This is a genomic window from Streptomyces sp. NPDC002004 (genome assembly GCF_053593975.1).
Genome location: NZ_JBSFDP010000007.1, coordinates 115,344 through 173,014, shown reverse-complemented (window position 1 = coordinate 173,014; position 57,671 = coordinate 115,344). Strand labels below are relative to the sequence as shown.

At 71.9% G+C, this 57,671-nt stretch carries 47 protein-coding genes (2 of these 47 cut by a window edge); 25 read left to right on the top strand and 22 right to left on the bottom strand.

The features are described from left to right. Positions 1 to 227, bottom strand: the start of a protein-coding gene (locus tag ACWCP6_RS14370; protein WP_450932824.1) for an ArsR/SmtB family transcription factor. It extends 562 nt beyond the left edge of the window; 227 of the gene's 789 nt are visible here — the first part of the coding sequence; its start codon is at positions 225 to 227; its stop codon lies beyond the left edge, outside the window. A 104-nt stretch (positions 228 to 331) separates the two neighbouring features. Further along, positions 332 to 2,164, bottom strand: a complete 1,833-nt coding sequence (locus ACWCP6_RS14365) for an SGNH/GDSL hydrolase family protein (RefSeq protein WP_450932823.1) — start codon at positions 2,162 to 2,164, stop codon at positions 332 to 334. Between the two features lie 348 nt (positions 2,165 to 2,512). Between ACWCP6_RS14365 and ACWCP6_RS14360 the strand changes: the two genes are divergently transcribed. The 5 genes from ACWCP6_RS14360 to ACWCP6_RS14340 all read left to right on the top strand — a co-directional run bounded on the left by ACWCP6_RS14360 (position 2,513) and on the right by ACWCP6_RS14340 (position 6,287). Then, positions 2,513 to 2,986: a DUF6278 family protein gene (locus ACWCP6_RS14360; RefSeq protein WP_450932714.1), complete on the top strand. Its 474-nt coding sequence runs from the start codon at positions 2,513 to 2,515 to the stop codon at positions 2,984 to 2,986. A 104-nt stretch (positions 2,987 to 3,090) separates the two neighbouring features. Then, entirely contained in the window at positions 3,091 to 3,834 is a 744-nt protein-coding gene (locus ACWCP6_RS14355; protein ID WP_450932713.1) for an amino acid ABC transporter ATP-binding protein, read from the top strand. Positions 3,835 to 3,847: 13 nt separating this feature from the next. Further along, positions 3,848 to 4,768 carry a glutamate ABC transporter substrate-binding protein gene (locus tag ACWCP6_RS14350; RefSeq protein ID WP_450932712.1) on the top strand — a complete coding sequence of 307 codons (921 nt, stop codon included), beginning with the start codon at positions 3,848 to 3,850 and terminating at the stop codon, positions 4,766 to 4,768. Positions 4,769 to 4,779: 11 nt separating this feature from the next. Continuing rightward, complete coding sequence (locus ACWCP6_RS14345) at positions 4,780 to 5,424, top strand: amino acid ABC transporter permease (RefSeq protein ID WP_450932711.1); 645 nt, start codon at positions 4,780 to 4,782, stop codon at positions 5,422 to 5,424. Then, positions 5,421 to 6,287, top strand: a complete 867-nt coding sequence (locus ACWCP6_RS14340) for an amino acid ABC transporter permease (protein ID WP_450932710.1) — start codon at positions 5,421 to 5,423, stop codon at positions 6,285 to 6,287. The genes ACWCP6_RS14345 and ACWCP6_RS14340 overlap by 4 nt, the downstream gene beginning before the upstream one ends. Before the next feature lie 39 nt (positions 6,288 to 6,326). On the opposite strand, the gene ACWCP6_RS14335 is transcribed toward ACWCP6_RS14340, so the two are convergent. Then, positions 6,327 to 7,913, bottom strand: a complete 1,587-nt coding sequence (locus tag ACWCP6_RS14335) for a CocE/NonD family hydrolase (RefSeq protein ID WP_450932709.1) — start codon at positions 7,911 to 7,913, stop codon at positions 6,327 to 6,329. A 134-nt stretch (positions 7,914 to 8,047) separates the two neighbouring features. After that, positions 8,048 to 8,803, bottom strand: a complete 756-nt coding sequence (locus tag ACWCP6_RS14330; protein ID WP_450932708.1) for a hypothetical protein — start codon at positions 8,801 to 8,803, stop codon at positions 8,048 to 8,050. Positions 8,804 to 8,907: 104 nt separating this feature from the next. On the opposite strand from ACWCP6_RS14330, the gene ggt reads away from it, so the two are divergent. The 16 genes from ggt (at position 8,908) to ACWCP6_RS14250 (ending at position 33,942) form a co-directional block, all read left to right on the top strand. Continuing rightward, complete coding sequence (gene ggt, locus ACWCP6_RS14325) at positions 8,908 to 10,704, top strand: gamma-glutamyltransferase (protein WP_450932707.1); 1,797 nt, start codon at positions 8,908 to 8,910, stop codon at positions 10,702 to 10,704. A 337-nt stretch (positions 10,705 to 11,041) separates the two neighbouring features. Continuing rightward, positions 11,042 to 12,541 (top strand): hypothetical protein, encoded by a 1,500-nt coding sequence (locus tag ACWCP6_RS14320; RefSeq protein ID WP_450932706.1) that lies wholly within the window; start codon positions 11,042 to 11,044, stop codon positions 12,539 to 12,541. Positions 12,542 to 12,878: 337 nt separating this feature from the next. Beyond that, on the top strand, positions 12,879 to 13,721 hold the full coding sequence (locus ACWCP6_RS14315; protein WP_450932705.1) for a nitrilase-related carbon-nitrogen hydrolase: 843 nt from the start codon (positions 12,879 to 12,881) through the stop codon (positions 13,719 to 13,721). After that, the gene (locus ACWCP6_RS14310; protein WP_450932704.1) at positions 13,718 to 15,001 is read left to right on the top strand and encodes an aspartate aminotransferase family protein; all 1,284 of its coding nucleotides are present in this window, start codon (positions 13,718 to 13,720) and stop codon (positions 14,999 to 15,001) included. The genes ACWCP6_RS14315 and ACWCP6_RS14310 overlap by 4 nt, the downstream gene beginning before the upstream one ends. A gap of 58 nt (positions 15,002 to 15,059) precedes the next feature. Then, complete coding sequence (gene hydA / locus ACWCP6_RS14305) at positions 15,060 to 16,463, top strand: dihydropyrimidinase (RefSeq protein WP_450932703.1); 1,404 nt, start codon at positions 15,060 to 15,062, stop codon at positions 16,461 to 16,463. Between the two features lie 11 nt (positions 16,464 to 16,474). Beyond that, on the top strand, positions 16,475 to 17,473 hold the full coding sequence (locus ACWCP6_RS14300; RefSeq protein WP_450932702.1) for a TIGR03842 family LLM class F420-dependent oxidoreductase: 999 nt from the start codon (positions 16,475 to 16,477) through the stop codon (positions 17,471 to 17,473). A gap of 194 nt (positions 17,474 to 17,667) precedes the next feature. Beyond that, complete coding sequence (locus ACWCP6_RS14295) at positions 17,668 to 19,203, top strand: NCS1 family nucleobase:cation symporter-1 (RefSeq protein ID WP_450932701.1); 1,536 nt, start codon at positions 17,668 to 17,670, stop codon at positions 19,201 to 19,203. 380 nt (positions 19,204 to 19,583) lie between these two features. Then, positions 19,584 to 21,164, top strand: a complete 1,581-nt coding sequence (locus tag ACWCP6_RS14290) for an alpha/beta fold hydrolase (RefSeq protein WP_450932700.1) — start codon at positions 19,584 to 19,586, stop codon at positions 21,162 to 21,164. Positions 21,165 to 21,473: 309 nt separating this feature from the next. Beyond that, positions 21,474 to 23,315 carry a gamma-glutamyltransferase family protein gene (locus tag ACWCP6_RS14285; RefSeq protein WP_450932699.1) on the top strand — a complete coding sequence of 614 codons (1,842 nt, stop codon included), beginning with the start codon at positions 21,474 to 21,476 and terminating at the stop codon, positions 23,313 to 23,315. Positions 23,316 to 23,617: 302 nt separating this feature from the next. Then, on the top strand, positions 23,618 to 24,445 hold the full coding sequence (locus ACWCP6_RS14280; RefSeq protein WP_450932698.1) for an inositol monophosphatase family protein: 828 nt from the start codon (positions 23,618 to 23,620) through the stop codon (positions 24,443 to 24,445). 278 nt (positions 24,446 to 24,723) lie between these two features. After that, a complete protein-coding gene (locus ACWCP6_RS14275) occupies positions 24,724 to 26,136 on the top strand; it encodes a phytoene desaturase family protein (RefSeq protein WP_450932697.1) in 1,413 nt (470 codons plus the stop codon). A 152-nt stretch (positions 26,137 to 26,288) separates the two neighbouring features. Further along, a complete protein-coding gene (locus ACWCP6_RS14270; RefSeq protein ID WP_450932696.1) occupies positions 26,289 to 26,810 on the top strand; it encodes an O-acetyl-ADP-ribose deacetylase in 522 nt (173 codons plus the stop codon). Positions 26,811 to 27,079: 269 nt separating this feature from the next. Continuing rightward, positions 27,080 to 28,696, top strand: coding sequence for a hypothetical protein (locus ACWCP6_RS14265; protein ID WP_450932695.1), 1,617 nt, complete (start codon positions 27,080 to 27,082; stop codon positions 28,694 to 28,696). A 5-nt stretch (positions 28,697 to 28,701) separates the two neighbouring features. After that, on the top strand, positions 28,702 to 30,459 hold the full coding sequence (locus ACWCP6_RS14260) for an FHA domain-containing protein (RefSeq protein ID WP_450932694.1): 1,758 nt from the start codon (positions 28,702 to 28,704) through the stop codon (positions 30,457 to 30,459). After that, positions 30,456 to 32,069, top strand: a complete 1,614-nt coding sequence (locus ACWCP6_RS14255; protein WP_450932693.1) for a protein kinase domain-containing protein — start codon at positions 30,456 to 30,458, stop codon at positions 32,067 to 32,069. The genes ACWCP6_RS14260 and ACWCP6_RS14255 overlap by 4 nt, the downstream gene beginning before the upstream one ends. 52 nt (positions 32,070 to 32,121) lie before the next feature. Continuing rightward, positions 32,122 to 33,942: a hypothetical protein gene (locus ACWCP6_RS14250; protein ID WP_450932692.1), complete on the top strand. Its 1,821-nt coding sequence runs from the start codon at positions 32,122 to 32,124 to the stop codon at positions 33,940 to 33,942. A 165-nt stretch (positions 33,943 to 34,107) separates the two neighbouring features. Here ACWCP6_RS14250 and ACWCP6_RS14245 read toward each other — a convergent pair whose 3' ends face one another. Next, on the bottom strand, positions 34,108 to 34,890 hold the full coding sequence (locus ACWCP6_RS14245; protein ID WP_450932691.1) for a COG4705 family protein: 783 nt from the start codon (positions 34,888 to 34,890) through the stop codon (positions 34,108 to 34,110). A 368-nt stretch (positions 34,891 to 35,258) separates the two neighbouring features. On the opposite strand from ACWCP6_RS14245, the gene ACWCP6_RS14240 reads away from it, so the two are divergent. Then, complete coding sequence (locus ACWCP6_RS14240) at positions 35,259 to 36,722, top strand: AlkA N-terminal domain-containing protein (protein ID WP_450932690.1); 1,464 nt, start codon at positions 35,259 to 35,261, stop codon at positions 36,720 to 36,722. Between the two features lie 10 nt (positions 36,723 to 36,732). Next, on the top strand, positions 36,733 to 37,224 hold the full coding sequence (locus ACWCP6_RS14235; RefSeq protein ID WP_450932689.1) for a methylated-DNA--[protein]-cysteine S-methyltransferase: 492 nt from the start codon (positions 36,733 to 36,735) through the stop codon (positions 37,222 to 37,224). A gap of 136 nt (positions 37,225 to 37,360) precedes the next feature. Here the strand turns inward: ACWCP6_RS14235 and ACWCP6_RS14230 are convergent, their stop codons facing one another. The 5 genes from ACWCP6_RS14230 to ACWCP6_RS14210 all read right to left on the bottom strand — a co-directional run bounded on the left by ACWCP6_RS14230 (position 37,361) and on the right by ACWCP6_RS14210 (position 41,583). Next, complete coding sequence (locus ACWCP6_RS14230) at positions 37,361 to 38,476, bottom strand: PP2C family protein-serine/threonine phosphatase (protein WP_450932688.1); 1,116 nt, start codon at positions 38,474 to 38,476, stop codon at positions 37,361 to 37,363. Positions 38,477 to 38,636: 160 nt separating this feature from the next. Then, positions 38,637 to 38,948 carry a hypothetical protein gene (locus tag ACWCP6_RS14225; protein ID WP_450932687.1) on the bottom strand — a complete coding sequence of 104 codons (312 nt, stop codon included), beginning with the start codon at positions 38,946 to 38,948 and terminating at the stop codon, positions 38,637 to 38,639. 64 nt (positions 38,949 to 39,012) lie between these two features. Then, positions 39,013 to 39,747, bottom strand: a complete 735-nt coding sequence (locus ACWCP6_RS14220) for an SIR2 family NAD-dependent protein deacylase (RefSeq protein WP_450932686.1) — start codon at positions 39,745 to 39,747, stop codon at positions 39,013 to 39,015. A 179-nt stretch (positions 39,748 to 39,926) separates the two neighbouring features. Continuing rightward, a complete protein-coding gene (locus ACWCP6_RS14215; RefSeq protein WP_450932685.1) occupies positions 39,927 to 40,424 on the bottom strand; it encodes an NUDIX domain-containing protein in 498 nt (165 codons plus the stop codon). Between the two features lie 70 nt (positions 40,425 to 40,494). Next, positions 40,495 to 41,583: an ADP-ribosylglycohydrolase family protein gene (locus ACWCP6_RS14210; protein WP_450932684.1), complete on the bottom strand. Its 1,089-nt coding sequence runs from the start codon at positions 41,581 to 41,583 to the stop codon at positions 40,495 to 40,497. 310 nt (positions 41,584 to 41,893) lie between these two features. Here ACWCP6_RS14210 and ACWCP6_RS14205 point away from each other — a divergent pair, with 310 nt between their 5' ends. Continuing rightward, positions 41,894 to 43,015 (top strand): glycerate kinase, encoded by a 1,122-nt coding sequence (locus ACWCP6_RS14205; RefSeq protein WP_450932822.1) that lies wholly within the window; start codon positions 41,894 to 41,896, stop codon positions 43,013 to 43,015. A gap of 199 nt (positions 43,016 to 43,214) precedes the next feature. Here ACWCP6_RS14205 and pssA read toward each other — a convergent pair whose 3' ends face one another. From pssA to ACWCP6_RS14160, 9 genes are all read right to left on the bottom strand, one after another. Next, entirely contained in the window at positions 43,215 to 44,072 is an 858-nt protein-coding gene (pssA, locus tag ACWCP6_RS14200; RefSeq protein ID WP_450932683.1) for a CDP-diacylglycerol--serine O-phosphatidyltransferase, read from the bottom strand. Then, complete coding sequence (locus ACWCP6_RS14195) at positions 44,059 to 44,715, bottom strand: phosphatidylserine decarboxylase (RefSeq protein WP_450932682.1); 657 nt, start codon at positions 44,713 to 44,715, stop codon at positions 44,059 to 44,061. The genes pssA and ACWCP6_RS14195 overlap by 14 nt, the downstream gene beginning before the upstream one ends. Positions 44,716 to 44,885: 170 nt before the next feature. Then, positions 44,886 to 46,091, bottom strand: coding sequence for an acyl-CoA dehydrogenase family protein (locus tag ACWCP6_RS14190; RefSeq protein WP_450932681.1), 1,206 nt, complete (start codon positions 46,089 to 46,091; stop codon positions 44,886 to 44,888). A gap of 2 nt (positions 46,092 to 46,093) precedes the next feature. Next, positions 46,094 to 46,606 carry a MaoC family dehydratase gene (locus tag ACWCP6_RS14185; protein WP_450932680.1) on the bottom strand — a complete coding sequence of 171 codons (513 nt, stop codon included), beginning with the start codon at positions 46,604 to 46,606 and terminating at the stop codon, positions 46,094 to 46,096. A 6-nt stretch (positions 46,607 to 46,612) separates the two neighbouring features. Then, a complete protein-coding gene (locus ACWCP6_RS14180; RefSeq protein WP_450932679.1) occupies positions 46,613 to 47,584 on the bottom strand; it encodes an HpcH/HpaI aldolase/citrate lyase family protein in 972 nt (323 codons plus the stop codon). Further along, on the bottom strand, positions 47,581 to 49,608 hold the full coding sequence (locus ACWCP6_RS14175; protein ID WP_450932678.1) for a protein meaA: 2,028 nt from the start codon (positions 49,606 to 49,608) through the stop codon (positions 47,581 to 47,583). Before ACWCP6_RS14175 ends, ACWCP6_RS14180 begins: the two co-directional genes overlap by 4 nt. Positions 49,609 to 49,623: 15 nt before the next feature. Next, positions 49,624 to 50,961, bottom strand: coding sequence for a crotonyl-CoA carboxylase/reductase (gene ccrA, locus ACWCP6_RS14170; RefSeq protein ID WP_450932677.1), 1,338 nt, complete (start codon positions 50,959 to 50,961; stop codon positions 49,624 to 49,626). Positions 50,962 to 51,433: 472 nt separating this feature from the next. Then, a complete protein-coding gene (locus ACWCP6_RS14165; protein WP_450932676.1) occupies positions 51,434 to 52,264 on the bottom strand; it encodes a TetR family transcriptional regulator in 831 nt (276 codons plus the stop codon). A 118-nt stretch (positions 52,265 to 52,382) separates the two neighbouring features. Beyond that, the gene (locus tag ACWCP6_RS14160) at positions 52,383 to 54,188 is read right to left on the bottom strand and encodes a 3-hydroxyacyl-CoA dehydrogenase family protein (protein WP_450932675.1); all 1,806 of its coding nucleotides are present in this window, start codon (positions 54,186 to 54,188) and stop codon (positions 52,383 to 52,385) included. Between the two features lie 410 nt (positions 54,189 to 54,598). Between ACWCP6_RS14160 and ACWCP6_RS14155 the strand changes: the two genes are divergently transcribed. Beyond that, on the top strand, positions 54,599 to 55,183 hold the full coding sequence (locus ACWCP6_RS14155; RefSeq protein WP_450932674.1) for an adenylosuccinate lyase: 585 nt from the start codon (positions 54,599 to 54,601) through the stop codon (positions 55,181 to 55,183). Positions 55,184 to 55,306: 123 nt separating this feature from the next. On the opposite strand, the gene ACWCP6_RS14150 is transcribed toward ACWCP6_RS14155, so the two are convergent. The 3 genes from ACWCP6_RS14150 to ACWCP6_RS14140 form a co-directional block, all read right to left on the bottom strand. Then, positions 55,307 to 55,843, bottom strand: a complete 537-nt coding sequence (locus ACWCP6_RS14150; protein ID WP_450932821.1) for an N-acetyltransferase family protein — start codon at positions 55,841 to 55,843, stop codon at positions 55,307 to 55,309. 171 nt (positions 55,844 to 56,014) lie between these two features. Next, a complete protein-coding gene (locus ACWCP6_RS14145; protein ID WP_450932673.1) occupies positions 56,015 to 56,299 on the bottom strand; it encodes a hypothetical protein in 285 nt (94 codons plus the stop codon). Positions 56,300 to 56,419: 120 nt separating this feature from the next. Continuing rightward, positions 56,420 to 57,671 carry the 3' portion of an alpha/beta hydrolase gene (locus ACWCP6_RS14140; RefSeq protein WP_450932672.1) on the bottom strand. The gene runs 341 nt beyond the window's last position, so 1,252 of the gene's 1,593 nt are visible here — the last part of the coding sequence; its start codon lies off the right edge, out of view; it ends in the stop codon at positions 56,420 to 56,422.

The window sequence follows — 57,671 nt, the reverse complement described above, 5'->3', positions numbered from 1 at the left end:
ATCTCGTGGATCGGCACCGGATTGAGGTAGTGCAGCCGTTCCCGTCCACGCCGCACGACGGTGACGAGGCCGGCCCGCTCGAGGATGTCGAGGTGCTGTGTCGCCGACTGGCGCGCCATGGCCAGGCGCTCGCACAGCTCCCGCAGCGTCTGGCCGTTGTGCTCGCGCAGACGGTCGAGCAGGAGTCGTCGCGTGGGGTCGGCCAGCGCCTTGAACACCGAGTCCATCGCTGTTGCTTCGAGGCTCACTTCTCGATTATGCAGGTATTCACCTGCATATTGTCAACGGCGACTGCCGCACCTACCGCACTCGGAGGCCCACCGCCCCGCCCCTACAGCACCCGGAGGTCCACCGACCCGGCCAGCGCTGCAAGCCCCGAGTCGCCGGGATGCAGGTGGTCCCCGCTGTCGTAGGCGGGCAGCAGGCGCGCCGGATGCCCGGGATCCCGCAGCACCGCGTCGAAGTCGAGCACCGCGTCGAAACCGGTGCCGCCCGCGCGCAGCCAGGCGTTGACGCCCCGGCGCTGCGCATCGGCGGCGGGCGTGCACAGCGCCTCGCCCTCGCAGGGGGCGATGGTCGCCGCGACGGCACGCAGGCCGCGGGCGTGGGCGCGCGCGGCGATCTCGCGGAGCCCGGCGACGACGGACTCCGCGCCGGCACCCCACCGCACGTCGTTGACGCCCTGGAAGACCACCACGGTCCGGGCGGACGTCTGGGCCAGTACGTCGCGGTCCAGCCGGTGCAGCGCGCTGACCCCGCCGGTGTCGGTGGAGACGCCGTCGCCCGGGTAGCGGTCGGCGACGACGCGGTTCGCGGAGATGCCCTGGTTGAGGACGCCGTAGTGCGGTACCTCGTCCTGGTCGAGCAGCCGCCCCGCCAGCACATCGGGCCACCGGCGGTCGGCGCCCTCGGTCGACCTCACCCCGTCGGTGATCGAGTCACCGAGGAACACCACGGAGCCGGGCCCGCCGCCCACATCGACCCCGGTGAGCAACGGCCAGGCCGTGATCGTCGAGGTGTACGCCGCCGGGGAGCCCTCCGCCGTGTGGTCGCCCGGCACGCTCACGTACGAGCGCTGGAGGGCCTGGCTGTGCAGGGGCGCCGCCGTGACGGTGCCCGGCAGATGGAGGCTCACCAGGAGATCGGTCCGCGCGGGCACGGCGAAGCGCAGCGGATCGCTGAAGGCCTGGGTCCCTGCCGGGATCTCGGTGCCCCGGGCGCCCCGGAACGACAGCGGCACCGGAATGCCCCGCGCCCCGGCCCCGGCCTGCCGCACCGCCACGGTGGCGCCGGCCACCCGCACGGGCCCCGACGCGAAGGTGTTGTCCAGACGGATCCGGATCCGCGAGCCACCCGCCGACGTGTGCACCACGAGCCGCAGCGTCCGGTCCGACCAGGGCCCCACGGGTGCGTATCCCGAGGTGGACGCCGACCAGCTGCCCGTCCACCCCCCGGCGGCGGCCCGCACCGCCAGCGCGAACACATGCAGGTCCGGACCGCCGGGCCGCGCCCGGGGCAGCTCGACCGACGCGACCTCGCGCCCGTGCGCGAGCGGCACGGTGACGACGTACAGCCGTGCCTGCTCGGCGAGTTGGCCGCCGGGCGTGTTGACGTGGGGGAGTGCCACGGCCTTGGTCGCGAGCGGGCCGGTGCGCCAGTCGGGCGCGGTCAGCCGGTACGTCCCGCGCGAGCCGTCACGGTAACGGACGGTGCCGAGGCCCCCGGCGCCCGTGGAGCCGCGCCACGGGGCCCGGGCGGACCCGTACCCCGAGTCCCCGGCGGACCGGCCGCCCCCGGCGCCCCCGGCGGACCCGCTCCCCGAGCGGTCGCCGTTCGTCCCCGTGACCAGGAACGCCAGCGCGTCCCCGTGCCCGCGCACCCGCACCCGCTGGCCGTCGGCGCGGACGTTGTCCGGCTCGCCCGGCGCACGCCGTGGCCAGGCCAGGCGCGCCCCCTCCACGGTCAGCGCGCGGCCGGGCGTCCAGCCGGCGGCCTTGAGGTCCTGGGCCGACAGGGAGCGCCCGGAACCGTCGACGTCCGCCGCACCGGGGCGTGCGTCGTCGCTGACCGCGCGGTTGTCGAAGAGCCGCTCCAGCGGCAGCGGCCTGCCCGCCGACGGCGTACGCGGCGCATCCCGCCGCGGCGCCGCCCGTACGTGCGACACCCCCCGCGCCGGCGCCACCGCCGACGCCTCCCGCGCCGATACCCCTTGCGTCGACGCCGGCGTGACCGGCACCCGCGACGGCGCCGCCGCGCGCGCCGTGGCCACCGGCACCGACGCCGCCAGCAGAGCCAGCACCACCGACGGACCCCAGACGCGTCCGCGCACGGCGATCCCTCCCTCGCAGACGAGGTGACAGATGCGCCCCGAAGCTAGAGAGGGGTCAGGGACGCGTCAACGCCATCCGTGGGAAGTCGGCCGGAACACCGCCCGGACGGCCGCTTCCGCGCGGTCCGTGCCGCCCCGCGCGCCTGTGGTGCGGCAGGGGGTCTCAGTGCCACGCTGGGTGGTATGAACGTCCCTTTCATCCCCTTCCTCGGTAAATGGAGCAAGCCGCTGCTGGGGAGGTGGCGCAAGCGGCACGGTGCGGCCTTCGGGGTGGCGGTCTTCCCCGGCGGCGGAAACGATCCCGAGGGGGTGGCCGAACTGCTCTCCGAGTGCGAGCTGCTCCGCTCCCAGGCGCAGCTGGCGGGCGTCGAACTCGACGACTCCGCGGCCTCGTTGGAGGCTCTGGACCAACTCGTCCCGCGGTGGCGCGAGGACGAGGAGATCCTGCCGTGGCTGGGCAACGACGCGGGGCTCTACCTGGGCACGGTGATCGTGCGGACCGTTCCGGGGGCGGAGTGGGAGGTCTGGTCGAACGGCCGGCCCACGGTGCGGCTGCCGTCCGGGCGCGAGGTCGACGTCGTGGTCGCCGGACACGGCTGGGCGTCGAACGGTGTGCCCGAACTGTCGCAGTTGTACGCGGAAGTATCGGAGGTATAAGGCACAATACGGTTACTTGCAGTAAGTGCGTGTCGTCCGTTAAGTCCCGTTTTGCGATGGGTAGTTTGCGCGGACCGACACCGCTGAGAGTGGGTAGGGCTGGCATGGCCGTCGATCCGTTGGTCGAGCTGCGCGACGTGAACAAGTACTACGGACAGTTGCATGTCCTCCAGGACATCGACCTCACCGTGGGCAGGGGGGAAGTGGTCGTCGTCATCGGCCCCTCGGGCTCGGGCAAGTCCACGCTCTGCCGAACGGTCAACCGGCTCGAGACGATCCAGTCCGGCACGATCCTCGTCGACGGCCGGCCGCTGCCGCAGGAGGGCAAGGAGCTGGCGGCACTGCGCTCCGACGTCGGGATGGTCTTCCAGTCCTTCAACCTGTTCGCCCACAAGACCGCCCAGCAGAACGTCTCGCTGGCGCCGATGAAGGTCCGCCGCCACAAGAGGGACGAGGCCGACCGGCGCTCGCTCGAACTCCTCGACCGCGTCGGCCTCGCCACGCAGGCCGGGAAGTACCCGGCGCAGCTCTCCGGGGGCCAGCAGCAGCGCGTGGCCATCGCCCGGGCCCTGGCGATGGACCCGAAGGTGATGCTCTTCGACGAGCCCACCTCGGCCCTCGACCCCGAAATGATCAACGAGGTGCTCGAGGTCATGCGGCAACTCGCACGGGACGGGATGACGATGATCGTCGTGACTCACGAGATGGGGTTCGCGCGCTCCGCAGCCAATCGTGTGATCTTCATGGACGCGGGGTGCATCGTCGAGGACCGGACCCCCGAGCAGTTCTTCACCCACCCCGAGACCGAACGCGCCAGGGACTTCCTCTCCAAGATCCTCAAGCACTGACGGGGAGGCCTCCGTGAGCACACCGATCACGTCCCGCACGGCGCGCGGCGTCCTGGCACTCGCGCTCGCCCTGGTCCTCGCGGCCTGCGGCAAGGAGGGCAGCCCGCCGTTCAAGGGCCCCGACATCGAGAAGCTTCCGCACTACCAGGTCGCCCAGGGCGTCCAGCTGCCCCAGTCGCCCATCTGGCAGAAGGCCAGGAAGCGCGGCTACTTCGTCGTGGGTGTCAAGGAGGACCAGCCGTACCTGGGCGAGAAGAACCCCGCGACCGGCACCTATGCCGGCTTCGACATCGAGATCGCCCGCATGATGTCGGCGTCCCTGGGACTCGACCCCGACAGGATCCGCTTCAAGACGATCGCGTCCGCCAACCGCGAGACGGCCCTGCAGAACGGCCAGATCGACTACTACGTCGGCACCTACACCATCAACGACAAGCGCAAGCAGCTCGTCGGCTTCGCCGGCCCGTACTACATGGCGGGCCAGAGCCTGCTGGTGCGCAAGGACGAGAAGGACATCAAGGGCCCGCAGGACCTGGCCGGCAAACGCGTCTGCTCCGCCGCGGGGTCCACCCCCTACCAGCGCATCCAGCAGGACTATCCCAAGGCGATCCCGGTCGCGTACGACACGTACTCCGTGTGCGTCGACAACCTGCTGACCTATCAGGTGGACGCGGTCACCACGGACGACGCCATCCTCACGGGGTACGCGGCCAAGGCGCCCGGTGAACTCAAGGTGGTGGGCAAGCCGTTCTCCAAGGAGCCCTACGGCATCGGCGTACCCAAGAAGGACAACGCGCTCCGCTTCGCCCTCGACGACGCCCTGGAGGCGGATGAGAAGAACGGCGAATGGAAGAAGGCGTACGAGGCGACGCTCGGCCTGTCCGGTGTCCCGGCCCCCACGCCGCCGCCCATCGACCGCTACCCGGCCACCTGAGAAAGCCATTTGTGAACGTACTCATCAACAACTGGTCCACCTATGTCGCGGGCTTCCTCGGCACCGTCCAACTGACCGTCTACTCCTCGATCCTGGCTCTCGTCCTCGGCTTCGTCATGGCCTCGTTCCGGGTGGCGCCCGTGAGGTCCCTCCGGGTCTTCGGCACGGTCTGGGTGAACGTGCTGCGGAACACCCCGCTCACCCTGCTGTTCTTCGCGGTTCTCCTCGGACTGCCGCGCTTCGGTCTCGTGCTGCCCTTCCAGGTGTTCGCGATCCTCGCACTCGGCTGCTACACCTCCGCGTTCATCTGCGAGGCGGTGCGCTCCGGCATCAACACCGTGCCCATGGGGCAGGGCGAGGCCGCCCGCAGTCTCGGCATGACCTTCCGGCAGACCCTGTCCCTGGTGGTGCTGCCCCAGGCGTTCCGCTCGGTGATCGCGCCCGTCGGCTCCACGCTCATCGCGCTCGCCAAGAACTCGGCGATCGCGGGCGCCTTCAGCGTCACCGAACTCCTCGGCACCTACAAGGTCCTCAGCGAGCTCGGCTACAACATCATCTGGACCTTCGTCTGGATCGCCGTCGGCTATCTGATCATCACGCTGGCCATCAGTGCCGTGTTCAATCTGATGGAGAAGCGCTGGGGAGTCGCCCGGTGACCGCCACCCAGCAGGCCTCCGCCCTCTACGACGTCCCCGGGCCCAGGACCGTCAGGCGTCACAGGCTCTACGGTGTCGCGTCGGCCGTCGTGCTCCTCGGGCTGGTCGCCTGGATCGTGTATCTGCTCTTCGCGACCAACCAGTTCACCACGACCAAATGGACCCCCTTCGCGTACAAGGGCGTCCAGGAGCTGCTGCTGCGCGGGCTGGGCAACACGCTCAAGGCCTTCGGGCTCGCCGCGGTGCTCTCCCTGGCCATCGGCGTGGTACTCGCCACCGGCAGGCTCTCCGAACACCGGTCGCTGCGCTGGCTGTCCACGCTGCTCGTGGAGTTCTTCCGCGCCATGCCCGTCCTGGTGATGATCTTCTTCATCTTCGTGGCGCTGAAGGCGCCGCCGCTGACCGCGCTCGTCTCCGGGCTGGCGCTCTACAACGGCTCGGTGCTCGCCGAGGTGTTCCGCTCCGGTATCAACTCCGTCGAACGCGGCCAGCACGAGGCCGCGTACGCCCTCGGGCTGCGCAAGACCCAGGTCATGGTGCACGTCCTCGCACCCCAGGCGGGGCGGGCCATGCTGCCCGCCATCATCAGTCAGCTGGTGGTGGCCCTGAAGGACACGTCGCTGGGCTATCTGATCACCTATGAGGAGTTCCTCCACGCCGGAAAACTGATCGCGTCGAACCTCGACTACGATTTGCCTTTCATCCCCGTGGTGATGGTGATCTCGCCGATCTACATCGGGATGTGCATGCTGCTCTCCTGGTTCGCCCACTGGGTGGCCAAGCGCGAGCGGCGCAGTTACAAGACGAAGGCCGCGGAAGTCGCTCCGGCCGAACCAGGGACGCTGCTGCCGGGTGTGCAGTAGCTCGCAGAGGGCTTCAGCCCGCCCGGCAGCAGCCGGAGATCACTGCTCGCGCAGCGGTACCGACAGGTACGAGGGGTCGGTACGCGGCGAGGAGAAGGTCAGCTGCGCGCCGGACGGGTTGTGCTCGATGTAGAGCGGGTCGACCGTGTCGACGACCAGGGCGAGCCGGTGCCCCGCAGGCACGTCGTAGGCCGTGGAGAACAGCTCCAGGTCGACGCCGAACGGTTCGCCGGGCGTCTTTCCGTAGAAGGTGTACGGCGCGTTGCTGACCAGCTTGCCGAGGCCGAGCGGCCCCACGTCGTACAGGTACGCGACGAGGGTGCCGCTCTCCTTGGTCGGGGTCACCGTGGTGTGCAGCTTCGCCGTCCCGCGCACCTGCTGCGCCGTGGCGTACCGCTCCGACTGCCACACCGCCGCCCACCGGCGCGGCAGCAGCGGAATCGACGCCATCGGCGGCAGCTTCAGGAACTGGTCCAGCGTGCTCGACAGCATCACGATGCCGCCGTCGGCGCCCGAGTCGACGTTCGCGTGGATGGTCGCGGAGTCGTCGAGGGCCAGCTTCTCCTGCGTCGTGCCGATGGACTTCCAGTCGGGATACGACTCGTAGGCGCCGGTGGACCGCGACTTGATCCGCACCGGCTGCTCACGGTCGACGCCGTTGTCCTCGCCCTTGAGGTAGTGGTCGAACCAGCGCCCCGTGTCCGTCCACACGTCGTTGGGCAGCCCGAAGAGTCCGGTCGCCTCGGCCGTGGCGTGGTCGCCGGGCCGCAGCTCCAGGCGCTTGGGACCGGTGAGCTTCTCGAAGAAGGACGCGTACTGGTTGGGCGGGAAGATGGTGTCGCCCCAGGCGTTGGCCAGCATCACGGCCGCGCCGTTGTGGTTGATCTCGTCGACGTAGGTCGCCGGGGAGCGCTTCCTGCCCCAGGCGATCATGTCCTGCTCCTTGTCCATGTTGGAGCTGAAGAAGTCGTTGAAGGTCTGCTGGACTTCGGGGCTCGGGCGGCCGGTGAGATAGCCGGCCCCGTCGAGCAGCGCGGCGGCCTGGAGGTGCTGGGTACGGCCGCTGTAGATCGAGTCGATGAGGTCGCCCCAGCCACTGAGTGCGGCGACCGCCTTGACGCGCTTGTCGTGCGCGGCCGCGAGCAGGCTGATGCCGGCCCCGTACGACACCCCGGCCATGCCCACCTTGCCCGGATCGGCCGGGGTGTTGTCGAGCGCCCAGTCGATGACCTTCGAGGCGTCGGCGACGTCCTGCGGCCCGGCGACCTCGATCTCCCCGCCGGACTGCCAGAACCCGCGCACGTTGTAACTGACGACCACATAGCCCGCGTCGGCGAGCTTCTGTGCCTGGGCCAGGTACTCGACCTGCGGCAGTCCCCAGCTGGTGGGCAGCACGATCACCGGGTAGCGGTGGGAGCCGTCGGCGTCGGAGGGCGTGACCACGTTGGCCTTGAGGACGGTGCCGCCGTCGCCGCTGATGTCGACGAACCGCGGCCCGGAGGCGGCAGTCCGGGACAGCGGCGTCGCCTGCGCCACTGGGGCGAGTCCGAGGCCGACTCCTGCAAGAAGGGCCGCCGAGACGGCACCGACGGTGGTCGTACGCAAAGCCCTGCGCGGGTTTCCCATGAGTCGCTCCCCCTGACTCGTGCCAGTGCAAAGTGACCCGACGGTAACCGGGCGGTCTTACCGTAGGTAACCCATCGGTAAGTTACGTACAAGTAACGATTGTTGAAGCGCCGAAAATCCAGACGGCAACAGGATCAGGACGTCGCGCGATGCGAAGCCGGCGCGGGTGCGGGCAGGGCGGTCTGCGCCGCACGGGTCACATCGGCGGCCAGCTCCACGACATCCGGCCCGTACGCCTGCGAGTTGACCACCTTCAGCAGCAGTACGAAGGTGTTGCCGCCGTACTTACGGGCCAGTCGTTCATGGTGCCGGGCCACATAGCGTGTCGCCGCCTGATTGGTGATCGCGCGCTGCCCGCAGAACAGGAACACCGGCCGGGCGCCCCGCCCCTGCCCGGCCGTCAGCCGCGCCAGGATCACGTACTCCGTCGTGCCGCCCTCCATCCGGTACCGCTCGCCGCCGATCTGGAACGCGCCCTGGTCCGGCCCCGGTTCCGCATCCGTGTTGACCCGGACGCCGGGCAGCAGCGAGTGGAGGTGGGCCGCCATACGGCGGTTGGACACCGGACCCCCCACACAGAACTCCGTGCGCTCACCGAAACCCAGCTGCGCCTGGTCGTGCGCGATCACCTGGGCGTTCGCCCGGCAGTCCTTGATCAGGGCGGACAGCTCCAGCAGGGCGAACACGTCGTGCCGCATCACCGCGAGCTCCCGCCCGCCCGCCTCGCGGTTCACCACGAGCAGCGACTCGGCGTTGTCTGGAAGCCCGAAGAACGCCTGCTTGCGGCGGAGTTTCCGCTTCCACAGATAGGTACGGCCGACCCAGCCCAGTGCGGCACTGACAGCGGCCGCGACCACACCGAGGACGATGTTGCGCACGTCGTCATTCATGGGCGCGCATGGTAGCGGGCGTGCGCACGGGGGTTCGAGGGGGTCCTGACGGGGAGGCGGGTGCGAGGTTACGCTGCGCGCCAGGCCGTCGACCGGAGGTACGCATGCGTCGATCTGTCACGCGGAATCTGTCCATCCTGGCGGTCGCCGCCGCCGTGGCGTCGGTCGGCGCGGCGCCTCCGACGGCCCATCGGCCGGACACCCCGGAGAAGACGCCCGTGGCCGTCGGCTACGGCGGTGCGGTGGCCAGCGTGGACGCGGACGCGTCGGCGGCCGGCATCGAGGTGCTGAGACACGGGGGCAACGCGGTCGACGCGGCGGTCGCCACCGCCGCCGCGCTCGGGGTCACCGAGCCGTACTCCTCCGGTGTCGGCGGCGGCGGCTACTTCGTGTACTACGACGCCGGGTCCCGGACCGTGCACACCATCGACGGCCGCGAGACCGCGCCGCACACCGCCGACTCCGGGCTCTTCCTGGAGAACGGCAAGCCCCTGCCCTTCGACGCGGCCGTCACCAGCGGCCTGAGCGTCGGCACCCCCGGCACGCCCGCCACCTGGCAGACGGCACTCGACTCCTGGGGCAGCCGGCACCTGGGCACGGTGCTGAAGCCTGCCGAGCAGCTGGCCCGCGACGGCTTCACCGTCGACGACACCTTCCGCTCGCAGACCCAGCAGAACCAGGCACGGTTCAAGGACTTCCCCGACACGGCCGGGCTGTTCCTGCCCGGTGGTGCGCTGCCGGTGGTCGGCTCCACCTTCAAGAACCCCGATCTCGCGAGCACCTACGAGGAACTGGGCCGCAAGGGCGTGGGCGCCCTCTACAAGGGCGACCTCGCCCGCGACGTCGTCCGCACCGTCAACCGGCCGCCCGTCGACCCGGCGTCGGGCCGCGTCGCCCGCCCCGGCAAGCTCACCCTGGAGGACCTCTCGTCCTACCGGGCCAAGCGCCAGGCCCCGTCCGAGACGACCTACCGGGGGCTGGACGTCTACTCCATCGCCCCCTCGTCGTCCGGCGGCACGACGGTCGGCGAAGCCCTCAACATCCTTGAGCGGAGCGACCTTTCGAAGGCGAGCGAGGCCCAGTACCTCCACCGCTTCATCGAGGCCTCCCGGATCGCCTTCGCGGACCGGGGCCGCTGGGTGGGCGACCCGTCCTTCGAGGACGTCCCCACGAAGGAACTGCTCTCGCAGCGCTACGCCGACTCCCGGGCCTGCCTGATCAAGGACGACGCGGTGCTGCACAGCCCGCTGGCACCGGGCGACCCGCGCCACCCGGCCGCGTGCGCCCCCGGGGGCAAGGCGGCACCCACGACGTACGAGGGCGAGAACACCACCCATCTCACCGTCGCCGACAAGTGGGGCAACGTCGTCTCCTACACCCTCACCATCGAGCAGACCGGCGGCAGCGCCATCACCGTCCCGGGCCGTGGCTTCCTGCTCAACAACGAGCTGACCGATTTCTCCTTCGCGCCCGCGGACCCCGCCGTCCACGACCCCAACCTGCCCGGGCCGGGCAAGCGCCCCCGCTCCTCCATCTCCCCGACGATCGTGCTCGACCGGCACGGCAGGCCCGTCGTCGCCCTCGGCTCGCCCGGCGGCGCCACCATCATCACGACCGTGCTCCAGACCCTCACCGAGTTCCTCGACCGGGGTCTTCCGCTCGTCGACGCGATCGCCGCGCCGCGCGCCAGCCAGCGCAACCAGGCGACGACCGAACTGGAGCCGGCCCTCTGGGACAACCCCCTGCGGGCCCGGCTGGAGTCGATCGGCCACTCCTTCAGGCAGAACCCCGAGATCGGTGCCGCCACCGGTGTCCAGCGCCTTCCCGACGGCCGCTGGCTCGCGGCCGCGGAGAAGGTCCGCAGGGGCGGAGGGTCCGCGATGGTGGTGTGGCCGAACTGAGTCCGGCGCCCGTCCCGAGGGCGGGGCGGGACCGTTCGGATGGCCGTGCGCCGACCGGGGCGACGGGCTGTGCGCGCCGCCGCCGACCGCCACGGCCGGCGCGGCGTGCCCCGCTCGCCCGCGGCGCGGAAGGGCTGCAAAAGGCGCACGGCGGGATCCGCTGCGCCCCCCGTGACTACGCGGGGCGCATCTCCGCGCCCCCCGGCGCGCGCACAGCCGACGTGCCTCCGGACGGAGTCCGACGCCGCCGGGTCGAAAACTCCGCGTAGCCCGTTCGTAACACTGCGGGTGTTGGCTGACGGATCGCAGGGCTCCATTCGTACGGGGGCGGGCAGCGATGGCAGTAGATCAACTCCCTGACCAAATAGGGGAGTTCGCGGTGTACCTGGGTGAGTTGATGGCACGCCTGGACCAGGCCGACGGGTGGTGCGGGGTGTTCTGGCAGCGCGATCCCGATGGGATGCGGGCCTGTCTGGACGCCCGCGAAGTGCCGCCCTGGGACGTCGTCGAGGCGCTGCTGCAGGACCTCGCAGCGGAGCGGGGCGCCGCGGTGGCCGCGCGCGAGCGTGGCCGCGCGCGTGCCCTGCACTCCGCCGCGCTCACCGCGTACGACGCCCGTCCCGGCGGACGCAACGTACTCGGCGACCGGCTCGACGTGATGCTCCGGGAGCAGCGCTACGCGGCCGAGCGGCAGACCGAACTGGCCCGGCTCCTGGCCGTCGCGGCCACGCCGAAGGAGGCCGAGACCATCCGGCTCGACCTCGCCTGGGCGCGCGACGACCAGGACCGGGCGACCGCCCGCTGTACCGAGATCCGGCACCGGATGGCCGAGCTGGACCGGCGGGAACGCTACGGTCGCGACGGCCCGGGGCGGTGGGACGCGACGGCCGGCCCGACCGCTGCGACATCCCCCGCGCCCCAGGGTGCCGGGCAGCCGGGAACCGGGAGCCCCGCCTCGCCGCACGCCTTCGCGGACCCGGGACCTGAGGGCGGGGCCGGGCACACCGGGCCCGGCGACGATCCGCCGCGCCCCGGGCCGCAGGACGAGCCCGCGCGCCGGCGCCCCAAGCGCCGCCCGAGGGGCGCCCGGTTCGCCGGGATCGAGGACGACGGGGGCGCCGCCGTCGTACCGGAGCTGCCCGGGGCGGATGCCGCGCCCGGAGCCCCCGTCCCCGACGAGGCGCCCCGGGGAGCACGGTTCGCGGCCGCAGCCTCCGGCGACGCGCCCCGCGGGGCACGCTTCGGAGGCGCCCGGCGGTCCCGCTCCCGGGGCGGGCGGCCCGCCGAGGACGTCCAGCGCCCCGATCCCGACGCCCGGCAGGCGGTCGGCGACCTGGTCTCCGACCTCGTACGGCTGCGCGCCGAGGGCCGCAGCGGCGAGGCGCACGGGCTGCTCGTCGAGGCCGTGCACTGGCCGGCCCCCCGCTTCCCGCTCCTCGCCGCCGAACTCCGCGACGCGGGACTCGGCGCCGACTGGGCCGCCCTGCTGTGGGAGGCCGCGTCGCTGCCCGTCGGCCGGCTCGTCGGCGCCGCCGATGCGCTGGGCGCGGCAGGGCGGGGCGCCGACGGTGCGCAGGTGCTGCGCCAGGGGGTGGCGCGGCCCGCGCAGGAGATCGGCGACGGGTTGCTCGGGCTGCTCGACGAGGGCCGGGAGCGCGAGGTGCGGATCCTGCTCGACGCGTACGTCCGGGTGCGCACGCCCGAGGAGGCGGCCCGCAGTGCGCACAGCGACCCGGACCGCCTCATCCCGCTCCTTCTGGAGGCGGCCACCGGCGTCTCCGACGAACGCCACTGGGACATGGTCCACGCCCTCCGGGTCAACGGCCTGCACCCGTAGGGGGAGCCCGGCCGACCGGCCCGTCGGGCCCGTCGGGTCCCTCCGGCCTTGGCGGCAGGGGCCGTTGGCGTCCGGCCGGCTCCGGCCCGGAACCCCGGGCGAGGCCCCGGGCGTGGAGCCCGTGGTCTCGCGACGGGGCGGGGCGGGGGAGCACCCGTGCCTCCGTGCCGGCCCCGCACGCCACCCGCTGTCACCCTCACGGGTGTGAAACATGATCGACTCCGCGGGTTGACGACGATGGTCTTGCCCCGCCCGTCGGACGGGCTTACGTTCGTGCCTCTACGGCCCGCGTCTACGGGCGTAGAGGCTCTCTGACGTCCCGTCGAAGGAGCAGCTCATGGTCGACGTCGTACGCGCAGCTCTGGTCCAGGCGACCTGGACCGGCGACACCCAATCCATGATCGACAAACACGAGACACACGCTCGCGAGGCCGCACGCCAAGGCGCGAAGATCATCGGCTTCCAGGAGGTCTTCAACGCGCCGTACTTCTGCCAGGTGCAGGAGCCGGAGCACTACCGGTGGGCCGAGCCCGTGCCGGACGGGCCGACCGTCGCACGGATGAAGGATCTCGCCCGCGAGCTGGGCATGGTGATCGTCGTTCCGGTCTTCGAAGTCGAGCAGGCCGGCTTCTACTTCAACACGGCGGCCGTGATCGACGCCGACGGGACGTACCTCGGCAAGTACCGCAAGCACCACATCCCCCAGGTCAAGGGCTTCTGGGAGAAGTACTACTTCAAGCCCGGGAACCTGGGCTGGCCCGTCTTCGACACGGCCGTCGGGAAGATCGGGGTCTACATCTGCTACGACCGGCACTTCCCCGAGGGCTGGCGCCAACTCGGCCTGGGCGGCGCCCAGCTCGTCTACAACCCCTCCGCCACCTCACGCGGTCTGTCCGCATACCTGTGGCAGCTCGAACAGCCCGCCGCCGCCGTCGCCAACGAGTACTTCATCGCCGCGATCAACCGGGTCGGGCAGGAGGAGTACGGCGACAACGACTTCTACGGGACGAGCTACTTCGTCGACCCGCGCGGCCAGTTCGTCGGCGACGTCGCCAGCGACAAGGAGGAGGAACTCGTCGTCCGCGACCTCGACTTCGGCCTCATCGAAGAAGTGCGTACCCAGTGGGCCTTCTACCGGGACCGCCGTCCCGACGCGTACGAAGGGCTGGTACAGCCGTGAAGAACCTCTACGGCCGCCACAAGGACGTGATGCCGGACTGGCTCGCGCTCTACTACGACGACCCGATCGAGATCACCCACGGCGAGGGACGCCACGTCTGGGACGCGGACGGCAACAGGTACCTCGACTTCTTCGGCGGCATCCTCACCACCATGACCGCCCACGCCCTGCCCGAGGTCACCAAGGCCGTCAGCGAGCAGGCCGGGCGGATCATCCACTCCTCGACGCTGTACCTCAACCGGCCCATGGTCGAGCTCGCCGAGCGCGTCGCCGCCCTCTCCGGCATCCCGGACGCGCGCGTGTTCTTCACGACCTCCGGCACCGAGGCCAACGACGCCGCGCTGCTGCTCGCCACCACCCACCGCCGCTCCAACCAGGTGGTGGCGCTGCGCAACAGCTACCACGGCCGCTCCTTCAGCGCGGTCGGGATCACCGGCAACCGCAGCTGGTCCCCGACCAGCCTCTCCCCGCTGCAGACGCTGTACGTGCACGGCGGTGTCCGCAGCCGCGGGCCCTTCGCCCACCTCTCCGACGCCGACTACATCGCCGCCTGCGTCGCCGACCTCGAGGACATGCTCGGACAGACCCGGGGCGGAGTGGCCGCGCTGATCGCCGAGCCGGTCCAGGGCGTCGGCGGGTTCACCTCCCCGCCCGACGGGCTGTTCGCCGCCTACCGCGAGGTGCTCCAGCGGCACGGCATCCTGTGGATCGCCGACGAGGTGCAGACCGGCTGGGGCCGCACCGGCGACCACTTCTGGGGCTGGCAGGCCCATGACCGCAGCGGCCCGCCGGACATGCTCACCTTCGCGAAGGGCATCGGCAACGGCATGTCCATCGGCGGTGTCGTCGCCCGCGCCGAGGTCATGAACGGCCTCGACGCCAACTCCATCTCGACGTTCGGCGGCTCGCCGGTCACCATGGCCGCCGGCCTCGCCAACCTCACGTATCTCCTCGAGCACGACCTCCAGGGCAACGCGCGCCGTGTCGGCGGTCTGCTCATCGAGCGGCTGCGCGCCGTCGCCGCCCAGTTGCCCGCCGTACGCGAGGTGCGCGGCCGGGGCCTGATGATCGGTATCGAGCTCGTGAGGCCCGGGACCGACGAGGCCGATCCGGCCGCGGCGACCGCCGTCCTCGAAGCCGCCCGCGAGGGCGGTCTGCTCATCGGCAAGGGCGGCGGCCACGACACCAGCGTGCTGCGCATCGCACCCCCGCTGTCGCTGACCGTCGCGGAGGCCGAGGAGGGCGCCGCGATCCTCGAACGGGCCCTGCGCGCCGCCTGATCCGACAGCCGCCCGCACGCCGCGTCCACCTGTTCGTGCACGAGAGGGAGCGCACCAGATGAGTACCCGCACCCTGATCCGCGGCGGCCTCGTCGTCACCGCGGCCGACGAGGTCCACGCCGACGTACTGATCGACGACGGCCGGATCGCCGCGCTCGCCGCCCACGGCTGCGCCGTCGCCGAGAGCTGGACCGCCGACCGCGTCATCGACGCCACCGACAAGTACGTCATCCCGGGCGGCGTCGACGCCCACACGCACATGGAGCTGCCCTTCGGCGGCACCTTCGCCTCGGACTCCTTCGAGACGGGCACCCGCGCCGCAGCCTGGGGCGGCACCACCACCATCGTCGACTTCGCCGTGCAGAGCGTCGGCCAGTCCCTGCGCGCCGGCCTCGACGCCTGGTACGCGAAGGCCGACGGCAACTGCGCGATCGACTACGCCTTCCACATGATCCTCTCCGATGTGAACGAGGGCTCCCTGAAGGAGATGGACCTGCTGGTGGAGGAGGGCGTCACCTCCTTCAAACTGTTCATGGCGTATCCCGGTGTCTTCTACAGCGACGACGGACAGATCCTGCGTGCCATGCAGCGCTCCGCGGCCAACGGCGGGCTGATCATGATGCACGCCGAGAACGGCATCGCGATCGACGTCCTCGTGGAGCAGGCGCTCGCCCGCGGCGAGACCGACCCCCGCTACCACGGCGAGGTGCGCAAGGTCCTCCTGGAGGCGGAGGCCACCCACCGCGCCATCCAGCTCGCCCGCGTCGCGGGAGCACCCCTGTACGTCGTCCACGTCTCCGCCGAGGAGGCGGTCGCCGAACTGGCCGCCGCCCGGGACATGGGACTCAACGTCTTCGGCGAGACCTGCCCGCAGTACCTGTTCCTGTCCACCGACAACCTCGCCGAACCCGGCTTCGAGGGCGCCAAGTACGTGTGCAGTACGCCGCTGCGCCCGCGCGAGCACCAGGCCGCGCTGTGGCGCGGGCTGCGGACCGACGACCTCCAGGTCGTCTCCACCGACCACTGCCCGTTCTGCTTCTCCGGCCAGAAGGAACTCGGCCGCGGCGACTTCTCCAAGATCCCCAACGGTCTGCCCGGCGTGGAGAACCGCATGGACCTGCTCCACCAGGCCGTCGTCGACGGGCGCATCAGCCGCCGCCGCTGGATCGAGATCGCCTGCGCGACCCCGGCCCGTATGTTCGGCCTCTACCCGAGGAAGGGCACCATCGCGCCGGGCGCCGACGCCGATGTCGTCGTCTACGACCCGCATGCCGAACAGACCCTGTCCGCCGAGACCCACCACATGAACGTCGACTACTCGGCCTACGAGGGCACACACGTCACCGGGCAGGTCGAGACCGTCCTCTCGCGCGGCGAAGTCGTCATCGACCGGCGGCAGTTCACCGGCCGTGCCGGGCACGGCAAGTACACGCCCCGGGGCACCTGTCAGTACCTTCACTAGGAGGCACCCCCATGGACTTCGGACTCGTCCTGCAGACCGATCCGCCGGCCTCCCAGGTCGTCGGGCTGATGCGGCGCGCCGAGCGGAACGGTTTCCGCTACGGCTACACCTTCGACTCCGCCGTGCTCTGGCAGGAGTCCTTCGTCATCTACAGCCGGATCCTGGAGCACACCCGGACGCTCACCGTGGGCCCCATGGTCACCAACCCCGCCACCCGCTCCTGGGAGGTGACCGCGTCGTCCTTCGCCACACTCAACGACATGTTCGGCAACCGGACCGTGTGCGGCATCGGCCGCGGCGACTCGGCGATGCGGGTCGCGGGGCGCAAACCCGACACGCTCGCCCGGCTCGGCGAGGCCATCGACGTCATCCGTGACCTCGCGGAGGGCCGCGAGACCCACATCGACGGCAAGCCGGTGCGCATCCCCTGGGTGCGCGACGGCAAACTCCCGGTGTGGATGGCCGCGTACGGGCCGAAGGCGCTGGCCCTGGCCGGCCAGAAGGCGGACGGGTTCATCCTGCAGCTCGCCGACCCGTTCCTGACGGAGTGGATGGTCAAGATGGTGCGCGACGCGGCCGCCACGGCGGGCCGCGACCCCGACTCCCTCACCATCTGCGTGGCGGCGCCGGCCTACGTCGGCGACGACCTGGCACACGCCCGCGACCAGTGCCGCTGGTTCGGCGGCATGGTCGGCAACCACGTCGCCGACCTGGTCGCGCGCTACGGCAGGCGCTCCGGCATCGTCCCGGACGCGCTCACCGACTACATCGAGGCTCGCAGCGGCTACGACTACGAGCACCACGGGCGCGCCGGAAACCCCCACACCGACTTCGTGCCCGACGACATCGTCGACCGGTTCTGCCTGCTCGGGCCGGTCGAGGCGCACATCGACAAGCTGCGGACGCTGCGGGACCTGGGCGTCGACCAGTTCGCGGTGTACGCGATGCACGACGCACGGGAAGCGGTCATCGACGCCTACGGAGCGGAGGTCATCCCCGCGCTCGGCTGAACCCCCGGCCCCGGCCCCCGAGCCGCAGCACGCCCCTCCCCACCGCCGTACCGGCACGGCCTCCCCGCACCCCCGCCTGCCGGTACGGAACCCGCACCCCCGCCCGCCGGTCCACCTCCTCCCACCGGCGCGGCACCCCACCCGCTCTCGGTACACGCACGGCCCACCTCCCCTCCCAGCGAACGGGCTTGCACATGACCGACACCGTCCCCTCGGATCCCAAGGCCCCGACAGTGCAGATCACCGCTCCCGACGGCCGCGTCGAACTGGTTCCCGGCGCCTACCCGTCCGACAGCCGCTTCGCCAACGACGACCTCCGCCCCATCCCGCTCTCCGAACGTCACTGGACCACGTACAACTTCGCCGCCCTGTGGGTCGGCATGGCCCACAACATCCCCTCGTGGACGCTCGCCTCCGGCCTTGTCGCGCTCGGCATGGACTGGAAGCAGGCCGTCCTCACCATCGCCCTCGCCAACGTCATCGTGCTCGGGCCGATGCTGCTCACGGGGCACGCCGGCCCCAAGTACGGCATCCCCTTCCCCGTCCTGGCCCGCGCGTCCTTCGGGCTGCGCGGCGCCAACCTGCCCGCGCTGCTCCGGGCGGCCGTGGCGTGCGGCTGGTTCGGCATCCAGACCTGGATCGGCGGCCAGGGCATCTTCGTCCTGCTCAACCAGGTCTTCGGCGGGTCGTGGGCCAAGGCCGGAGAGATCGGCGGCTACCCCTGGCCGCTGTGGGCGTGCTTCATCGCCTTCTGGGCACTGCAGCTCGCCATCATCCACCGCGGCATGGAGACACTGCGCCGCTTCGAGAACTGGGCCGCACCCTTCGTGCTCGTCGGCGCCGTGGTGCTGCTGATCTGGATCGCGAACAAGGCAGGCGGCTTCGGCTCGCTGCTCGACCAGCCGTCCAAGCTGGGGTGGGGCGCCGACTTCTGGCCCGTCTTCTTCCCGTCCCTCATGGGCATGATCGGCTTCTGGTCGACGCTGTCGCTCAACATCCCCGACTTCACCCGCTTCGGAAAGGGCCAGCGCGCCCAGGTGTGGGGCCAGACGCTCGGGCTGCCCACCACGATGACGGCGTTCGCCTTCCTCTCGGTCCTCGTCACCTCCGGTTCACAGGCGGTGTACGGGAAGCCGATCTGGGAGCCCGTCGAACTCGCGGCCAAGGCCGACAGCGTCATCGGCCTGCTGTACGCCCTCGTCACGGTCCTGGTCGCCACCATCTCCGTCAACATCGCGGCCAACGTGGTCTCCCCGGCGTACGACCTGTCGAACCTCGCCCCGAGGTTCATCAACTTCCGCAGGGGCGCCCTCATCACGGGCGTCGTCGGTGTCCTGATCTTCCCGTGGAAGCTCATCGAGACGCCCGAGCTGTACATCTTCGTCTGGCTCGGTGTGGTGGGCGGACTGCTGGGCACGGTCGCCGGGATCCTGATCGCCGACTACTGGATCGTCCGGCGGACCTCCCTGGACCTCGCCGACCTCTACCGCCCCGACGGGCGCTACTGGTACCGCCGAGGCTGGAACTGGCGCGGGGTCGTCGCCTTCGTCGTCGGAGGACTCCTCGCCGTCGGCGGCTCCCACTCCGCCCCGGGCAAGGGCCCCTTCCCGCAGGACGGACTGATTCCCGCCCTCAGGCCACTGGCGGACTACGGCTGGGCGGTGGGCCTCGCCTCGGCGCTGGTCCTGTACGCCGTGCTGGCGTCGGTGGGGAGGGGGCGGGAGCGCTGACCGCCGGGACATGAGCCCGGGCGGCCCGGGGCCGAGAGCCCGTGCCGCCCGGGAGCCCCCGGGGCGATGCCGCCCCGGCGGCTCTGCCGGAGCCCTGCGGCGGCCCATCGTCCGAAGACCGCCGGCGGACGAGCCGTTGTGCCGCTGTCCCGCCATCAGAAACGTGCGGATCCAGGGGTGTTGCCGGTATCCGTGTGCCCCGCAGGTCCTCGTTCCGGTCCGGCCCCGATCGGCTCCACGCCCGAATGGTTCTCCTCCGTACGTCTCTTTCTCGCTCCGTCCCAAGTCGTACGAAGTCCGCCCCCCAGGGGGATTCGCCCGCCCATCCCGGCACGAAATGGTCGTCCGGTCCCGCCAGTTGACCGAAAGGAACGACCGTCGTGCCGATACGACGTTGGGTGCCCCTGCTCACGATGGGGGTCACGGCGGCGCTGCTCCCGGCCCTCGCCCCGGTGCAGGCGTCCGCGGCGGAACCGCTGCAGCGCTTCGAGAACCAGAGACCCGCGTGGCACCGCTGTGACAGGTCGGCGCCCGCCGCCTTCCAGTGCGCGACGATCAACGCCCCGCTCGACTACGCCCGCCCCACCGGCAAGACGATCAAGTTGGCCGTCTCCCGTATCAAGACCGGCGTCCCCGGCAAGCGGCGCGGCGTGCTCCTCTTCAACCCCGGCGGCCCGGGCGGCGAGGGCCTGGAGATGCCCGTCATGATGAAGGAGACGCTGCCCAAGAAGGTACGGGACCAGTACGACCTCATCGGCTTCGATCCGCGCGGTGTCGGCCGCAGCAGCCCCGTCACCTGCGGCCTCACCACCAAGGAGCAGAACACCGAGCACCCCTACAAGCCCGCGACGTTCGAGCGTGACGTCGCATGGGCCCGCACCGTCGCCGACAAGTGCCGTACCAGGAACGGCGACACACTGCCCCACATCACCACCCGCAACACGGCACGCGACATGGACCTCGTCCGCGCCGTCCTGGGTGAGAAGAAGCTCTCCTACCTGGGCTTCTCGTACGGCACCTACCTCGGCGCCGTCTACACGCAGATGTTCCCGAAGCACACCGACCGCTTCGTGCTGGACAGCGCGGTCGACCCCGCCCGGGTCTGGCGCGGAATGATCCAGGTGTGGGCGGAGGGCACCGAACCGGCGTTCACCCGCTGGACGAAGTGGACCGCCCGGCACCACCGCACCTACAAACTCGGCGACACCCCGGCCGCGGTGCGCACGACCTTCTGGGACCTGGTGGCTCGGGCCGACCGCGATCCGATCGAATACGGGGGCCGGAAGTTCGACGGCGACGGCATCCGGTCCGGCCTGCGCGCCGAGTTCTTCTCCCCCGAGGACGCGGCGCGGACCGTGGTCGATCTGAAGAAGGCGGCCGAGGGTCACCCCTCCGCGCACCGCTCGCCCGCGCAGGGCGAGCGCCGCGAACCGAACCGCTTCGTGGCCGCCGGCGCCCGGCCGCCCGCCGACAACGGGACCGCCGCGTTCTGGTCCGTCGTCTGCGGCGACACCGCCGCATGGCCGCACGACCCGGAGCAGTACCGGCGTGACGCGATCCGCGACAAGGCCGCGTACCCGCTCTACGGCGACTTCGGCTCCAACATCATGCCCTGCGCGTTCTGGAACAAGCCGGCCGAGCCGGTGACCACGGTGAACAACCGTGTCGGCCTGCTCACCGTGCAGAACCAGTGGGACTCGCAGACACCGCTGACCAGCGGCCTGGGCATGCACCGCGCCCTGAAGGGCTCGCGCATGGTGTACGTCAAGGGGGGCGAGGGGCACGGCGTCTACTCCGGCGACCCGCGCGCCTGCGCCGACCGCACGGTCAACGCCTACCTGGGCACCGGACGGCTTCCGGCGCACGACGTCACCTGCACGCCGGCGGCCCACCGTGACCGCAAGGCCGTCAAGGGCATCGTCCCCACACCGCCGAACACGCCGGGCGCACCGCGCTTCTGACGCGCGTTCCCGCACCGGGGCCGGGCCGCCAGCGGCCCGGCCCCTCGTCCGTCCGCCCCTCCCCGGGAAGCGATGTGCCCGGGATCCGTAGCTCCCCTGCCGAGCCGTTCGGGTACGCCGCTCAGGTCAACTCTGTTGAAAAATAAGCTACTTGGTGCGGGAGGCGGAGAAATGGGGCCGCGCGGCGTTCGATAGCCTCCGGGTGATCGAATCGACGAGAGCTCTGGCCCGAACTCGCCAGAATCTCCCCAGGGCCGGTCCCGAGCACGGGACCGGCCGAGGCGCGCACACAGCGAGGTGAGAGCCCGTATGTTCACCACCCGCCCCACCCTCCAGGGCACCTTCGGCATGGTGTCCTCCACGCACTGGCTTGCGTCGCAGTCGGCGATGGCCGTCCTCGAAGGGGGCGGCAACGCCTTCGACGCCGCAGTCGCCGCCGGCTTTGTACTGCACGTCGTCGAGCCCCATCTCAACGGCCCCGCGGGCGAAGTGCCGATCATCCTCGCTCCGGCCGGCGGCGACGTGCGGGTGCTGTGCGGGCAGGGTGTCGCCCCCGCCGGGGCCACCGTCGCGCACTACCGGGCGCTCGGCCTCGACCTGGTGCCCGGCGCGGGCCCGCTCGCCGCCGCCGTACCGGGCGCCTTCGACGCGTGGATGCTGCTGCTGCGCGACCACGGCACCAAGTCCCTCGCCGAGATCCTGTCGTACGCCATCGGGTACGCGGAGGACGGGCATCCGCCCGTGGAGCGCATGGGCGAGACCGTCGAGGCCGTACGGGAACTCTTCGAGACGGAGTGGACCTCGTCCGCCGACGTCTATCTGCCCGGAGGCCGCTCCCCACGCGCGGGAGAGCTCTTCCGCAACCCCGCGCTCGCCGCGACCTGGCGGCGACTGATCGCCGAGGCCACCGACGCGGGCGGCACGGACCGGGTCGCCCAGATCGAGGCCGCCCGGAAGATCTGGAGCGAGGGCTTCATCGCCGAGGCCCTGGTACGACAGGCCGGGCGCCCCACGATGGACACCAGCGGCCGCCGGAACACCGGCACCCTCACCGCGAAGGACCTTGCCGGATGGCGGGCCGGCTACGAGGCCCCCGTGACGTACGACTGGAACGGCTGGACCCTGTGCAAGGCGGGCGGCTGGAGCCAGGGGCCCGCCTTCCTCCAGCAGCTCGCCCTGCTCCCGCCCGAGCTGCCCGCCTACGGCTCGGCCGACTACGTCCACCTGCTCATCGAGGGCTGCAAGCTGGCGATGGCCGACCGCGAGGCCTGGTACGGCGATGCGGCCGACGTCCCCCTCAAGGCCCTGCTCTCACCGGAGTACAACGCCCGCCGCCGCGCCCTCGTCGGCGCCGGGGCGTCCCGGGAGCTGCGCCCCGGCAGCCCGGACGGCCGTGCGCCGAAGCTCTCCGCACACGCGGACGCGGTGGCCTCCGGGGACGCCCCGTTCGACCCGCTGGGCGTGGCCTCGGCGGGTGCGGGAGAGCCGACCATGGCGCAGCCGGCCGGCCCCGGCGTCGCCGAAACCGTGGCCGCGGACGGCACGACCCGCGGCGACACCTGCCACCTCGACGTCGTCGACCGCTGGGGCAACATGGTCGCCGCGACCCCCAGCGGCGGCTGGCTCCAGTCCAACCCGGTCGTGCCCGAGCTGGGTTTCCCGCTCGGCTCCCGGCTGCAGATGACCTGGCTCGACGAGGACCTGCCGAACACGCTGACCCCGGGCTGCCGCCCGCGCACCACGCTCACGCCGTCGCTCGCGCTGCGCGACGGAGTCCCCGTCATGGCCTTCGGCACGCCCGGAGGCGACCAGCAGGACCAGTGGCAGCTCCACTTCTTCCTGTCCGTGGCCCTGCGTCCGCGGGTGCGCGGGGGACTCGACCTCCAGGGCGCCGTCGACGCGCCCAACTGGCACAACGACAGCTTCCCCAGCTCCTTCCACCCGCGCGGGATGCGCCCGGGCAGCGTCACCGTCGAGTCCCGCATGGACCCGGCCGTCGTGGACGAGCTGCGCCGTCGCGGCCATGACGTCACCTTGGCCGGGCCGTGGTCCGAGGGCAGGCTCTGCGCCGTCGTACGGGACCCGGAGACGGGCATGCTGTCGGCGGCGGCGAACCCCCGGGGGATGCAGGGGTACGCGGTCGGGCGCTGAGGCGACGGCGGGCCCGGGCGTGCCGGGCGGTGACCGGCCGGTGTGCGACCGGCTCGGCCCACCGCCCGGACGCGGACCGCCCGGTCCGCCACCGCCCGGAGGTGCACCGACCGGACGCGTACCTTCCGGCTCAGCACCGTCCGGACGCGGACCGCGCGGTTCGGCACCGCTTCCGGTGCGTCGGCGCTGAGGGCGGAAGTGACCGGAATGTCATGATCAGTCGCATCCATCCTTCATCCGTATTCCATCCGTGGTTCACCCGGCCGGCATGGATTGTCAGAGGCGCGTGCTCTCATGGGGGCATGATCGATGAGTTTCTCGCCCATGGCCTGACCGATGTGGAGGAGGCGGTCCGCAAGGCGGCCGCCACCGAAGTCATGCCCCGCTTCCGGCAGCTCGCCGCGCACGAGATCGTCGAGAAGAACGGCCCGCACGACCTGGTGACGGTGGCCGACCGGCTCGCCGAGGAGCACCTGACCGCATCCCTCACCGCGATCCTGCCCGGCTCGGTCGTCGTCGGCGAGGAGGCGGTCCACGCCGACCCGTCGACGTACGAGGCGCTGCGCGGCGACGCCCCGGTGTGGATCGTCGACCCGGTGGACGGCACCCGTCAGTTCGTCCACGGCGACCCGGGGTTCTGCATGCTCGTCGCGCTGGCACGGCGTGGCGAACTGCTGGCGTCCTGGACCTACGCGCCGGCGCTCGACGAGCTGGCCGTGGCGGTGCGCGGCCGCGGCGCCGTGCTCGACGACGCGCCTCTCGTCGCGGGCTCGCCCCGGCCCGGCGAGGCGCTGCAAGTCGCCACCTCCCACCCGGACTTCACCACGCCGCAGGAGAAGCGTGCCCTGCTCGGCCTGCGCGCCGACGACGTTCGCGCACGCCCCTGCGGGTCGGCCGGACTCGAATATCTCGCCATCGCCAAGGGCGAGTTGGACGCCGTGGCGTTCTCCTGGGAGAACGCCTGGGACCACGCTGCCGGACTGCTGCTGGTGGCCGAGGCGGGCGGTGCGCACGCCACGCTCTCGGGCGAGCCGTTCCGGATCGAAGGCGGCAACGCACTGCCGTTCACGGCGGCCCGCGACCGGGCCACGGTGGACCGGGTGCTCGAGCTGCTGCGCACCGAGGGCTGACCGCGCGGGCACGGGCCGGTTTCCCGTCCCGCGCAGGACGTGCGGGAGCCCGTCATGACCGGGAGGGCGCGGCTTCTCGCCGCACGGCGCCGGGGTTCTCCGCGGCGCGCGGCGCAGGGGCTGCTCCTACCCGGGGCGCACCGCCCGCTTGTGCCCGGCGCGCGCGGCCCGCTCGTACCCGGGGCTCGCGGCGAAGGACCTGCCCGGTGCACCCCACCCCCGGCATATCCTTGAGCGGCATGGCCGTCGGCTGACAAAGGAGTCCGAAGGTGCCGTCGATGCTGGATGCCGCCGTCGTGGGTGCGGGGCCGAACGGACTGACCGCTGCTGTGGAACTGGCACGGCGCGGCTTCTCGGTGGCCGTCTTCGAGGCCCGCGACGGCGTCGGCGGGGGAGCCCGCACCGAAGAGCTCACGCTCCCCGGCTTCCGCCACGACCCGTGCTCCGCGGCGCATCCGCTCGGCGTCAACTCGCCCGCGTTCAGGGCGATGCCGCTGGAGCGGTACGGCCTGCAGTGGCTGCACCCGTCCCTGCCCATGGCCCATCCCTTCCCCGACGGCACCGCGGCGGTGCTGTCGCGGTCCGTCGCCGAGACCGCGGCCTCCTTCGGCTCGCGCGACGCCGGCGCCTACCGCAGGCTCGTCACCCCGTTCCTCGCCCGCTGGGACACCCTCGTCCACGACTTCATGTCGCTGCCGCTGACCACGCTGCCCCGCGACCCGGTCACCCTCGCCCGCTTCGGACTCGCCGGCCTCCCGCCGTCGACGTGGCTGATGCGCCGGTTCCACGACGACCGCGCCAGGACGCTCTTCGCCGGACTCGTGGGCCATGTCATGGCCCCGCTCGACGGCCTCGCCACCGGCGCCGTCGGACTGGTCTTCGCGCTCGCCGCGCACGCCCGGGGCTGGCCCGTGGCCCGCGGCGGTTCCCAGGCCATCTCCGACGCCCTCGCCGCGTATCTGAAGGACCTCGGCGGAGCCCTGTACACCGACTACGAGGTCAAACGCCTCGACGACCTGCCGCCCGCGCGGGCCTATGTCTTCGACACCTCGCCGACCGCGCTCGCCCGGATCGCCGGCCTGGGCAGGACCTACGAGCGGTACCGGTACGGAGCGGGCGTCTTCAAGATCGACTACGCGCTCGACGGCCCCGTTCCGTGGACCGCCGAGGAGGCCCGCCGTGCCGGAACCGTGCAGGTCGCCGCGGACACCCGGGAGATCGCGACCGCGCTGCGTGCCGCCTCGCGCGAGCACCGCGCTCCCGAGCGGCCGTTCCTGATCACCGTGCAGCCCGGGGTCGTCGACCCGTCCCGCGCGCCCGACGGCAAGCAGGCCTTCTGGGCGTACGGCCATGTGCCCCACGGCTGGGACGGGAACCTCACCGACGCGATCGAACGGCAGCTGGAGCGCTTCGCGCCCGGATTCCGCGACCGCGTTCTCGCCCGTGCCACCGCGGGCCCGCCCGAGCTCGCCGCCCGCAACCCCAACTACGTGGGAGGCGACATCGGGACCGGCGCCGCCGACGGACTGCAACTGCTCCTGCGCCCCCGCATCACGCCCTTCCCGTACCGGACCCCGCACCCCGCCGTGTTCATCTGCTCGTCGGCGACACCGCCGGGCCCGGGCGTGCACGGCATGTCCGGGCACAACGCGGCGAAGGCCGTGTGGCGCCAACTGCGCCGGGCCGGCTGAACGGCCTGCCCGACCCGCCGACCGCGCACGGGCGCACCTACGGATGTCGGAAACGTGCCGCCGGGCGCGTCCGCCCGGCGAAGTGATCCGGTTCGGCACGCGTACGGCGCGCTCCGGCGGACCGGCGCCCTTGGCTTCGTACGATGGCGTCCATGACCGCGATCACCCTCGTCCAGGGCGACATCACCGAGCAGTCCGTCGACGCGATCGTCAACGCCGCGAACTCCTCGCTGCTCGGCGGCGGAGGCGTCGACGGCGCCATCCACCGGCGCGGCGGGCCCGCGATCCTCGAGGAGTGCCGCCGACTGCGGGCCGGCCACTACGGCAAGGGGCTGCCCACCGGGCAGGCGGTCGCCACCACGGCCGGAGACCTGGACGCCCGGTGGGTCGTCCACACCGTGGGGCCCGTCTGGTCGGCCACCGAGGACCGGTCCGAGCTGCTCGCCTCCTGCTACCGGGAATCCCTGCGTGTGGCCGCCGAGCTCGGCGCACGCACAGTCGCCTTCCCCGCCGTCTCCACCGGCATCTACGGCTGGCCCATCGAGGACGGCGCCCGCATCGCCGTACGCACCGTGCTCGACACGGCCGACCCCTCGATCGAGGACGTGCGCTTCGTGCTCTTCGACCAGCGAGCCTACGTGGCCTTCGAGGCGGCCCTCGCCGAGGAGGGCTGAGGGACCGCGAGGAGCGGGCCGCGCCGTTCCGAAACTCCGAAGGCCCGCGCCGTGGACGTCGCGGTGCCGTCGCGTACGAGTCATCGACGCTCTGCGCAGCGTGAATACGCAATGACGAGTCTTGCGCCGCCCATGCCGTCACCCCTATAAGGATCCCTGCAGACATAGGTGGGGATGGACGGACATGGCAGCAGGCCACCGACCAGGGGGGATCCTCCGCTCCGCCGGTATCAGCACCGCTGTACCCACACCGACGGAGACCTGAGGACATGACCGACAACGCCTACCGCGATGCAATGACCCGCCTTGCCGTCGACCCGGCCTTCAGAGCCGAGCTCGACGGGGACGTCGAGGAGGTGTCACGAAGACTCGGCCTGGCGCCCGAGCAGGTCGTCGAACTGCGGCGGCTCCGCGTCGAGTCAGGTCCCACCGACCGGCCCTCCACCCTCGACGCTCGGCTGTCCAAGTCCTCCCTCTTCTTCGGCAGCGCGGCGCACGCGCTGGGACACCACGACGTTCCGGCCGACCACGTCTCCACCGACCACGTCTCCACCGACCACGTCTCCACCGACCACGTCTCCACCGACCATGTCTCCGTCGACCACGCATCGCACGAGACGGGCGGCGGCGCGGCGGGCGGCGACACCCACGGGCACGACGCGGCGGACGTCGCCCGCCCCGGCGACGAGCAGGCAGCGGCCGGTGGCTTCGAGGTGCCGTCGACGGCGGCCCACAGCCTGCTCGGCGGCGCACTCGCCCACGGGACCCCGGTCGGCGGCGACTCCGGATTCGGCGACTTCGGCTCGTTCGGAGACACGGACGCCCCCATCGGGGGCGAAGGACACGACACCGCGGGGATCGCGGGTGGTCATGTCGGAGGTACCGACGGCGGGTTCGACGGCACGGGGGCCGGGACCGGGACCGGGGCCGGGGCCGGTGACTTCGGAGGCTTCGGAGGCTTCGGAGGCGATGCCGGGGACGGCTTCGGCGACGGTGACGGCGGCTTCGGCGGTCATGCCGGGGGCGGCGAGGGCGGGTTCGGGGCCGGAGGCGCGGGCGGCTTCGGTGGCGGTGACGGCGGGCCGGGCGGCTTCGGCGGCGGTGACGGCATGCCGGGCGGCTTCGGCGGTGGCCACGACGGTGGTTTCGGCGGTGAAGGCGGCGGCGACGCAGGTCACTTCGGGCACGGCGGCATCTACGAGCGCGGAGAAGGCGGCGACGGCGGCGGGGGCGGCGACGGCGGCGGGGGCGGTGGCGGCGAGGGAGACGGCGGCAGCGGCGGGGGTGGCGGCGACCAGGAGAACACCGGCCGTCGGCCCGGCGGTGGCGAGGGCGGCGGCGGTGGCGGCGAAGGAGGAGGCGGCGAAGGAGGAGGCGGCGGAGGCGAGGGCGGCGGAGGCGGCGGTGACGAGGGCTCGGGCCACGGCCACGGCGGCGGGTCCTCCGGCGGCGAGGGCGGCGGCCATGGTGGCGGCGAGGGCGGCGGTGACGGCGGTGGCGGTGAGGAGGGCTCGGGTCACGGTCACGGAGGCGGCGAACCCGGCGGCGGTGGCGAAGGGGGCGGCAGCGGCGGCAGCGGCGGCGGCGACCAGGAGAACACCGGCCGCCGGCCCGGCGGTGGCGGCGAGCCCGGCGGTGGCGGTGAAGGCGACGGCGGTGGCGGCAGCCAGGAGAACACCGGGCGGCGCCCCGGTGGCGGCGGCGAGCCCGGCGGCGGTGAGGGCGGCGGCCGCGGAGGCGTCCTCGGCTCCGAGAGCGTACGCGGCGGTACGACGGCGCCCGGCGCCGGCGGCATCAGCACCCACCTGTCGCCCTCCGGCCCCGGCGCCGCCACCCACGACGGCTTCTCCGGCGGCACGTTCACCAGCGGTTCCGGAGCGGGCTGAGCCGGATGCTGTGCCATGTCTGTCGCGTTCACGTACGGCGCGACTTCCCGTACTGCCTGCACTGCGGCACGCTCCGCCGCGGCGCGGAACCGACGTCGTTCGCCGCGCCGCAACTGCGCGGCCTCGATGACCCCGCACTGCTCGTACCGCTGACCGGCCCGGTGACGACGCTGGGCCGGGGCGCGGACAACGACGTCGTCCTGTCCGACGGCAGTGTGTCGCGCCGCCACGCCCGTGTCGTACGCACCGAGGCCGGGTTCCGGATCGAGGATCTGGACTCCTTCAACGGAACGGCCGTCGGCGGCGTGGACCTGCACGGCGGCGCGGCGCACCTCGCCGACGGGGCCGAGCTGTCCGTCGGGGACGTCCGGATGGTCTTCGAGCAGCCCCGCGATGCCCGGGTCGGCTCGCGCACCGTGGTCGTCGGCACCCAGCTCACCCAACTGCCCGCCGCCCGGGCCGAGGAGGCGCCCGAGGCGACCGGACCGCTCACCGCGCGGCCCCGCCGCCGTTCCGGGTGGGCGCTCAAGCAGATACCCACCGACCGCGGGGAGCCCGTGTGGGTGCTGAGCAACACCCGGACGGGGGTGTACCTCCAGCTGGACGAGCGCGAGGTCTTCCTGTGGCAGGCCGTCGACGGCGAGAACACGGTGCGGGACCTGCTGTTCGCCTACGCGGACCGGTTCGGGGAGCTCGCGCTGCCACGGATCGAGGCCGCGCTGACGGCGTTCGCGGACGCGGGACTGCTGCGCGGCCTGCCAGGCCGGCACGACGCGGAGGACACCCACGGCTGGCGCCGGGCCTGGCGGAGGCTGTACCGGGCCCTGCTGAGACTCGAGGTGTCCGTACCGGGCATCGACCGGGCCGTGACCCGCCTGTACGGGGCGTTCGGCTGGCGGTTCTTCACCAGGACCGGGGTGACGCTGGTCTGGCTGTCGGTCGTCGCCGGCCTCGTCGCGTTCTTCACCGCGCAGCGCCGGCAGCACCTGCTGGACTTCGGCGGGGCCGGTGCCTGGGGCCCCCTGGCAGTGGCCGCCGGGTACGTATCGGCCCTCGTGGTGCACGAACTGACGCATGCGCTGGCCGTGAAGTCCTACGGTCGCAAGGTCCGGCGCGGCGGATTCATGCTCATGATGGGGATGCCCTTCGCGTTCGTGGACACGAGCGACATGTGGTTCGGCTCGCGTCGGTCGCGGGTCGTGGTGGCGCTGTCCGGGCCGCTCTCGACGGCGGCCCTGGCCGGCTGGTGCGCCCTGGGGGCCGCCCGTCTGCCGGCCGGTCCGGTCTCGGCCGTGCTCTTCCACCTGGCCTTCGGGCTGTATCTGAACACGCTGTACAACTTCAACCCCCTGATGCCGCTGGACGGTTACCAGGCGCTGACCGACGCGCTGCGCGTACCGCGGCTGCGCGAAGAGGCGAGCGCCTACTTCCGCACGGGGCTCTGGCGGGACCTGCGTGCGGGCCGCAGGCCGGGACCGCGGCAGGCGGGCATGGCCGTCTACGGCCTCGCCGTCGTCATCGGTACGTACGGCTTCCTGGTTCTCGCCCTGCTGGCCTGGCGTTCCCGGATGGGGGAGCTGCTGCACGGACGGGTGGACCCGCCGTGGGACCGCGTGATCGTGGCCGTGGTGGTCGGCCTGGTGGCGTTCCCGGTGTGGGCGGCGCCGGTGCGCCGGCTGGCACGTCTGGTCAAGCGGCGCCGCCGGACCCCGGGCGGCTCGGTGGGTCCGGTGCCCGGCGCTGCCGTGGAAGGTGCGGCGTGACGGGCGCTGCACACGGCCCCGGCGGCACGGGCGCCGGTGCTCGCCGCGACGGCGACTGGACCGTGCCGGGCTGTGTTGCCGTCCGCACTCTCGGCGAAGGCGCCGGGGGCCGTGTCGTTCTCGCCCGGCACACGGCGACGGGCGTACCCGTGGCGGTCAAGTACCTGAGCGAACGGCTCCGCGGCGACCGGGAGTTCCTGGCCCGCTTCCGGGCCGAGGCGCGGCTGCTGGGCGACCTGCGGCACCCGTGCGTGGTGCGGTTGTACGAGTACGTCGAGGCGCGCAGCGGCGCCGCGATCGTCATGGAGGCGGTGGACGGGGTCAGCCTCCGCGAGCTGCTCCGCGCGCACGGGACGACCGGCCCCGAGGCCGCTCTCGTCCTGCTGAAGGGGTCGCTGCTGGGCCTCGGCGCGGCCCATTCGGCCGGGGTGGTCCATCGAGACTACAAGCCGGAGAACGTGCTGGTCCGTGCCGACGGTTCGAGCGCGCTCGCCGACTTCGGCATCGCCGTACGCGCGGGCCGGGAGACGGAGGCGGCGGGCACTCCCGCCTACATGGCGCCCGAGCAGTGGCGGGGCGAGCCCGCGGGACCGGCGAGCGACGTGTACGCGGCGGCGGCCGTGTTCTTCGAATGCCTGACCGGGCGGCGGCCGTTCGGCGGTGACGACATCACGGCGTTGCGCCTGCAGCACCTGCGGGCGTCCGTGGAGCTGGACGACGTACCCGGTCCGGTACGCGGGCTGCTGCGCAAGGGCCTGGCCAAGGAGCCCGCGGACCGGCCGGGGATCGAGGCGTTCCTCGCCGACCTCGAGAGGCACGCCGCCGAGGGGTACGGCACCGGCTGGGAGGAGCGCGGACGCCGACGGCTCGGCGAACTCGCCACTCTGCTCGCCCTGTTGTTCCCGTTCGCCACCACGACGGCGGTCAGTGGCGCGGCCCGGGCCCTGACCGTGCTGGGCCGGCTCAGGCGCGGCGGATGGAAGGCGGCGGCCGGGGCGGCAGCGCTGGCCGTGGTCGCCGGCGCGGTGACGTCGGCGACGGCCCGTCCGCACGACACGTCGACGACGGTGGCCAGTTCCGTCCCGTCGGGCTCCACCGGCTCCGCCGACCCGTCCGGTCCTTCTTCCCCCTCGCCGTCAGTGACGTCGGACGCGAGCACGCCGACGGCCGACGGTTCACCGCCCGGCACCGCCTCGGAGGACCCGACGCCGACCGCGCCGTCGACCGCCCCGGCCGGGGGCGGCACACCGTCCACGGCGGCGCCCTCCACGACGGGCGGACCGCCGGCCCCGCCGACGCCGGGCACGGTCACGATCGCCATCGACTCGTGGCACCGCGGACCGCGCCCCAGCACACTGATCGCCGACGTCACGGTGCACACCACCGGCACCGGACCGCTGACGCTCACGGCGGACTACTACGTCGACACCCCCGACCAGTCCTACGGCTCCCAGGTGCAGCCGTTGTCGGGCAGCACGCGGTACTCCGTGAGCTTCGAGGCCGACTTCTCCAACCACCCTTGCAGGGGTACGTGGAACGTCGCGCTCACCAGCAGTCCGGAGGCCGTGAACGGATCGCAGACGGCCTCCGTCGACGCGCCGCCGTGCTGACGGTCGCGACCGTCCCGGCGTCCGTACGGCCCACCGAGGAAAGCAGATCGACATGACGACAGCCACCACGGTCGCCGGGCGGCCTCTGTCGGCCTGGTCGCGCGGCACGCGATGCGGCACCCGGCACGCGCTCGGCCCGGGCCGGGTGGGCGAGCCACCGCTCGGGGCGCTCCTGATCGACCGTGCCCTGCTCGTGCCGGAGGGCGCACGCGAGCGACTGACGGCCACGGTCCTCGCCGTCGCCGAACTCCGGCTCCCGGGTGTGCTGGGCACGGTGGACCTCGTCGCGGAGGCGGAGGAGGTGTGGCTGATCACCGCCCGCCCGGCGGCGCCCAGCCTCGCGGACCTGCTGGCCGCGGGCGGAGCGGGCCCGGAGGCGAGCGGGTCTGGTGCGGGCCCGGGCGCGGACGGATCGGCAGATGCGGGCCCGGTCGCGGACGGATCGGCAGGTGCAGGCGGTGAGGGCGGTGCGGGTCCGGACGCCGGGAGCGCCGCGAGCGTACTCAACGAGACCGCACAGACGCTGCTGGCCCTGCACGCGGCCGGGCTGGCCCATGGATCGCTCACCGCGGACGGCGTCGTCATCGCCCCGGACGGCACGGCGTTGCTCGCCGAGACCGCGCCGAGCATCGCCCTGGGGGACCGCAGGGCGGGGCCCGCCGGATCCGCCCTGCGCGACGACGTCACCGCATGGGCCGACCTCGCCGACACGCTCGGCCGCGCCTGGGCGGTCGCCGGTACCCCGGCAGTCGGCCTTTTCGCCCGCTGTTCCGCCCTCGCCCGGTCCGACGGCCTCGCCGCGGGCCGCGCAGCGCTGGTCGCCGGGCGGGCGGCGCTGCCCGCCGACTTCCTGCGGCGCACCGCCCTGCGCGTGGCGGCTGCCGCCGCGTTTGCGGACCTCGCAGCGCCGGAGCCCAGGGGCGCGGTGTCCCTGGCGAAGACCCGGACTCCCTCCGCAACCGCGTCTCGGGCCCCGTCCCAGACCCTGGCACCGGCCCAGGCTCGGGTCCCCGCCCCGGCTCAAGCGCCGGTCCCGCCGTCGGCCCCGGCTCAGGCTCCGGCCCAGGCCCCGGTCCCGGCTCAGCACCCGGTCCTGCCCCCGGCTCCGGCTCAAGCCCCGGCTCCGATCCCGGCCCCCGAGGCCACCGCCCCGGTGCGGGGCGGGCAGGCGCCCGGGCGCGACGACCGCGTCCCCCGCCCCGCCGCGCCGGACGGGCAGAGCACGGTGCCTGGACGGGGCCGCCGGGGTGGGCGCCCCGCAGCCCCGGACGACGCGCAGGCCACCGTACTCGGCCGACGGAACCGCACCACGGACCCGGACGCGGTGCCCGTACCGGCGGCCCCGGAGGGCGGAGGCGACGGGGAGATCCTGCTGCGCTTCGGCCCGGGTGTCCCCGTCGGGGATCAGGAATCCCTCCGCGCGCTGTGGCGGACGCCCGCCCCCGCACCGGCCCGCGGTGGCCGACGGCGCGCCCGGTACGCGGCGACCGCGGCCCTGACGGCCGTCGCCGTGGTGCTCTGGCTGCTGCTGCGCCCGGATGCCGGACCGGCCGTCAAGGCCGCCGAAGTCCGGGCGCCCGCCGCACGATTGCACTGCGGACAGACCGCCGACGTGATCGGCGTCATCACCACCGACGGCGGGGGCGGCCCCGTGACCTACCGCTGGCTCCGCAGCGACGGACAGGCCTCGGGAGAACTGGTCCGCGTCGCCCGCCGCGGCCGTCCGGAGATCACCGTCCACCTGCGCTGGACGGTCCGTGGCCCGGGCCTCTTCCGCGGCACCGCGCGCCTCCAGGTCCTGCACCGGAAGGGCGGGGGCTCCGGCGCCGAGCCCATCGAGGCGCGGGGCACCTTCAGGTACGCCTGCCCCTGAGCCCGGTACGTCTCCGCTCCCGTCGGGCACACCTCCACGCGGGTCGGACGCTGCCGGTGAACACCCGAGTCCGACGCCGCCGCGAAGGACCCGGGAGCACGCAGAAAATGGCCGGGGCCCCGCGTCGGCGGGACCCCGGCCATGCACCGTGCAGGCCTGTCCGGGTCAGGCGACGTCCTTGCGGGTGACCGCCACGTAGCCGACGAAGCCGAGGATCGCGACCATCCAGGAGAGACTGACCGGTCCCGTGCCCAGCCCCAGGCCGCCGCGAGCGGGTGACACCGCCATCCAGTCCGCGATGGAGGCGCCGAGCGGACGGGTCACGACATAGGCGAACCAGAAGGCCGGAATGGCACCCAGGCCGAGCTTCCAGTGCCCCAGGGCGGGCACGGCCATCACGACGGCGAACAGCACGATCGAACCGAGGTACCCCAGTCCCAGAGTTCCCGCCGTCATGTCGCCCGCCGCGGTCCCGAGCGCGAAAGTGGCGAGTACCGTCGCCCAGTAGAAACTCTCACGACGCCTGGTGTGAATGCTGTGGATGGACAGGGTTTTCTCGCTCGCGTACCAGATACCGAATATCGCGCCCAGTACGACAAGAAATGCGACCGTCGAGTCCGGATAGGCGATGCCCAGCGCCACGTGGAGCACATCGGCAGCCATCGTGCCGAAGACGCTCACCATGACGATGGCTGTCCAGTAGATCCAGGCCACATACCGCCGGACGGCGAATTGCACGACCAGCGCGGCCAGCAGGATCACGCCGGCGATGCCCACCGCGACCACCGGGGCGAGCACATGGGCCAGATAGTCGGAGAGCGTCTCGCCCATTCCTGTTGTCAGCAATTTGATGATCCAGAAGTAGATCGTGACTTCCGGAACTTTGCTCAGTGCATTCCGTGCAGGGGCCGCCATGGGCAGGCCCTGCTGGAGTTGGCCTGTCGTCATGGTCGGCAAGGATGGCACAGCCGGATCGGTCTTCCCTAATTCTTGTCTACGCGAGGCGAAAAGTAAGAATGGGGTGTGAATTCCTTGAGGGTAATTCGCATGGAATTTTCCTGTGCGGGAGCATCGCGGCGTGTGTGCGGAAACGAATCGAAGTCCCCGCAGGGAATCCGTGCCCGCGCGCCGGCAGGGCCCCGGACCCTGTGCGGGTGGTGCGGACAAGGGCGGGGGAGGGGCACCCGTCGGGCTGCGGTGACGAGCCGGCCGTGGACCGGCCCGTCCGTCGCAGGGCCGGACGCAGGTTCTGGCAGCGCGAGGTTCATGTCGGATTCTCGCCAGCTTCCGGCCGCCCGGTGCTCGATGCTTGTCCCATGCACACCGACACCGAGCGCTGCGTGCGCGCCGTTCAGTCGAAGGACGCCCGATTCGACGGCTGGTTCTTCACCGCGGTGGTGACCACGGGGATCTACTGCCGCCCCAGCTGCCCGGTCGTGCCGCCCAAGCCCGAGAACATGCGGTTCTACCCGAGTGCCGCGGCGTGTCAGCAGGCCGGTTTCCGGGCCTGCAAGCGCTGCCGCCCCGACACCAGCCCCGGCTCGCCCGAGTGGAACCAGCGCGCCGACCTGGTCGCCCGCGCCATGCGGCTGATCGCCGACGGCGTCGTCGACCGCGAGGGCGTACCCGGCCTCGCCGCCCGGCTCGGCTACAGCACCCGCCAGGTCGAGCGACAGCTGCTCGCCGAGCTCGGGGCCGGCCCGCTCGCCCTCGCCCGCGCACAGCGCGCCCAGACGGCGCGCCTGCTCATCGAGACGACCGCGCTGCCGATGGCGGAGATCGCGTTCGCCGCGGGATTCGCCTCCGTCCGCACCTTCAACGACACCGTGCGGGACGTCTTCGCGCTCTCGCCGAGCGAGCTGCGCACCCGCGCCCCGAAGGCGACCGGCTCCCCCGGAGCACTGAGCCTCCGCCTGCCGTTCCGCGCGCCGCTCAACCCCGACAACCTCTTCGGTCACCTCGCAGCGACCGGCGTACCGGGCGTGGAGGAGTGGCGCGACGGCGCGTACCGGCGCACCCTGCGGCTCGCCTACGGCCACGGGGTCGTCGCGCTCACCCCCACCCCCGACCACATCGGCTGCCGGCTGAGCCTCACCGACCTGCGGGACCTGCCCACCGCCATCAGCCGGTGCCGCCGCCTCCTCGACCTCGACGCCGACCCGGTCGCCGTCGACGACCAGCTGCGCACCGATCCGCTGCTCACACCGCTCGTCGACAAGGCACCCGGCCGTCGGGTGCCGCGCACGGTCGACGAGGCCGAGTTCGCGGTGCGCGCGGTGCTCGGCCAGCAGGTCTCCACGGCAGCCGCCCGTACCCACGCCGCCCGGCTCGTCGCAGCCCACGGCGAGCGGATCGAGGACGCCGAGGGCGGCCTCACCCACCTCTTCCCGGCCCCGGACGCGCTCGCCGCACTCGACCCCGACACCCTCGCCCTGCCGCGCAGCCGCCGCGGCACACTCACCACGCTGGTGCGCCGGCTCGCCGAAGGCACGCTCCGGCTCGGCGCCGAGAGCGACTGGGACGAGGCCCGCGCCCAGCTCACCGCCCTGCCCGGCTTCGGGCCCTGGACCGTCGAGGTCATCGCGATGCGCGCCCTCGGCGACCCGGACGCCTTCGTCCCCACGGACCTCGGCATGCGGCGCGCCGCCCAGGAGCTGGGCCTGCCCTCCACGCCGGCCGCGCTCACCGCCCGCGCTGCCGCCTGGCGGCCGTGGCGGGCCTACGCGGTCCAGTACCTGTGGGCGACCGACGACCACCCGATCAACTTCCTGCCGGTATGAGGACCACGCCATGAAACAGCACACCGTCACCCCCAGCCCCTACGGGACGCTCACCCTCGTCGCCACGGACGGCATCCTCTCCGGGCTCTACATGACCGGTCAGCGCCACCGCCCGGCCGAGGAGTCGTTCGGGGCGCGGACGAACCCCGACGAGGAGCCCTTCGCGGAGGCCGTGAGGCAGCTGGAGGCCTATTTCGCGGGCGGGTTGAAGCACTTCGACCTTACGCTGCGGCTCGACGGCACACCGTTCCAGCAGCGCGTCTGGGAGCAGCTCCGGCTCATCCCGTACGGCGAGACCCGTAGCTACGGAGAGCTCGCCGAGGCCCTCGGCAGCCCCGGCGCGTCCCGTGCGGTCGGCCTGGCCAACGGCAAGAACCCCATCGGCATCATCGTCCCGTGCCACCGTGTGGTCGGCGCGAACGGCAGTCTGACGGGATACGGCGGCGGCCTGGAGCGCAAGCAGCGCCTCCTCGACTTCGAGGGCGGGAGCGCGCTCTTCTGAGGTGTGCCCGGCCGGGGGCGCCGCCCGTGGCACGGCGCTCCCGGCCTTGCCGTGCCGTTCTCGGCCGCCTCTCCCCGTCCCGCCGCCGTATGCCATGCCGCTCCCGGCAGCCCCGTACCGCGTGGCTGCGGCGGGCTCACGGACCGACCGGGGGACCGGGGGAGCGGGTGATGGCCAGGATCGCCATGTCGTCGTCGCGCGGAGCGCCGGTCCAGCGCTCGACATCGCGTACCAGGGTCTTGACCAGTTCGTCCGGCTGCTCGAAGGGGCCCAGCCCGCCGAGCCGGCTCACGGGTTCGTAGAAGGTCCCGCAACGGTCCCGGGCCTCGGTCACTCCATCGGTGATCAGCAGCAGGGTGGCCCCGACCGGGAACGGCCAGTCCTTGGGTTCCGGCTGCGGCATTCCGAGGCCGCTCATGCCCAGGGGAAGGCCCGGCTCGTCCGGATCCAGCTCGGACACCGTGTCGCCCTCGAACAGATACGGCGAGGGGTGGCCGCAGTTCAGCATCCGCACGTGATCGGCGGCCGGAGTGATCTCTGCGAGCAGCGCGGTGACGAACCCCTCCATCCGGATGTCCTCCTCGCGCTGTGCGGCTTCCTTGAGCAGTGCGCGTTCCAGACGCTCGGCCAGCGCGAACAGGTCGGGTGCCTGGTCCGCCGCCTCCCGGAACGCGCCCAGCACCACGGACACCGCGCCGACCGCGCCCAGCCCCTTGCCCCGCACATCGGCGATGAGCAGCCTGGTGCCGTACGGCGTTTCCTGCACGGAGTATGCGTCCCCGCCGATCAGTGCCTCGGTCTGTGCGGCCTTGTAGACGGCGGCGATGGTCAACGATCCGATACGGGCCGGCGGCGCGGGCAGGACCGCGCGCTGGGCGGCCTCCGCGACGGAACGGACCACCTGGAGACGGCGCCCGTGGCGGGCGATCACCCTGTTCACGCCGATGCCGACGAGCGCGGTGAACGTCGCGTTGACCAGTTCGAGGGTGCCGGCTGTCTGGCCGAGGTACCCGTCCTTGATCAACAGCACCAGCTCGATCAGGATCACGGCCGCCGCGATCGCGATCGTGTGCCGCAGCGAGCACAGTGCCCCTGCGGCGATCACAGCGGCGCCCAGCAGGTAGTCGCCCCAGTACTCACGCGGAGACACGACGTTCCAGAAGGCCCCGGCAACGAAGAGGGCGGACGGCACGAAGGGGACGTACCAGGGCCACTTCGTGGAGAATCGATCCACCGCGTCCCGATTCCGCATCTAACCAACGTATGCCTGATTGGTGAACATGTGCACGCTGTGCGGAACGCGGCGGTGTGCTCCGTCCACCCCGTCCTCGGGACGGCGCGCGTCGCGCCCGGGGCCGGGTGGCCGGGACGCGCTCCCCAGGCGCGTCATGGTGGCGAACCGGCAGCGGTTCTCAACCGAGGAACACCCAGCGCACCCCCGCGGCAACTCCCAGCGAGAGGGCCGGGATCACCCACCCCCACCCCATGACCCGTCGCACCGATGGGAACAGCCACACCGCCGTCGCCGCACCGGCGGCTCCCATGGTGAGGACGCACGACAGGACGATGCCGGCGTAGGCCTGGTCGTCCCAGGGACCGGACGGACGTACGGTGAGCGCCGCCCAGCAGCAGAACGCGGCGATGAGGGTGAGCAGGGTGAGCGGTACGGCGAGGACCAGCCGCAGGCAGCCGCGGTCGTCGTCCGTGCGGGAAGGGCGGGGCATCGGCAGTGCGTTCCTCGGAGGTACGGCACGAGCACATGAACGCCGTAGGCGGAAGGCCGCCGTACTAGGCGCTCTGCTCGGCGAGTTGGCGCAGCAGCTCGGGCAGGGCGGCGCCGATCGGCTCGCGGACGACGTGGTCGGCACGCTCGTCGTACGGCGTGGGTTCGGCGTTGACGATGATGAGTCGTGCTCCGTGGTCGGCGGCCATGCCCGCGAGCCCGGCGGCGGGCTGCACCTGGAGACTGCTGCCGACCGCGATGAACACATGGGACGCCTTCGTGATGGCCACGGCCTCACCCAGCACCACCGGGTCGAGCCGCTCGCCGAACATCACCGTGGCCGACTTGAGGATGCCACCGCACTCCAGGCACGGCGGGTCGTCCTCGCCTGCCTCGACCCGTGCGATCGCGTCCTCCATCGGGCCGCGCGCATGGCAGTGCGTGCACAGGAAGCTCCGTGCCGTGCCGTGCAGTTCCAGCACCTTGCGGGCGGGCATGCCGGCGAGCTGGTGCAGGCCGTCGACATTCTGCGTGATCACCCGTACGGGGACACCGGACCGCTCCAGTTCGGCCACCGCCCGGTGCGCGGAGTTCGGCTCGGCCTTCAGCGTCCGGTTCTTCCGCCGCATCTGCCACGACCGCCGCCGGACCTCGGGATCGTTCATGTAGTACTCGTAGGTGACGAGCTTCTCGGCCCCGGGATCCCGCCGCCAGAGCCCGTTCGGGCCGCGGTAGTCCGGAATCCCGGAGTCCGTGGAGATTCCTGCTCCGCTGAGGATCGCGACGAGGGGCCTGCTCATGGCAGCAGCGTAATGAGCGGTTCGCACGCGCCGCGAGTGGAATTCGCGCGGGTGGTGCCAGGGGCGGGCCACCAGGGGCCCGGACCGTCCCGGATGTTCGGCACGGAGGCCCGGTGGGACGGTGGCGCCCGGCAGCGACAGGCATGCCCGGTGCCGTGGCCTCCGCGTGGCCGCGACCGTCACGCCCGATGGGTGGCGTACCCGTTCTCCAGCTCGACCGTCCCCGTGCCCTGCTCCAGCACGTCCAGCGCGGCGAGGACGCGTCGGCCCAGGGCGTCCGGCAGATGGTCCGGCAGCTCGGAGCGCGACACCATGCGCCATGACAGGAGCTCCTCCTCCTGGAGCCGGATCGAGGCCAGCCGTGCCGTGTCCAGGACCCCGCCGTCGTACAGATAGGCGACGATCGGCGGCCGCGCCGTGCCCGGGACCCAGTCGACGGCGAGCAGCCGGCCGAGCTCCACGTCGAGCCCGATCTCCTCCACGGTCTCGCGCCGGGCACCCTGGCGTGGTGTCTCGCCGTCGTCCGACTCGACCGTGCCTCCGGGCAGGGCCCAGCCGTCGCGGTAGTTGGGTTCGACGAGCAGCACGCGCCCCTCGGCGTCCCGGAGGAGCGCGGCGGCGCCGACGAGGACGCGGGGGAGTCCTGCGATGTACGTGGCGTAGTCGAGAGTGGTCACGCTCGCAGCCTAACGAGCGGGACCGGGGACATGCCCCCCGAGCGTGCCGTACCGGCCGTCCACCGACCGGTCAGGACTGCGCCAACGTGACCGTCCGGGCGGCCAGTTCACTGATGCGTGACCCGTCGAAGCCGAACACCGCGCTGCGGACCGTGTCCTGAAGGGGCTCGGTCCACTGCACGGGGATCGCGGGGGCCCCGCACAGGACGCCCGCGACCGACCCCGCCGTCGCGCCGTTCGAGTCGGTGTCCAGTCCACCGCGCACGGTGAGCGCGATGGTCCGTGTGAAGTCGCCGTCGCCGTACAGCAGCCCGGCGGTGAGCACCGCCGCATTCGGGATCGTGTGGATCCAGCCGAGCCCGGAGGTCTCCTCGGCCAGCGTGTCCAGGGTGCCCTCCCAGGCCAGCCCGGCGCCGTGCAGCGCCAGCACCCGGCGCACCGTCCGGGCGAGACGGCTGCTCGCCGGGACGACGGCCAGGGCGGTCTCGACGGCGTCGCGCACCGTGGCCGCGGTGAAGGCCGCCGACACCAGTGCGGCCGCCCACATCGCCCCGTACACGCCGTTGCCGGTGTGCGACAGGACGGCGTCACGGCGGGCGAGCGAGGCCGCACGGCGCGGCGCGCCGGGGCTGGTCCAGCCGAAGACGTCCGCGCGGATCAGCGCGCCGATCCACTCCTGGTACGGATTGTCGTACGTCGCCGTGAGCGGCGGCTTGAGGCCGTTCGCGAGATTCCGGTACGTGGCACGCTCCGCGGTGAACGTCTGGAGGTACGGCAGCCGCAGCAGCCACAGGTCGCCGACCTGTTCGGTGCTGAATCCGAAGCCGTGCGTTTCCAGCAGGTGCAGACCGAGAACGGAGTAGTCCACGTCGTCGTCCCGGCAGCTGCCGTGGATCCGGCCGCGCACGCACTGCCGCCACTCGGGGCGCAGCTCGAACTCACCGGCCGGGCCGGGCGGCTCCGGGAGGTAGTCGGTCAGCGGCAGGGCGTCCGCCCGGCGCAGATAGCGGTCGATGCGCTCGCGCGTCCAGTAGTCGCCGCGCTCGACCGGCTTGCCCAGCATGTTGCCCGCGATCCGGCCGAGCCAGCCGCCGAGAATCCGGTCGGCGAGCTCCCTGCCCGCAGGGGGCGCGGCGGGCGTGGTCGTCATGGCGGTCATGGCTTCGGTCTACCCAATTCCGCCGGCCCGCGCGAGGGCACCCGGCCACGGGACGATCGATCGTCCGGATCGCCGGTGGGCCCTCCGTGCCGGGGCACGCCGGCGTTCGTCCTCCCCGCGGTCCGTACCACGATGAGAGCAGCCATGGGCACGGGACCCCTCCTCCGGTTAAGGTCGCAGCGGCGCGACTGCCTTGACGTGAGCAAGGCCCGGAGAGCAAGGGGAATGCAAGGTGGCAGACGCTGCTGGGACGAACACATCGACGGCGGGGCGCCCGGAGGGGGCGGCGCGGCAGGGGCAGGGGCCCCGGGTGCTCGTCGCCGCGGACAAGTTCAAGGGGTCGCTGACGGCCGTGCAGGTCGCCGGGCATGTGGCGGCCGGTCTGCGCAGGGTCGCCCCGGGCCTGTCCGTGGACATGCTGCCGGTGGCCGACGGCGGTGACGGTACGGTCGCCGCGGCCGTCGCGGCGGGCTTCGAGCGGCGTGAGGTGCGGGTCACCGGGCCGCTCGGCAACGAGGTGACGGCCGCCTACGCACTGCGCGGCGACACCGCTGTCGTGGAGATGGCCGAGGCCTCCGGCCTCCAGCTCCTCCCGGAGGGCGTCTTCGCCCCGCTCACCGCCACCACCTACGGCTCCGGCGAACTGCTCAGGGCCGCACTGGACGCGGGCGCCCGTACCGTCGTCTTCGGGGTGGGCGGCAGCGCCACGACCGACGGCGGCGCCGGGATGCTGGCCGCGCTCGGCGCGCGGTTCCTGGACGACAGTGGTGCGCCGGTCGGTCCGGGCGGCGGTCCGCTGCGTGACCTCGCCACGGCCGACCTGTCCGGACTGGACCCCCGTTTCGCGGACGTCGAGCTGGTCCTCGCGAGCGATGTCGACAATCCGCTGACCGGGCCGAAGGGCGCCCCCGCCGTGTACGGCCCGCAGAAGGGCGCGACACCGGAGGACGTCGCGACGCTGGACGCCGCGCTCACCCATTTCGCCGCCGTCCTGGAGAGGACGATCGGGTCCGGGGCCGCCGAGTACGCCGCATCGCCGGGTGCCGGTGCGGCGGGCGGCATCGGCTACGGCGCGCTCGTGGGGCTCGGTGCGAGCTTCCGGCCCGGCATCGAGGTCATGCTCGACGTCCTGGGCTTCGCGCCCGCTCTCGAGCGTGCCGGTCTCGTGATCACCGGTGAGGGGTCCCTCGACGAGCAGACCCTCCACGGGAAGGCTCCGGCCGGGGTGGCCGCCGCGGCGCGTGCCGCGGGCAAGGACGTCGTGGCCGTCTGCGGACGGCTCGCCCTGTCGGCCGAGGCCCTCCGCGAGGCCGGCATCCGGCGTGCCTATGCCCTGACGGACGCCGAGCCCGACGTCGACCGGTGCATCGCCGAGGCGGGGCCGATCCTGGAAGGCGTGGCGGAACGGATCGCGCGGGACTTCCTGGCGTAGGCCTTCGCAGTCGCGAGGCTCCCCGGCCCCGTGCCTGTCCCGGAACCGGCGCTCCGTCCGCGGATCCCTGCCGTCCGGGCGCCCGGCACCGGGGCAGTGCCCACCCTTCCCACGGGGCGCGCCCGCGGCACCGGCCCCGGACGCACCTGTGGCCCGAGCCTTCCGAAGGCTCGGGCCACAGGTGGTTGCCGGGGAGCGGCTACGGCAGCTGGGCCGCCCGCGCCTCACGGCGGTTGTCGCGGAAGTTGTTCACCCGGCGGGCCGTGGCGAACAACGGAATGACCGCACCGAGGACGAGCTGCAGCGCGCAGCCGGTCTGGAGCAGCAGCTGGCCACCGGGCGCATCCAGCGCCCACGCCGCCAGCAGGCCCATGCTGAGCACGATCCAGGAGAGCATCGCGACGGCGAGGCGCCCCCGCGGCTTCGGGTACTCGACCCGGCTGACCATCAGCCACGCGGTGCCGACGATCGCCAGCAGCGTCGCGAAGAACGGCAGCTCCAGCAGCACGATCGAGACGACCGTGAGCGCTCCGAACGGGCTCGGCATGCCCTGGAACATGCCGTCCTTCATGGTCACGCAGGAGAACCGCGCGAGTCTGAGCACGACGGCGAGCAGCACCACGATCGCGCCGAGCGCCGCCACCCGCTGGTGGGCGTCGTCGGCGACCATGCCGTACACGAGGACGAAGTACGCGGGCGCGAGCCCGAAGCTGATGAGGTCGGAGAGGTTGTCCAGCTCCGCGCCCATCGGTGAGCTGCGCAGCTTGCGCGCCACGAGCCCGTCGAACAGGTCGAAGACCGCGGCGCACAGCATCAGGATGACCGCGGTGGCCGCGCTGTGACGGGCCATGCCCGACTCGTCACTGCCCGTGAGGTGCGGGATCAGGATGCCGGTGGTGGTGAAGTACACCGCCATGAAGCCGCACGTGGCGTTGCCGAGGGTGAGCGTGTCCGCTATTGAGAGCCGCAGTGACAGCGGCATCTCCTCCGCCTCGTCGCCCGCCTCGTCGGCCTCCGGCACCCAGCCGGCCTGGGTCTCGGGATCAATCACGGTCAATTCGAGTCACCCCAGCCACCGTCTTCTGGCCGACCTCGACCGCGACGTCGACCCCCTCGGGAAGGTAGATGTCGACGCGGGAGCCGAACCGGATCAGACCGATCCGGTCGCCCTGCTCCACCTTGCTGCCCTGCGGGAGGTACGGCACGATGCGGCGCGCCACGGCACCCGCGATCTGCACCATCTCGATGTCGCCGAGCTCGGTGTCGAAGTGCCAGACAACGCGCTCGTTGTTCTCGCTCTCCTTGTTGAACGCCGGGACGAAACCGCCCGGGATGTGCTCGACCGACGTCACCGTGCCCGCGAGCGGGGCGCGGTTGACGTGGACGTTGAGCGGGCTCATGAAGATCGCGACGCGGGTCCGTCCGTCCTTCCACGGCATGATGCTCTGCACCACACCGTCGGCCGGGGAGATGACCCGGCCCTGGGCGATCTCGCGCTCGGGGTCGCGGAAGAACCACAGCATGCCCGCCGCGAGAGCGGTGGCGGGTACGGCCACGGCCTTGGCGGCGCCGGAGCGGCGCGCCCGGACCAGGCTGAGTGCTGCGGTGGCGACGGTCGGCAGGAGCCACGGCGATGCTCCGCGCGCGAGCCGTACGCCGGCGAGGCTGTCGCGTGGTGCAGAGATTTGGCTGTGGGGCATGGATGACCTTCGTAGCGGATGATGCCGCGCTCATACGGGGGACGGCGGCTTTTCGGCGATCGTATCGGTTGCGAGGCACAACTGGGCAAGCCAGGAAGCCGAGTCGGCGGCCGAAGAGTGTTGACGGGGTGTGATCTTCTTCTCGAAGAAAACACCCCAAACACACGCATCTATCCCTGGAATCGATACTCTTCGAGCAGTCGACGGCCGATGATCATTTTCTGGATCTCGGCGGTACCTTCGCCGATGAGCAGCATCGGGGCCTCGCGGTAGAGGCGCTCGATCTCGTACTCCTTCGAGAAGCCGTAGCCGCCGTGGATCCGGAATGCATCCTCCACGACTTCCTTGCAGTATTCGGACGCGAGGTACTTCGCCATCCCTGCTTCGAGGTCGTTTCGCTCACCGGAGTCCTTTTTGCGCGCTGCGTTCACCATCATGGCATGGGCCGCCTCGACCTTGGTAGCCATTTCGGCCAGCTTGAACTGGATGGCCTGGTGCTGGGCGATCGGCTTGCCGAAAGTATGACGTTGCTGGGCATAGGAGACGCCCAGCTCGAACGCACGCTGGGCAACGCCGCAGCCACGTGCCGCGACATTGACGCGACCGACCTCGACGCCGTCCATCATTTGGTAAAACCCTCGGCCGGTGACCCCGCCGAGTACACGATTGGCCGGAATGCGCAGTCCGTCCATGATGAGCTCGGTGGTGTCGACACCCTTGTAGCCCATCTTGTCGATCTTGCCGGGGATGGTGAGGCCGGGACGGACCTCTCCGAAGCCGGGCTCCTTCTCGACCAGGAAGGTCGTCATCGACTTGTGCGGGGCCGTGCCCTCGGGGTGGCCTTCGTCACTGCGGACCAGAACGGCCACCAGCGTCGAGGTGCCGCCGTTCGTGAGCCACATCTTCTGGCCGTTCAGGACGTACTCGTCGCCGTCCTTCACCGCCTTCGACGTGATGGCCGACACATCCGAGCCGAGGCCCGGCTCCGACATCGAGAACGCACCGCGCACCTCGCCGGCCGCCATCCGCGGAAGGAAGTACTCCTTCTGCTCCTGGGTGCCGTGCTGCTTGAGCATGTACGCCACGATGAAGTGCGTGTTGATGATCCCGGAGACGGACATCCAGCCGCGCGCTATCTCCTCCACGCACAGCGCGTAGGTGAGAAGCGACTCACCCAGACCCCCGAACTCCTCGGGGATCATCAGGCCGAAGACGCCGAGTTCCTTCAGACCGTCGACGATGTCCTGCGGATACTCGTCGCGGTGCTCCAGCTCGGTCGCGACCGGGATGATCTCCTTGTCCACGAAGTCGCGGACCGTGGAGATGATCTCCTGCTGGATGTCGGTCAGACCGTGGGTCTGGGCGAGTCGGCTCATGGCTACTTCTCCTGCGCCTTCAATTCCGGGCGGCCCGGCTGCTCGCCGCCGCGCTCCTTGATGTACGTCTCGGTGGGGACCATCACCTTGCGGCGGAACACGCACACGAGCGTGCCGTCCTGCTTGTAGCCCTTGGTCTCGACGTAGACGATGCCCCGGTCCGACTTGGACTTCGACGGGGTCTTGTCGAGGACCGTCGTCTCACCGTAGATGGTGTCGCCGTGGAAGGTCGGCGCCACATGGCGCAGCGACTCGATCTCGAGGTTCGCGATCGCCTTGCCGGACACGTCCGGCACGGACATGCCGAGCAGCAGCGAGTAGATGTAGTTGCCCACGACGACGTTCCTGCCGAAGTCCGTCGTCTTCTCCGCATAGTTCGTGTCCATGTGGAGGGGGTGGTGGTTCATGGTGAGCAGACAGAACAGGTGGTCGTCGTACTCGGTGACCGTCTTTCCGGGCCAGTGCTTGTAGACGGCGCCGACTTCGAACTCTTCGTAGGTGCGGCCGAACTGCATGGTGTCTTACGCCTCCGGGGCCTCGAACTTGGACGTACGGGTCATACCCGCCGCACGCCCCTTGCCGGCGATGACCAGGGCCATCTTGCGGCTCGCCTCGTCGATCATCTCGTCGCCGAGCATCGCCGAGCCCTTCTTGCCGCCGGCCTCGGACGTGCAGTACTCGTACGCGTCCAGGATCAGCTCGGCGTGGTCGTAGTCGTCCTGGGACGGCGAGAACACCTCGTTGGCGGCCTCGACCTGACCCGGGTGCAGCACCCACTTGCCGTCGAAGCCGAGGGCCGCGGCGCGCCCGGCGACCTCCCGGTACCCGTCGATGTTCTTGATCTGCAGGTACGGGCCGTCGATCGCCTGGAGGTCGTGCGTACGGGCGGCCATCAGGATGCGCATCAGGATGTAGTGGTACGCGTCCGCCGGGTAGCCCGGGGGCTGCTCACCGACGACCAGCGACTTCATGTTGATCGACGCCATGAAGTCGGCGGGGCCGAAGATGATCGTCTCGAGACGGGGCGAGGCCGCCGCGATCTCGTCGACGTTGACCAGGCCCTTGGCGTTCTCGATCTGCGCCTCGATGCCGATCCTGCCGACCTCGAAGCCCATCGTCTTCTCGATCTGCGTCAGCAGCAGGTCGAGGGCGACGACCTGCTGGGCGTCCTGCACCTTCGGCAGCATGATGCAGTCGAGGTTCGGGCCGGCGCCCTCGACCACCGTGATGACGTCACGGTACGTCCAGTGGGTGGTCCAGTCGTTGACGCGCACGACCCGGGTCTTGCCGGTCCAGTCGCCCTCGTTGAGCACCTTGACGATGTTGTGCCGGGCGTCCGGCTTCGCCAGCGGCGCGCACGCGTCCTCCAGGTCCAGGAAGACCTGGTCGGCCGGCAGGCCCTGGGCCTTCTCCAGGAAGCGAGGGTTGCTGCCCGGGACCGCGAGGCAGGACCGACGCGGGCGCAGCCGGTTGACGGGAGCGGGGGTGGTCATGCGGGGACCTCCAGAGGGTCGAGCTTGTTCGCTGTGCGGATCTCGTCGACGATACGGCCGATGATCTCCGTGATGCCGAAGTCCTTGGGGGTGAAGACGGCGGCCACACCCGCCCGCTTCAGTTCCTCGGCGTCGCTGTTGGGGATGATGCCGCCGACGACGACCGGAATGTCGGAGGCACCGGCGGTACGCAGTCGTGTCAGGACGTCCGGCACCAGCGCGGCGTGCGAGCCGGAGAGGATCGACAGCCCCACGCAGTCCACGTCCTCGGCCAGCGCGGCCGCCACGATCTCGTCGGGCGTGAGCCGGATGCCCTGGTAGACCACCTCGAACCCGGCGTCGCGGGCCCGCACGGCGATCTGCTCGGCGCCGTTGGAGTGACCGTCCAGGCCCGGCTTGCCGACCAGCAGCCGGAGCTTGCCGGAGCCCAGGTCCTCGGCGGTCCGCGCCACCTTCTCACGGACCCGGGCGAGCGGAGTGCCCTCCTCGGCGGCGACCGCGACGGGCGCGGACGAGACACCCGTGGGGGCGCGGAACTCGCCGAACACCTCCCGCAGGGCGCCCGCCCACTCGCCGGTGGTCACCCCGGCACGGGCGCACTCCAGGGTGGCCGCCATCAGGTTGCCCGTACCGGCCGCGGCCTCCTTCAGCTTCTCCAGCGCCTTGCAGGGGCGCGGGTGGTTGAAGGGCGGCTGGTAGCGGGTGTCGCGCCACTTCTGCAGGGCCTCGACGACCCGGGTCTCGACCTCCGGGTCCACGGTCTGGATGGCCGTGTCGAGGTCCGCGGTCAGCGGGTTCGGCTCGGTGGTCTCGAAGACGTTGACCCCGATGATCTTTTCCTCGCCGGACTCGATCCGCGCCCGGCGCTCCGCGTGCGAGGAGACGAGCTGCGACTTCAGGTAGCCGGACTCGACGGCGGCCATGGCGCCGCCCATCTCCTGGATCCGCTCGATCTCCGCGAGCGACTCGGCGACCAGGGACTCGACCTTGGCCTCGATGACGTGCGACCCGGCGAAGATGTCCTCGTACTCCAGCAGGTCGCTCTCGTGGGCGAGCACCTGCTGGATGCGCAGCGACCACTGCTGGTCCCAGGGCCGGGGCAGGCCCAGCGCCTCGTTCCAGGCGGGCAGCTGCACGGCACGCGCGCGGGCGTCCTTCGACAGGGTCACCGCGAGCATCTCCAGCACGATCCGCTGGACGTTGTTCTCCGGCTGGGCCTCGGTGAGGCCCAGGGAGTTGACCTGGACGCCGTAGCGGAAGCGGCGCTGCTTGGCGTTCTCGACGCCGTACCGCTCCCGGGTGACCTTGTCCCAGATGCGGCCGAACGCCCGCATCTTGCACATCTCCTCGATGAACCGGACACCCGCGTTCACGAAGAAGGAGATCCGGGCCACGACGTCGCCGAACTTCTCGGCGGGCACCTGCCCGGAGTCACGGACGGCGTCCAGGACCGCGATGGCCGTCGACATCGCGTACGCGATCTCCTGGACCGGGGTCGCGCCGGCCTCCTGGAGGTGGTAGCTGCAGATGTTGATCGGGTTCCACTTGGGGATGTGCGCGACCGTGTACGCGATCATGTCGGTGGTCAGCCGCAGCGAGGGCCCGGGCGGGAAGACGTGCGTCCCGCGCGACAGGTACTCCTTGACGATGTCGTTCTGCGTCGTCCCCTGGAGCTTGGTGATGTCGGCGCCCTGCTCCTCGGCGACCACCTGATAGAGCGCCAGCAGCCACATGGCGGTGGCGTTGATGGTCATCGACGTGTTCATCTGCTCCAGGGGTATGTCCTGGAACAGCCGCCGCATGTCACCGAGGTGCGAGACCGGAACCCCGACCCGGCCGACCTCGCCGCGGGCGAGGATGTGGTCGGGGTCGTATCCGGTCTGGGTCGGCAGGTCGAAGGCGACCGACAGGCCCGTCTGCCCCTTGGCGAGGTTACGGCGGTAGAGCTCGTTGGACGCCTCGGCGGTCGAATGGCCGGCGTAGGTCCGCATGAGCCACGGACGGTCCTTCTGGCGCTCTGTCATCGGTGTTCCTCCGCCTCAGACGTTCCGGAAGCGGTTGATCGCGTCGATGTGCTGGGCGCGCATCTCCTCGTCGCGCACGCCGAGGCCCTCCCCGGGGGCGAGGCAGAGCACGCCGACCTTGCCCTGGTGCAGGTTGCGGTGGACGTCGTAGGCCGCCTGGCCGGTGTCCTCGAGGGAGTACGTCTTCGACAGGGTCGGGTGGATCTTGCCCTTGGCGATGAGGCGGTTCGCCTCCCAGGCCTCGCGGTAGTTGGCGAAGTGCGAGCCGATGATCCGCTTGAGCGACATCCACAGGTAGCGGTTGTCGTACTCGTGCATGTAGCCCGAGGTCGAGGCGCAGGTGGTGATGGTGCCGCCCTTGCGGGTGACGAACACGGAGGCGCCGAAGGTCTCGCGGCCGGGGTGCTCGAAGACGATGTCGATGTCCTCGCCGCCGGTGAGCTCGCGGATGCGCTTGCCGAAGCGCTTCCACTCCTTCGGGTCCTGCGTGTGCTCGTCCTTCCAGAACTTGTAGCCCTCGGCGTTGCGGTCGATGATCGCCTCGGCGCCCATCGAGCGGCAGATGTCCGCCTTCTGGTCGCTGGAGACGACGCAGATCGGGTTGGCGCCACCGGCCAGCGCGAACTGGGTGGCGTACGAGCCGAGGCCGCCGCTGGCGCCCCAGATCAGGACGTTGTCGCCCTGCTTCATGCCGGCGCCGTTGCGCGAGACCAGCTGGCGGTAGGCGGTGGAGTTCACCAGGCCCGGGGCGGCGGCCTCCTCCCAGGAGAGGTGGTCCGGCTTGGGCATGAGCTGGTTGGACTTCACCAGCGCGACCTCGGCGAGGCCGCCGAAGTTGGTCTCGAAGCCCCAGATGCGCTGCTCGGGGTCGAGCATGGTGTCGTTGTGGCCGTCGGAGGACTCCAGCTCGACCGACAGGCAGTGCGCGACGACCTCGTCGCCGGGCTGCCAGGCGTTGACGCCCGGGCCGGTGCGCAGGACGACGCCCGCCAGGTCGGAGCCGATGATGTGGTACGGCAGGTCGTGGCGCTTGGCCAGCTCGTTGGTGCGGCCGTAGCGCTCCAGGAACCCGAAGGTCGACAACGGCTCGAAGATCGAGGTCCACACCGAGTTGTAGTTCACCGAGGAGGCCATGACGGCAACCAGGGCCTCGCCCGGGCCCAGCTCGGGCAGGGGGACCTCGTCCAGGTGGATCGACTTCCGCGGGTCCTTGTCGCGGCTCTCCAGGCCCGCGAACATCTCCGTCTCGTCCTTGTGCACGGTGATCGCGCGGTAGGACTCGGGGAGCGGCAGTGCGGCGAAGTCGGCGGAGGTGCTCTCCGGCGACTGAATCGCGTCCAGGATTTCCTTCACGGTGTTGCCTCCGGCGAATGTGGTCTCCCCGGCTCGGGCGGTGCCGAGAGCCCGGGGGAGCGCGTCTTGAGGGGAGACGCTGAGGGTCACGTCGGGTGCTGCTGCTGTGGTGGGGCTGTGCCGTCGGTTCGGCGGAGGTGGTGCCAAAGGTGGTGCTGCGGCAGCGCTTTGTGGCGCGGGAGGTTGCCTGTGACGCAGGCGTCCGGGCGCGCAGGCCAGTGGCTTGCGGGGACAGCCGGCGTACGGAAGTTCTCTGCACGCCGGCCGCCCGGACACTTTCAACGTATGGCACCGCGTGCCAGGTGACAAGACACTGCGTGCCAAGACTTTCTCTCATTTGTCATTTGGGCGTAACAAGTGAGCGATGATCGATCAGGTACGGGTGGCAAAACCGGCGGACATGCGAAAACCCCGCGCCGCCGAGTCGGCAGAGCGGGGTTCCGTGTGAGATGTGCCGCGTCGCGCGCGGTCGCTACGAGCGTTCCCTGAGGGCTTCCTCGATGGTGCGCATGACCTCGTCCAGGGGGGCGTCGGTGCGGGCGACGGTGACCAGGACCTCGCCGTGCGAGGACACCGTCGCGGGAGCGGACGAGGTGGACGCAGGGCCCCGTCCCGCGCCGATGCCGGTGCCGAACGTACGGCGGACGATCGCGAAGGCGTGGTCGAGCTGGGTCTCGACGTCGCCCTGGCCGCCGGCCCGCAGCCAGCGGCGCAGGACGTGGTTGTGGGCGGTGACCACCGCGGAGGCGGCGACCTCGGCGAGCAGCGGGTCGTCGTTGCCGTCGCGGTGCGCGTTCTCGTCGAAGTGGCCCAGCAGGTAGCGCGTGAACAGCCGCTCGTAGCGGGCCACCGAGGCGATCTCGCGCTCCCGCAGGGTGGGCACCTCACGGGTGAGCCGATAGCGCTCCACGGACACGGCGGGCGACGACGCGTACATCTTCATGACTTCCTTGATGCCGCGGCACACCGTGTCGAGCGGGTGCTCGTGCTGCGGTGCCGCGTTGAGCACCGCCTCGGCCCGCACCAGGGTGTCGTCGTGGTCCGGGAAGATCGCCTCTTCCTTGGAGCGGAAGTGCCGGAAGAAAGTGCGCCGCGCGACCCCGGCCGCCGCGGCGATCTCGTCGACGGTCGTCGCCTCGTAGCCCTTGGTCGCGAACAGCTCCATCGCGGCGGCCGCCAGTTCGCGGCGCATTTTGAGCCGTTGTGCGGCGGCGCGACTGCCCGCGGCACTTTCCGGTGCGTCGGGCGTGGTGGTGGCGGCAGGGCGCTTGGCGGGCTGGGACATGCCCCGAACGTACTGCATATGAGCAGGAGAGCGCGCAGGGGATACGTTCCCCCCGCCGAGTGCGGGGGGAACGATTCCGGCCCGGTCGAGCAGCCCGCCCCAGTCGGTGCGCTCGGCGGGAGTCCCGTCGCCGGCCTCAGCGCCGGGCATATTCGCGGAAGCCACGGCCCGTCTTGCGGCCGAGGCAGCCCGCGGCGACCAGGTGCTCCAGCAGCGGCGCCGGAGCGAGGCCCGGCTCCCGGAACTCGCGGTGCAGGACCTTCTCGATGGCGAGCGACACGTCCAGGCCGACCACGTCCAGGAGCTCGAAGGGGCCCATCGGGTAGCCACCGCCGAGCTTCATCGCGGCGTCGATGTCGTCGAGCGTGGCGTAGTGCTCCTGCACCATCTTGATCGCGTTGTTCAGGTACGGGAACAGCAGCGCGTTGACGATGAATCCGGCGCGGTCGCCGCAGTCCACCGGGTGCTTGCGGATCTTGGCGCAGACCTCGCGGACCGTGGCGTGCACGTCGTCGGCGGTCAGGACCGTGCGGACCACCTCGACGAGCTTCATCGCCGGCGCCGGGTTGAAGAAGTGCATGCCGATCACGTCCTGCGGGCGCGAGGTGGCGCGGGCGCAGGCGACGACGGGCAGGGACGAGGTGGTCGTGGCGAGCACGGCGCCGGGCTTGCAGACCTTGTCGAAGGTGGCGAAGAGCTGCCGCTTGACGTCCAGGTCCTCGGCGACCGCCTCCACGGCCAGGTCGACGTCGGCGAAGGCGTCGTACGAGCCGGCCGGGGTGATCCGCTCCAGGGTCGCGTCGCGCTGCTCCGCCGTCATCCGCCCCTTGTCGACAGAGCGCGAAAGCGACTTGGCGATACGGGACTTGGCGGTCTCCGCCTTCTCCTGGCTGCGCGCGGCGAGCACCACGTCGTAGCCGGACTTGGCGAAGACCTCGGCGATGCCGGAGGCCATCGTGCCGGAGCCTGCGACGCCGACCGAGCGGACGGTGCGCCCGGGGGTGAGGGCCTCGCCGTCCAGCGGCGTCAGCGCGTCCCGGACCACGGTCCCGTTGCCGGGCTCCTCGTACGTGTAGAAGCCGCGGCCCGACTTGCGGCCGGTCAGCCCGGCCTCGCTCAGCTGCTTCAGGATCGGCGCGGGGGCGTGCAGCCGGTCGTGCGACTCCGCGTACATGGCCTCCAGGACGGTGCGCGCGGTGTCGATGCCGATCAGGTCGAGCAGGGCGAGCGGGCCCATGGGCAGGCCGCAGCCGAGCCGCATCGCCGCGTCGATGTCCTCGCGGGACGCGTACTTCGCCTCGTACATGGACGCGGCCTGGTTGAGGTAGCCGAAGAGGAGCCCGTCGGCGACGAACCCGGGGCGGTCGCCGACCGCCACCGGCTCCTTGCCGAGCTCGATCACCAGGTCGGTCACGGCGGAGACGGCGGTCGGGGCGGTGAGCACCGAGGAGACGATCTCGACGAGCTTCATCGCGGGCGCCGGGTTGAAGAAGTGCACGCCCAGGACGCGTTCGGGGCGGGCGGAGTCGGCGGCGAGGCGGGTCACCGAGAGGGCGTTGGTGCCGGTGGCGAGGATCGTCTCCGGGCGGACGACGCCGTCCAGCTCGCGGAAGATCTGCTGCTTGATCTCGTACGACTCCGGGGCGACCTCGATGACCAGGTCGGCGTCGGCCGCGGCCTGGAGGTCGGTGAAGGTGCGGAAGCGGGCCAGCACGGCCTCGCGCTCCTGCTCGGTGATGCGCTCGCGGCGCACGGCGCGGGCGGTCGACGCCTCCAGCGCGGCGACGGCCTGCCGGGCGGCGGCCTCGCTGATGTCGATGCCGATGACCTCGCGGCCGGCGCGGGCCAGGACCTCGGCGATGCCGGTGCCCATGGTGCCGAGGCCGACCACGGCGACGGTGTGCAGGGAGGGCAGGGAGCTGTCGGACAGGGGAGCGGCCATCGCGGGACTCCAGGGAATGAGTGACGACTGAGGAGCGCGCGCGGGGAACGCCGAACGGGCGTACCGCGTGCGGGAGTTGCTGTCGTTACCGGGCGCCGCTCGAAGGAGGGCGCGGATGCCCGGTGTGTGCCCCCGAGCGGTGCATGCGCACGCGCCGCGGGGCGATCGACGGGCTCTGTCCCGGAGCCGTGTCGTACTGAGGTACGTCTCGTACCGAACCGACAAGCACTCGTGGCGGCTGCGTCACCAGGCCGCCATGAGCAGAGTGCGGGGGGTGTGTCCCGCTCGTATGAGCTTAACTGGTGAGTAACGAGCGCGCCAGTCCCCGTTCCAAGATTCTCCCGCCCCGCTGCCCGGCATGCTTCCCCCTGCCGCCGCGGCCCGCAGGACATCCCCTAGGCTCACGCCCCATGGACGAAGAGTTGCGATCGGTAACGGAGCGTTTACGCGCGGAGTCCGGGGCGTCGGCCGCGTACGAGCAACTGGCCGCCACCGGCGACACCGATGAGCTGGCCGCGGTGCTCACCGCGCCCGGGCAGCCGCTGTGGGCGAGGGAGCTCGCGGCGTTCCGCCTCGGCGACGCGGGCGACCGCCGGGCCTTCGAGGCCCTGGTCCTGCTCCTCAACCACCGGGACCCCGAGCGGTGCGCCTCCGCCGCGCAGGCGCTCGCTCGTCTGGGTGATCCGCGCACGGGGCGGGCCGCGGCGGCGCTCGCCACGAACGAACTGCGCATCGCCTACGCCCTCCACCCGGTCCGCCTCCTCGTCGCCCTCCGGGCTCCCGAGGCCGTCCCCGCGCTGATCACCACCCTCGAGCGCCGGCTCACCCCGCGCGACCCCTACGGCCGCATCGCTCTCGCCTGCGTCGACGGACTCGGCGAACTCGGCGACGTGCGCGCACGGGGTGTTCTGACGGAGGCCCGTACCCGCCGGGACCTGGCCGACGCGGCGGCGCGCGCCCTGGCCCGGCTGCCGGCACCGCGCCAGGAGCCGTAGGTCCCCGGCGCGGCCCGAAGCGGCGGGCGCCGGAGCCGCGACGGCCGCGGGCTTCGAAACGGCGCCGGCCGCGGGGCCCGGAGCCGTGACGGCCCCGCCCTGGCGTTCCTCGCCTCCCGGGCGTCAGGGCCGGGCGAGGCTGCGGGTGTACCGGACCTCCGGCACGGCCGTCCCGCCCACCACGAAGGGCTCCTCGGCCCCGTCGGGCGTGAAGCCCGCCTTCTCGTAGAAGCGCCGGGCGCGGACGTTGTCCCTGAGGACCCAGAGCTGGACGGTGCCGTGACCGGCCGTGGCGCACCGGCGCAGCGCCTCGCCCAGCAGTGCCGTGCCCACACCCGTGGACATGGCGTCGGTGCGGACGTAGAGCGCGTAGAGCTCCGCCGCGCCGGCGGGCGCGTCCGCGTCGCGCGACGGGCCGTGACAGGACCAGCCGACCACCTCGCCGTCGCTCCGCCCGCGCCCCGGGGTCCCGGGAGGCACCCGGACGGCGACGAGGTCGACCACGGAGTCGTCGGACCGCGCCAGGAGTTCACGGCGGCGCTCGGCGTCGCGTGCGACGTCGAGGGCGTCGAGGTATCGCTGCGGCATCAGGCCCGTGTAGGCGGACTGCCAGCCGCGGACGCGGATTTCCGCCACTGCCTCGCAGTCGGCGGCGGTCATCTCCCGGGTGCGTGGGTCCACAGCGGGCACCTTAGGACGTCGGGGCCCCGGCCGCGAGGCGATTCCGTGCCCCGCGACGGGGCGCTGCCGCACCCCACCGGGCACCCCGCCGGGCGCGCCGCCGGACCGCCGGCGACGCGCTGTACCGATGCCGTGGCCCGGGCGTCCGCGCTAGACGGAGGCGACGACCTGGCCGGACATGACCTCGGGAGGGTTGGGGAGCAGTGACGCGAGGTTGTCCCGCACGAAGACCGTCGCCTGCGCGATCGACTCCTCGGCCCCCTCCTCGCTCTCGAAGACGCTGGTCGAGACCATGACGCCGTCCCCGGCGTCGACCCAGTAGTAGGCCAGGAGACCGGGGATCCGGCGGATGACCGGCACGAACCCCTCGTTCACCCGACGACCCGCCTCGGCCGGATCGGTCACCCCCGCGTATCTTCTGACGGCTGCGTACACGGCTGATCTCCTCCTGGGTCGGCATCTGCTCCGAAGACGCCGTACCCCTGCGGCAGGTGCTCCGCCCGCACGTCGTCCGTCAATCACCGGATGGGGCCGGCCGGTGGTCCGATTGGCGGTTCAGCCCGGGAAGCCGAACAGGCCGTGCAGGGCGGCGCCGCGTACGTGGGCGGCCTTCGGGGACGACGCGCGCGGATCGGGCGAGTGGGCGCAGGTCGCGTCCGCCTCGCCGCTGCCGCGCGGGACCTTCCCGGAGCTCAGGTAGGACGCCAAGTAGCCGTCCAGGCAGGTGTTTCCGGCGAGGGTGACCCCGTGGTTGCCGCCGCCCCGCTCGACGACCAGGCTGGAGCCGTGCAGGGCGCGGTGGACGGAGACGCCGCCCTCGTACGGGGTGGCCGCGTCGTCGGTGGCCTGGAAGAGCAGCACCGGGGGCAGCTTGCCGTTGGTGATGTCCGGCGGGGTGAGCGAGGGAACCGGCCAGAAGGCGCACGGCGCGTTGTACCAGGCGTTGTTCCAGGTCGAGAAGGGTGCCTTCGCGTGCGCCAGCCAGGTGTCGGTGCGCCAGGTGTTCCAGTTCCGTGGCCACGGTGCGTCCCGGCACTCCACGGCCGCGTAGACGCTGTACCCGTTGTCGCCGTCGGCGCCCAGGGCGCCGAGCGTCTTGTACGCCTTGACCAGCGGCGCGCTGTCCTTGTGGACGGCGTACGCGGCGAACGCCTCGGCCAGCCGGGGCCAGTAGCCGTTGTAGTAGGCGCCCGGCATGAACGTGTCCTCCAGCTCGCCCGCACCCACCTTCTTGTCGGCGGGTCGGCGGGCGAGCGCGTCCCGCATCGCGTACCACTTCGCCTCGACCTTCGCCGGGTCCGAGCCGAGCCGGTACGTCGTGTCGTGCCGCGCGACCCAGGCCAGGAACGCCTGCTGACGGGCGTTGAACGCGTAGTCCTGCTGGATGTTGTTGCGGTACCAGGTGCCGGAGGGGTCGACGATCGAGTCGAGCACCAGGCGGCGCACGCGCTGCGGGTACAGCTTCGCGTAGACGGCGCCGAGGTACGTCCCGTACGAGTACCCGAAGTAGTTGATGCGGCGGGCGCCGAGCGACTGCCGGATCGCATCCATGTCGCGGACCGTGCTCACCGTGTCGATGAACGGCAGGACGTCCGCGTACTTCTTGCCGCAGGCGCGCGCGAATGCCTGCGCCCGCTGGAGCTGTGCCTTCTCGAGGGTGCCGGTCGTGGGCACGCTGGCGGGCCGTACCGGGGTGAACTGTCCGGGACGGCAGTTCAGTGCCGGCGTGCTCCGGCCCACGCCGCGCGGGTCGAAGCCGATCACGTCGTACTGGGCGGCGACCTTCTTCGGCAGCGCACGGGCCACG

Coding starts and splice junctions, on each gene's coding strand:
- ACWCP6_RS14360 (WP_450932714.1), top strand. CDS start 2,513: ATGAACGTCCCTTTCATCCCCTTCCTCGGTAAATGGAGCAAGCCGCTG.
- ACWCP6_RS14355 (WP_450932713.1), top strand. CDS start 3,091: ATGGCCGTCGATCCGTTGGTCGAGCTGCGCGACGTGAACAAGTACTAC.
- ACWCP6_RS14335 (WP_450932709.1), bottom strand. CDS start 7,913: ATGGGAAACCCGCGCAGGGCTTTGCGTACGACCACCGTCGGTGCCGTC.
- ACWCP6_RS14330 (WP_450932708.1), bottom strand. CDS start 8,803: ATGAATGACGACGTGCGCAACATCGTCCTCGGTGTGGTCGCGGCCGCT.
- ggt (WP_450932707.1), top strand. CDS start 8,908: ATGCGTCGATCTGTCACGCGGAATCTGTCCATCCTGGCGGTCGCCGCC.
- ACWCP6_RS14320 (WP_450932706.1), top strand. CDS start 11,042: ATGGCAGTAGATCAACTCCCTGACCAAATAGGGGAGTTCGCGGTGTAC.
- ACWCP6_RS14315 (WP_450932705.1), top strand. CDS start 12,879: ATGGTCGACGTCGTACGCGCAGCTCTGGTCCAGGCGACCTGGACCGGC.
- hydA (WP_450932703.1), top strand. CDS start 15,060: ATGAGTACCCGCACCCTGATCCGCGGCGGCCTCGTCGTCACCGCGGCC.
- ACWCP6_RS14300 (WP_450932702.1), top strand. CDS start 16,475: ATGGACTTCGGACTCGTCCTGCAGACCGATCCGCCGGCCTCCCAGGTC.
- ACWCP6_RS14295 (WP_450932701.1), top strand. CDS start 17,668: ATGACCGACACCGTCCCCTCGGATCCCAAGGCCCCGACAGTGCAGATC.
- ACWCP6_RS14285 (WP_450932699.1), top strand. CDS start 21,474: ATGTTCACCACCCGCCCCACCCTCCAGGGCACCTTCGGCATGGTGTCC.
- ACWCP6_RS14280 (WP_450932698.1), top strand. CDS start 23,618: ATGATCGATGAGTTTCTCGCCCATGGCCTGACCGATGTGGAGGAGGCG.
- ACWCP6_RS14275 (WP_450932697.1), top strand. CDS start 24,724: ATGCTGGATGCCGCCGTCGTGGGTGCGGGGCCGAACGGACTGACCGCT.
- ACWCP6_RS14270 (WP_450932696.1), top strand. CDS start 26,289: ATGACCGCGATCACCCTCGTCCAGGGCGACATCACCGAGCAGTCCGTC.
- ACWCP6_RS14265 (WP_450932695.1), top strand. CDS start 27,080: ATGACCGACAACGCCTACCGCGATGCAATGACCCGCCTTGCCGTCGAC.
- ACWCP6_RS14260 (WP_450932694.1), top strand. CDS start 28,702: ATGCTGTGCCATGTCTGTCGCGTTCACGTACGGCGCGACTTCCCGTAC.
- ACWCP6_RS14250 (WP_450932692.1), top strand. CDS start 32,122: ATGACGACAGCCACCACGGTCGCCGGGCGGCCTCTGTCGGCCTGGTCG.
- ACWCP6_RS14245 (WP_450932691.1), bottom strand. CDS start 34,890: ATGACGACAGGCCAACTCCAGCAGGGCCTGCCCATGGCGGCCCCTGCA.
- ACWCP6_RS14240 (WP_450932690.1), top strand. CDS start 35,259: ATGCACACCGACACCGAGCGCTGCGTGCGCGCCGTTCAGTCGAAGGAC.
- ACWCP6_RS14235 (WP_450932689.1), top strand. CDS start 36,733: ATGAAACAGCACACCGTCACCCCCAGCCCCTACGGGACGCTCACCCTC.
- ACWCP6_RS14230 (WP_450932688.1), bottom strand. CDS start 38,476: ATGCGGAATCGGGACGCGGTGGATCGATTCTCCACGAAGTGGCCCTGG.
- ACWCP6_RS14225 (WP_450932687.1), bottom strand. CDS start 38,948: ATGCCCCGCCCTTCCCGCACGGACGACGACCGCGGCTGCCTGCGGCTG.
- ACWCP6_RS14220 (WP_450932686.1), bottom strand. CDS start 39,747: ATGAGCAGGCCCCTCGTCGCGATCCTCAGCGGAGCAGGAATCTCCACG.
- ACWCP6_RS14210 (WP_450932684.1), bottom strand. CDS start 41,583: ATGACCGCCATGACGACCACGCCCGCCGCGCCCCCTGCGGGCAGGGAG.
- ACWCP6_RS14195 (WP_450932682.1), bottom strand. CDS start 44,715: ATGCCCCACAGCCAAATCTCTGCACCACGCGACAGCCTCGCCGGCGTA.
- ACWCP6_RS14190 (WP_450932681.1), bottom strand. CDS start 46,091: ATGAGCCGACTCGCCCAGACCCACGGTCTGACCGACATCCAGCAGGAG.
- ACWCP6_RS14185 (WP_450932680.1), bottom strand. CDS start 46,606: ATGCAGTTCGGCCGCACCTACGAAGAGTTCGAAGTCGGCGCCGTCTAC.
- ACWCP6_RS14180 (WP_450932679.1), bottom strand. CDS start 47,584: ATGACCACCCCCGCTCCCGTCAACCGGCTGCGCCCGCGTCGGTCCTGC.
- ACWCP6_RS14175 (WP_450932678.1), bottom strand. CDS start 49,608: ATGACAGAGCGCCAGAAGGACCGTCCGTGGCTCATGCGGACCTACGCC.
- ACWCP6_RS14165 (WP_450932676.1), bottom strand. CDS start 52,264: ATGCAGTACGTTCGGGGCATGTCCCAGCCCGCCAAGCGCCCTGCCGCC.
- ACWCP6_RS14160 (WP_450932675.1), bottom strand. CDS start 54,188: ATGGCCGCTCCCCTGTCCGACAGCTCCCTGCCCTCCCTGCACACCGTC.
- ACWCP6_RS14155 (WP_450932674.1), top strand. CDS start 54,599: ATGGACGAAGAGTTGCGATCGGTAACGGAGCGTTTACGCGCGGAGTCC.
- ACWCP6_RS14150 (WP_450932821.1), bottom strand. CDS start 55,843: ATGACCGCCGCCGACTGCGAGGCAGTGGCGGAAATCCGCGTCCGCGGC.